A 42,388-nucleotide genomic window follows, 5' to 3' on the forward strand; every position below is an offset into this window, starting at 1 on the left:
CGCCGGGTGGCCGCGCCGGGTGGCCGCGCCGGGTGGCCGCGCCGGGTGGCCGCGCCGGGTGGCCTGGGGAAGCGTCGTCCACGCCGCCGTGCACGACGCAAAGCGTCGTGCGCCTGCGAATTGCCATGAATTCCCGTCGTGAATTCGCGAGAATTCCAGCAATTCCAAGTCCGAATTCACGTCGAAGTGACCCGCGACTCGAGCTATATTGGTCGTGTTCCCGGGAATTCCGGGAAAGAAATCCAGGCCAACAGGGTCCGCCTGAATACGGGTTACAGGTGGAGTATGCCCGAAAGGCTCCGGGGCTGCGAAAAGGAAAGACTGCGATGACCAGTGCCGCTCAGTTGTCTCCGACGCCCAACTCGGCCACGCCGAACCCTCCGACAGGCCCGTCGACCTCCACAACCCCCGTGAACGGGAAGACCCGACCGGGCGAGTTGCGGGCCCGTATCGCGAAGGCCCTGGTAGGAGGCCCGCCGGGGGCGCAGTTCAGTGTCACGGAGCTGGTCAACATGCTGGGGCATTCCGGCGGTGCGATCGGTAACGCGTGTGAAACCCTCGTGCGCCGGGGTGAAGCGGTACGAGTCGGTTTCAACCCCCGTATGTACCGGGCGACAGCGACCACCGCCGCAGCCGCCGCACAGGCCACGGCACCCGGGCCATCCGCCCCGGCCTCTACGCCCTCGGCCCCGCCGTCCATCGCTCAGCGGACGCCTGCCGTTGGCCCGCCGGGTGGGCGGCCCGGGCCGGTGACCCGCCCGAACGGGCAGCAGTATCACCCCCGGGCGCTGGCCAACCTCCCCGATGTCGAGGCGTTGCGGCGGCTGCGCGAGGCGGGTGTGCCGGTGTTGCTCTACGGACCGCCGGGGACGGGCAAAACTTCGCTGATCGAGGCCGCCTTTCCGGACCTGATCACGGTTGCCGGGGACGGTGACACAACGGTCGGTGACCTGATCGGGGAGTACACCCAGGATCAGCACGGTGGTTATGAGTTCATCTACGGCCCGTTGGTGACGGCCATGCAGGAGGGACGGGCCCTGCTGCTGGACGATGCGACCCTGATCTCCCCGAAGGTACTGGCAGCGCTGTATCCGGCGATGGACGGGCGGCGCCAGATCCAGGTCAAGGCGCACAAGGGCGAGACGATCACCGCCGCCGAGGGCTTCTACGTCATCGCGGGCCACAACCCCGGGGTTCACGGAGCCGTGCTCACCGAGGCCCTCGCCAGCCGGTTCTCAGTACAGATCCAGGTGGGGTCGGACTACGACCTGGCAACCGCCTTGAAGATCAACAGGACAGCGGTACGGATCGCGAGGAACCTCGCCACCTGCCAGCAGGCCGGTGAGGTCGGCTGGGCGCCACAACTACGCGAGTTGATCGCGTTTCAGAAGATCGCCGATGTCCTGGGCACCGAGGCGGCCTTCGCCAACCTGGTCGGCATCGCCCCGCTCGAAGACCGCGACACCGTCGCCGAAATCGTCACCAAAGCCCTGGGGAAGCCGGTGACCGCCCTGTCCCTGGGCCGCCAACTCTGACCCGCACCTCCGGCCCACAGGCCACCACCCTACCCGCCCCCGACGCCCGCAGAAAGGCACCGATCCGCCATGCCCGCGCACACCACAGCCCACGTACAGCACCAGCCGCCCGCACTATCTGAGGCCGAATGGGCCCAGGCGAGGTGGGAGGACGACGGCGGCCCGCCCTTCGAACCCAGTCCGGCCGCGCAGGCCGGGCAATGGCTCCGGATCGCCGCAGCCCTGACCGAACGGCTCCCCGAACTCGCGGACCGCAAGGACGTGATCGTCACCTGCCAGCACGGCACCCGCTCCGGGGCCCCGGGCGCCTTCTACCCCGCCACGGCCGAGCTGGAGATCGATGCCGTCCTCTTCGCCCCGCTGCCACCGGCCACCATCAACCCCGAACGACGCGGTGATGAGGAACGCTACCCGGCCGCCTGGGGAGTCCTGGTCCACGAGGCCGCGCACGCCGCGCACAGCATCTGGACCACCCCACCCAACCTGCGCGGGACCGCGCTGGACAGGGCGGCACAGCTGTTGGAGGAGTCCCGCGCCGAACACGCTCATCTCACCCGCCGCCCCGCCGACCGCCCGTTCCTGCGGTCCGCCGCCCACACCCTCATCCTCGCCGACATCACCGCGCAGACCCCCAGCAACCGCTGGCAGGCCGCCCGGGCCGCCGGTCTGATCCTCGCCCGCAGGGATGCCGGAATCCTCGACCCGGACGAAACCGAACCCCTCGAACAGGCCGTCACCAGCATCCTCGGCCCCGACCTGCTGGAGGCCCTCACCCAGATCTGGACGGCGGCCCACACCACCGCCGACGACGACGCGCCCAGCATGCTGGATCACGCGCATGCCTGGTGCCAAGCCCTCGGCACACCAGCCACCGAACCCGAACCCACCGGCGGCGGACCTATGGGCGAACTCGCCGAAGCTATCGGGAAGGTGACGGTACGGGTGCAGGCGAACGAAGCCGCGCAGGCCGCCGCACAGGCACGGGTCACCGCCGCCCGAACTGCCCGGGCCAAGGCGAAAGCCGCCCAGGCCGCCCACGAACGGCAAGCGGCCAAAACGGCGGAACGGGTCTTCGCGCCCGGAGCGCGACCGTTCACACCCGGCAAACCCCGCAAGGGCAACACCCCGTCCCCCGTGACCGGCACCCGGCTGCCGACCGCAGGTGAGAAGGCCGCCGCCGGACAGCTCGCCAGGGCCCTGCGCGCCGCCGCCTACCGCGAACGCACCACCACCCACACCGCCTCAGCCGCCCCGCCCGGTCGCCTCAACATGCGCCAAGCACTCGCCCGGGAAGCGCAAAAGGCGGCCGGAGCCACCCCCACGGCCACACCCTGGACCCGGACCCTGCGCCGCCCCAACCCCACACCGCCACTGCGCGTGGGGATCGCGGTCGACGTGTCCGGATCCATGAACAGCGCAGCAGACCCGATCGCCTCGGCCGCCTGGATCCTGACCAAAGCCACCGCACTGACCGACCCCGACTCACGCACCGCCACCGTGGCCTACGACCGGGCCCTGACCGCCATCACCGCACCCGGCCACGCCCCCACCAGGGTCACCCGCTTCGAGGCCAGAGGGCTGGGACACAGCCTCGCCGAGGCCATCGATGCCCTGTGCGCCGGGCTCGCCCTCACCCAGCCCGGAACGGGCCGCCTGCTGGTCATCGCCTCCGACGGCTACTACCACCCCGACGAAGCCACCCGCGCAGCCCAACGCATCACCACCCTGAAGAACGCCGGGTGCGCGGTGCTATGGCTCGCCTTCGCCCCCGACCCGTGCCCGCTGCCGGGCGCCACGCCGCTGGAACTGACCGACCCGGCCCAGGCCATCACCGCGATCGCCAAAGCCGCGACCACCGCCCTCACCACCACCCGATAGCCGCCCCACCGCACTGCCCGCGCACCCGAGCCCCACACGCCCCCGGCCCAACCGGGCCGGGGAGCCGACCCTACCCAGGCCCCGGGCCCGTTGCCTGACCGGTCGAACCCGGCACCCGCCGGACACCGCGCACCCGACGACACGATGCGTCACCCAGCCATGGAATACCCCTCCGATACGGTCGCGAATTCGCGATAATTCCAGCAATTCGCAGCCGCCACCAATGTCGACCGATCCCCAATATCGAGCTACATTGGTCGCATTCCCAGCAATGCCCGAAATCGGAAATCTGCAGAGAATTAACTCGAAGAAGCCGCTGCGGGAGACGTGTGCCCATGAGGCTGGGTGGTGGGAGGGGCGGCCGAATGCGGATTCAGAGGCCGCATCAGAGGAAGCCGCAAGCCAAGTGCCACCTGACGTGCCCAGCAGCCCTGGCAGAGGTCCCAGCCGAAGGCATGCTGCTCCGCCCCGACGACCGGATGACAACACGCCGCCCCCGATTCCCCTATTCCATTCCACAAGGAGCGACAGCTCATGTCACATCACCAGCACGCCACATGCCGCGACGCATTCACAAGTCGACACCACCTGCGATCGGCACAGAACCGTGCCATTCCGGTGGCTGGAGCGGCGGGACCCCGAATACCTCACAGCCCGAAACGACGCCGACAGCACGGATCCCCCACCCGATACCCCGGCAGGAGTTCATGATGCAGGACCGGAATCGCCCCAGCGCACCGCGCTATCTGATCTCGCCCCGTTACCTCGCAGGGCCTGACCCCGCCGCTGTGACCACAGCTGACGACGTGCTCCTGGCAGCCGGATGGAAGGCCACCCGAGAGCCGTGCCACACCGATTACCGCGACCCCAGCGGCCAGCGCCACGCGTGCCATCTCCACAGCCGGGCCGTGCACCCCGGAAGGCCTTTGATGGCCTGGGAGTTCACGGCCAGTGCCTACTCCGCAACACGTGTGACCTGGACTGCGTGGTTCTCCCACGACACCCCACCCGAAATCACCGCCGCATTCGCCGCCGCCCTGGCCGACGACACCCCCGGGCTCGTCCCCGAAGACGGTCCGCGCTACCTCCTGCCGCCCCAATCCCCCCACAAGGCCACCGAGGCACTCGCCACAGCTGGATGGATCCGCGACATCGGCCACCAAGACGACTCCTGGTACGCCCCCAACGAGCAGGCCGTCGTCGTCACCACCACCGTCCCCGGCACCACCGGGAAGTGCGGAGCGAACTGGCTGTGCGCCGCCCGCCGCGCCGCCGACGAAATGGTGCTGTGGGTCGTCCTAGCCTCCCCGGCCACCCCAACCCACCTGATGGCCGCCCTATGCCGCGCCCTCACCGACCCCGCCCCGGTCCCGCGCCACACCCTCCCCGATCCCGAGATCGGCGCACTGACCATCACCCGGTACCCCTGAACACCACCCTGCTCAAGCCCTGTTCCCCATACGCACGAGGAGCGATCGGTGCCCAGGCCACCACCAAAAGGCCTGCGCCAGGGAACGCACCCGCATCCGCCCAGCCTGACCGCCATCCACCTGAGCCGCCTTCCGGCAACTCACCAAGCCGCCACCGACAGCACCGGCCACAAGGAGAACACCGCCCATGACCTCCATCGCCGAACAAGCCCATGCAGCCTCCACCTTCATCCAGCAGACCGCCGCCGCCAGCGAATACGGACCCCACCGCGGCCTCGACCACGCCCGCACCGCCGTACGCCTCGCCAGCACCCTCGGCCTCAGCCTCCAGCACATCACCATCACCCCGGACAGCAAGCGCCGCACCACACCCGGCGAACCCCTCCTGGCCATCGCCACCTGCTCGACCACCCGTACCCAATACACCTTCCTCGCCCGCTACCCCCTCTACGAGGACGAGCCCTTCGAACTCCTCGGCCCCTGTCCCGTGTGCGCCGCACCCGTACCGCTGGCCGCCGTCCGCCACCTCGCCGACCTCGGCACCCACCTGGCCACCGGACCAGCCCCACTCAGCAACGGCCCAACCCCCGCCACCTACCCCGACACCTTCGACACCGACGAAGGACACGCCCCGACCTGCCGCTACGGCGCGGCATAAGCCCCCAAGCGAAAGGGCGTCCCCATGGACAGTCCCCTCAGCAACCCACGGTCCCACACCAGCCCATCCACCTGCACCGGTCCTGGCGAGACCGCCCTGCGCACCGCCCTGGGCAACGACGGCTACGCAACGCTGCGCCGCCACTGCCGCCTCACCGACACCGCGCTGGGGCCCCTGGCCGAACTGCTTTGGACCACCGCACAAGAAGCCGACCGCCTCCACGCCGAACTGCGCTACTACGCCAGGAACACCTGCGACCACCTACGCCACGTCCCAGCCCACGCGAACCAGACCGAGGCCGTCCCGCTCGGCTTCCTGCAACACACCAGTCGCGCCATCGACGTGAACGCCACCCGCTACGTACAACAGATGAACCAGCTCAACCTGGCCATCGAGGCCTACAAACTCGCCCTCCTCGCTGCATAACCGGCAGCTGCCCAGCACTCGCCGCCTCCGGCAGGGCACTGCTGTATTCCGAGCCCCCACGGCCTATGAGCAGTCCGCCGAGCGCCCGCGGCCCGAACTGACTGCCGGGGCCGCAGCGCCAACCCGTCGCGCGCATTCCCCGCACCACCGCCATGCGCTACTGCGCGCGTGCTGGACGGAACCGGACACCAGATGAAAGGAACCGCCCCCATGACGACGCCTGACCTCCACCACCACCGCGCCCTGGTCCACAAGATCCTCACCCAAAGCCAACGCCTCCTCATGCGCGACGCCGTCAGCGCACGATCCGCACTCGCGAGCGTGCTGAACACCGCGACCGAACACGTCTGCAACAAGCACGCCACCCGCGTCTCACCCCACCACGCCGCATGGCTCGAAGCAGAAGCCGCATCCCACCTGATCAACGCCGCCGGATGGCAGCTCACCGGACTGACCGACCCCACCCTCCCGCACTACCTGACTCGCCTCGACCAACGCCCCTACCCGGCACGGCTGCGCCTGCTGGACACCGCAGCCCACCGCGCCAACCCTGACCGCCCCACCACACCGCCCGCCGTCTCCCTGCCCCAGCAGCGCACCGGCGCCCCCACGGCAAGCCGTAGACGGGTGAGCCCCTGCCCGTGCGTGTGCAACAGCGGCGGCTCCTGCGGCGGCTGCGGACACGCAGGATGCGGCAGGAGCCGGTAAGTCAGGTGGAATGAGCCCCTGCGCAGCGGCCACCGCAGTGGGACGCTGCGCAGGGGCTCGTCTCCGAGGAAACCGCGTCCTCCATGCGGATGTCGTCCGCCTTCGATTCCGGGCGGTTTCACGACCGATGCGCCGGAACTCTCCAACTCTCAGCCGGGTTCAAGCGGTCACCGGGCGCTCGCCCCGTCAGCGGGGCGACGCCGCCCGGCGTCAGCTGCGCCGGGGGTAGCGGTAGCAGCCGTTCACTCTTGTTTGGGGCCGATGAGGAAGAGAGCTCGGTCGTCGTGGACGTCCTCTGCTGCGGCCTCGATGAGGTGCCAGGCTGCGCCGTGAAATCCGTCGGTCATGTAGTGGTCTGCCTCACCGACGAGACGGTCGATGCCCTCGGTGATGTCGCGCCCTGAGGTCTCGACCAGGCCGTCTGTATAGAGCATCAGGACATCACCGGGGCGGAGGGAGCCCTGAATCGGGTGGTACTGGGCTCCGTCGTACAGCCCGAGGAGCGGGCCGTCGGGGAACTTCTCTTCCCAGCGGTTACGCGACATGCTGAGTTGGAGGCCCGGCAGATGGCCGGCTGAGAACAGTTCGTAGTCACCCGAGTCCAAGTCCAGGGCGAGGTAGATCGAAGTGGCAAAGCCCTCGTCCCAGTCCTGCCTCAGGAGGTAACTGTTCGCTGCGGGAAGGAACGCGCGAGGTGGGAGCGAGCCCAGCAGCCCGCTGAAGGCGCCGGACAGGAGAACAGCGCGAGAGACCGCGTCCACGCCCTTGCCGGAAACGTCGGTTAGGGCTACCTCCAGTCTACGGCCGCTGTTCGTGCGGGCCGCGACGACGAAGTCGCCGGAGAAAGACTTGCCGCGCGCCGGGCGGAGCGCCATCTCGCGGTGCCAGCCATGCGGAAGGAGGGGCAACTTGCTCTGCACCCGGAGGCGTTCACGCAGGTCGACCTGCATCATGCCCCCACGTCGGCGCCAGGGTCGGCTGATGCGGTGACGCAACTGCCGCCAGTTGTCCGGAGTTGTCCGGGACAACCACGTGCGGCTCTGGGACTGCTTCGCTTGGGAGGAAGCGCGTACCACGGGCGAGCGCTGCATGCGTCCAGGAATGGTCGTTGTCCTGGCACTACTAACGGTTGGCAGATGATGGCCTGAAGCGGTGTGGAAGCCGACATCGTCGGCCGCTTGCTGAACGGCGGCGTGCTCCTCATCGAGGACAGCCCGCACCTTTTCCAGCGCACGGTCCACATCATCGAGGGCCGCCTCGTCATGGCTGGTGGCACTTAGATCGGGCTGGAGCACCGGTGAGGTCGAGTTTCCTGGCAGCAGAGCCGGGTCGTCATGTCCTGTCCGGAAGCGCAGCTCGGCAAGCTCGCATTCCAGTACATCGATGCGGCGGGCCGCATGGTCGGCAACCTGCTGGGCGATGTCGCGTTCCCGTTCGGCGCGGGACAGCTGTTCGCTCAGCTCCGCCTGCTGCCGTTCTGCCCGGGAAAGTTGTCGTTCCAGCCCCGTGTGCTCGTCCGGATGCCGGGCCGACAGCGGCTGCAGGTCATCGGCCCGGCGCATCAGTTCTGTGACCTTCGCCTGGGCCTGCCCCTGCATGGCAAACAGCAGTGTGGCGATTTGCAATGCCTGGTACCGGCCGCGTTCGCTCGCTTCGTAGGCCGTCTGGAGCCGCTGCATCTCCTGGTAGATCTCGATCGTGCGGTCCTTGGCCGCCAGCAGCTCCTTGGCGAGCGCAAGTTCCTGTGCCCCCGCGAGCGGTGTGGGGCTGGTCTGTGCCTGGTCCCATAACGCTCTTGCTGTCTCAAGACGTGGCCCGCATCGGTCGCTCGGTTCGTTCGGAAAGCACACGTCGGCCATGGCCTCGACCACGTCCCATTCCAGCCCGTCACCGGCCAGCAGGTCACGCAGTCGGCGCAGCTCGGGCACGGCCCGGGTCACGAAATGGTCCGGTGTGAGCCGCTGGTGTAGTCGGCTCACCGGAACCGCTGACTCGTCGATCCAGGATCGCACCAGTTCGACAAGCTGATTGATCTCGGTGCACGCCCCCCGGGGTGGTGCCCACGGTCGACCTGGTCGATTCCTCGCGCCTCCCACTTGCCTTCCCCCTCAGTTGTTCGACGGACAACCCCCTGTTGTCCCTGGAGATATATCCAACCGGTCCGCCAGCCCTGTCTGCCCAGGGATCGTTGTTTTCCTCCACCGGTACAACACGATTCAGGCGGTGCCTTCATGGACCACACATCTGCGGCCTTCTTATTCCTCGCCCTGGCCATGGCCATCTTGTTCTCCATCGTTGCCGCGGCGATCTCCTTCGCTCTGGCGTGCTGGGACGGTGCCACCATTCCAGCGGCTTTCGCTCGCAGCGGCGTTACGTTCGCCGCAAGCCTCACCCTGTGCCTTGCTGCTCTCTCTTCAATCGGCCGGTGAGCCTTCGGCCCCGGCAGGACTCACGACTGCGCCGAGCGCCGGGCCACCGCCAAGGGTGGCTATTCGTCCGGGGCAGCTCGGAACCGAGGAACGAGTGGAGCGACAGCATGGCCGGGTGCCACCCAGCTTGCTGGGTGGCACCCGGCCATGTGGCTGATCTGTGCCGGTCTACTTGCGGTCGCTGCTGGGGGCGGTGGTGAGCCGGTAGGTGCGTGGGCGTTCGGTGACCTGTTCGGCGATGCCCTGCTGGGTCAGGGTGACCAGGGCGTTGGCGATGGCGCCGGAACTTTTCTCAATGATCCGGCTGATGCGTGTGGCGGTGAACGCTTCGTCGGGGTGAGCGGTGAGGTGGCCGATGACCATCTGGCGCAGGGCGCCAGGGGCGAGGCGGCTCCGGTGGCCGCTCTGGCTGGCGGTCGGCTGGGGCTGTTCCGTTTTTGTGTCCTCCGAGGCTGCCTCGCTTGTCGGAGGTTCGGACGCGGGCGTCGGCGTCGGCGCATCGTCGTTTTCTACTTCCTGCGAGGGTTCGCTCGCAGAATCCTGCTCTCCGTCTTCATCAGCGTCGCCGTGTTCTGATGCGTCGTCCTCGGATGCGGGCGCCTCTGCAGTGGGCGCGGGGTGGGCGTGGTGCTCGGTGGGTTGCTCGTGGCTGTCGTTGTCAGGGGTCGGTGGCTCGTCCGTCGGATCCGGTGAGGTGCTGGTGTCAGGGTCGGGTGTGGGCGTGGGTGTGGGTGTGGGGTACCAGTAGTTGGCGGGGCGGCCGCTGCCGTCGGGAGCGGCGCTCTCTCGGTGGGCGAGGCCGGTCTGTTCGAAGTGGCGGAGGGCCTTGGTCGTGGTGGAGCGGCCGGTGCCGGCGGCTTGGGCGAGGGTGGTGCTGGTGGTGCCGGGCTGGTTGTTCAGTGCGGCCCATACGGCGGCGGTGGTGCCGGTTAGCTGAGGGGGGTCGGGTTGGTTGGGGGTGGTTGTGGTGTTGTCGGTGTTGGTGGTGGTTGGCATGGTGGGGTCTCCCGCGTGGGGTGGTGGGTGGTTGTGGAGAGAGCCCCGGCCGGGGTGCTCGCGGCGCGTGGCCTACGCGGTGGTCCGCGGCGACGACTATGAACGCTCTGTGGCGGCCGACTAGTCAAGCCGCTCCCGTCCCCCGGGCGGGTGCTTCTTGGGGTGGCCCGCCGGGTGCGGGGTGAGGTGCGGGTGCTCCCGGGGTGCGCTCGGTGTCGAGGCGGGTGCGGAGCTCTCGGGCGCGGCGTTGGCCCAGGTGCAGGTGGCGGCGGAGTTGGCGGATGCTGATCGGCTGACCGGTGCGCTGGCGGGTCGCCAGATCCAGTGCGAGAGCCCGTGCGTACACATCGGCGTCTGCGCGGCTGTGTCCATCGGGCTGGTCCACGGGCCCATCGGGGGTGGCTTCGTGGCTGTCGTGGCGTGTGGTGGCCGCTGTCGGGCGCCCGTCTTCCACGTGGGTGCGCTCGGACGGTGGTGGAGCGGGGGGTGCGGGTGCTCCCGGCGTGTTCCTGGGGTGCTCCTCAGGGTGGTCGTCGTGGGGTGCGGTGGTGGGGTGCGGGTGTGTCTGGGAGGTGCACCGGCGGTAGGCGGCGACGGTTTCGGTCAGGCCGATGAGGAGCAGGGGTGGCACTGCGTGGAGGAGCACTCCGGCGGGGTCGGCGTGGCGGGGCCAGTCGATGTGGTCGTCGGGCCAGAGGGAGGTCCAGGTGTTCATGATGGTGGCGGCCAGGCCGGCGGACCAGCGCAGGGCGGTGGACCAGCGTGGTGGGGGGATGTTCCAGGCGGCGAGTCGTGCGTCGGCGTAGAGGACGCTGGTGAGGGTGAGGGCGACCATCGGGTCGAGGAGGACGGCGATCGGCCAGGGGATGTGGTGGTCGACGGCGAAGAGGGTGACGTTGACGGCGGTGAAGATGAGGGCGAGGGCGGCGACTCCGGCCAGGATGCGGACGAGCGTGCGCATCAAGGTGTCGATCTCGGCGGGGGTGGGGTGCGTGCTCACCGCGTACCGCGCGGGCTCGGGCGGGTCGCGCCTTGGTAGGTGGGGCCGGTCAGCTGGATGCGGGTTTCTCTGACCACGGCGCCGGGGTGGGGTGCGTCGATCATGTGGTGGTGGCCGCTGTAGATGCCGACGTGCGTGACGGCCCGCGGACTGGTGCCGAAGAACAGCAGGTCGCCTGGTAGGAGGGGTGTTCCGGCGGGGAGGTGCGGGCCGGTGTCGTACTGGGCCTGTGCCACGCGGGGGAGGTTGATGTTGATGGTGGCGTAGGCGGCTTTGGTGAGGCCGGAGCAGTCGAAGCCGCCTTCGGCGGGGCCGTCGCCGCCCCAGACGTAGGGGGTGCCGAGCTGACGGCGGGCGAAGGCCACCACCTCCCGGCCGGCAGTGGAGGTTGTGGGGAGGGCGGCGTAGCGTCGTGCGATCCGTAGGACGTCTGCGACGTAGGTGTGGGAGGGGTTGTAGGCGTAGATCGCCCGCTCGATGTTCTTGTTGTGTCGGGCGCCGTGTGTGCATAGCAGGCGGGCTGCGGCGAACACCGCGTCGACCGGGTCCCACGGCGTCGGGGGTCTGCGTCCATCTGCCGGTACGGGATGTGCGTAGAGCTTGAAGGTGGACGGCAGGAATTGCATGGGGCCCACGGCTCCTGCGGAGGATCGCATGGTGGGGTGGCGTCCGTGGTTGGTCTCGGCCTTGCCGATCGCGGCGAGGATTGTCCAGGACAGTCCCGGGCACTCGGGGGCGGCCCGCTGATACAGCGCCAGCATGCTCGGAGGGATGTCCCGCAGCGCGTTCCTGCCCGGGGCGGCGGTGGTGCCGCTGGAGCCGGGGATGAGGGAGCTGAGGAGTGCGGCGATCGCGAGGGCGGCGAGCAGGGGAAGGGCGATGAGCGCGCAGCCGATCCCGGTGGTGGTCTTGGCGAGCAGGCTCATCGGCCGTCCGGCGTCGTGGGTGGCCGGGGTGGGATGGGGAGGGTGAGGGCGGTGTCGGCGTCGGTGGGGTCGATGGTGGCCGGGGTGAGGTGGGGCCAGTGGGTGGTGAGGCCGGTGAGGGTGGTGCGTGGGGCTGGGGGGTGGAGGGGTGCCCACCAGGGGCCCCAGGGGGTGTGGGTGGTGAAGTCGGCGGAGGAGGTCGCGACGTACAGGCCGAGGTCGCGGGCGGGTTGGGTGAGGCGGTGGCGGAGGGCGCGGTCGCGGGAAGCGGTGTGGGTGTGGATGAGGAGGGCGGGGCGGGTGTTGGTGGAGGTGGTGAAGGCGGCGTAGCCGACGAGTTTGGCTTCGACGCGGGGCAGGGACTGGGAGCCGGTGTCGTATTCGAGGAAGAACGACAACAGGACCGGGCTATTCGCGTCGGTCGTGCTGAGGGTGTGCCAGTGGGCGTAGGCGTCGGGGCGGATCATGTCGTCCCAGCGCCGTGCGCAGGACCGTTCGGACAGCCACAGTGTGAGGCGGCCGTGGGTGGCGTTTGGGGTGGGGGCGGCGAGGTGGGTGAGGAGTTCGTTGACGCCGATGTCGTGGCCGAGGGATGGGGAGTAGGCGATGCGGCCGGTGGTGGTGGGGCGCCAGCCGAGGGCGGCTGGTTCGCATCCTGCGTGGGCGGCGATGACGCTGACGCCGGTGGGGCCGAGGGTGTAGTGCTCGGGTGCGGAGCCGTGCTGAGTCAGGGGGCGGAAGGAGTCCAGGACGGCGTGGTGGTGGAGGACGCGCAGGCGCCGTTGGGCGGAGCGTTGGCTGGTGAAGGCGATGCGGGCGATCTGTGGGGTGGTCAGGACGCGGTGTTCGTGGACCATGGCGGTGATCCACAGGTCGCGGGCGGTGAGGCTGCGGGCGAGGGCAGCGGGGTCCGTGCGGTGCCGTGGGGGTGTGGGCCTGGGCCGGGTGAGTGCGGCGCGCGCGGTGTAACGCGAGCCGGGGCCGGAGGCTGGGCGGGGCAGAGCGGGCATGGCGGTTCACCACCAGGGCATCGGTCGGAAAGGCCGGGTGAGCGGAGGAGCGGGCGCGTGGCGGATTGGGTGGTCAGGGGCGGGTGGTCCGGGTGTGGGTGCGGGCCGCTGCGGCGGTGCGGAGATCGGCTGCGCGGCCGGGGACGGGGGGTGGGAGGGGCCGGGTGGTGAGGGTGAAGGCCGGGGATTCGGCGCCGGCGGTGAGCAGGTGGGCTGCGGCTTGGTAGGGGCCGAGGTGGGCGAGGTCGTGGGCGGTGAGGGTGGGGAGGGTGTGGCGTTCCAGGGCGGTGGCGTCTTCGGGGGAGGTGTTGAAGAAGATTTTGTTGCGGGCGTTGGCGGAGATGCCTTCGCGCAGGTCGCGGGGGAGCTGGGCGAGGTGCTGGTGGGCCAGTGCCATGGACAGCCGGTAGCCGCGGGCTTCGGCGAGCATGTCCTCCAGGGGGTAGGGCAGGGTGAGGAAGTTGTGCGCCTCGTCCACGTACAGGGATGCGTCGATGCGTTGGTGTTCGGGGGTGCGGGCGCGGGCTGAGGCTGCTTGCCAGGTTCCGGCGACGATGAAGGAGCCCAGCAGCCGTGCGGTCTCCTCACCGAGAGCGCCTTTGGGGAGGCGTGCGAGGAGGATGCCGCCGTCGAGGACGCGGGTGAGGTCGAAGGTGGAGGGGCCGGCGGAGATGGCGCGGCGGGCGAAGTCGCGCAGCAGGAAGGCGCGCAGCTTGTTCATCACCGGGCCGACCACGGCGGCGCGGGAGGGTTCGGACATGGACTCGTACCAGGCCCAGAAGCCGCGGAGTACGGGGTCTTTGATGGTGGGGATCAGGCGCAGGCGGTAGGCGGGTTCGCCCAGGAGCCGGGGGACGTCGGCGAGGGTGACGAGCTGACCTGTGTGGGCGCGGTGTTTGAGCAGGGTGAGGCAGGCCGCTCGCATGACGTCGTCGGTCCTGGGGCCCCAGAAGGCGGTGAAGATGCGGCGGAAGATGCCGGTGAGGTTGTCGACGACCACGTCGATGTCGGCCCCGTCCAGGACGTTCAGGCACGGCGGGGCGTGGGAGTCATCCGGGTCGATAAGGACCAGGCGGTCGGCGCAGGTGTCGGGCAGGCGGTGCAGGAGGCCGGTGACGAGGTCGCCCTTGGGATCGATGACGATCGCGCCCCGGTGATGTCGGACATCGTCGAGGACGAGGTTTGCGACCAGGGTGGATTTGCCGGAGCCGGTGGCGCCCATCAGATGGATGTGATGTCGGGCGTCGGCGACCGCGAGACCGACCGGGCGGCGGGCGCCGGTGTCGGAGTGACCCAGCGGCTTGACCCCGGCGCCGGGGGTTGGTTCGGGGATTGTGGGTGGTGGGAGGACTGAGCGGGCTCCCGCGCGCCGCAGGCCGGGGGCGTCTGCGTCGAGGGGCAGATGGGCCAGGGCCGCCAGTTCCGGGACCGACAGCAGCGCCGCACGCTGCGGGAAGACGCGTCCTTCCAGCCATCGTTCGGGGTGGGCGAGTCGGGTGCGGGCGAGCCAGTTGAGTTCCGCGTACAGGCCGAACGCGGAGGCCAGCGCGTGCGCACGCCCCCGCACCACATCCCGCGCACGCTCCTCCTCAGGTGTGCAGGTGGCGGCGTAGGTGATGGTCGTGTGCCATTGGGGGCCGGTGAGTTTGGCGGCGGACTGGCGGACCGCGGCACCGTGCTCGACATCCTGCCGCCGGGCCAGTGCTGGCTGTGGCCGGTGCAGCAGGAGCGCGCCGAGCGCGGGCAGTCGCGGGGCCGGGCCTCCGGCCTTCAACCGCCGCGCTGTGCGGCGGGCCCGCCGCACAGCGGCGCCGGTTGCCGGGCGGACGAGGATCTGTACGAGCGCGGTCTCGCCCTCGCTCATGCCGGTGGCTGCCTGCAGCAGCGCTCGGAGTGGGTCGGCCGCGTGCTCGGTGCGCAGCGGCAGCACCTGTGGCCGGGCCGGGCGCAGCCGCCCCGCCGTCACCACATGGCCGGGCGGGATGAGTTCCGGTGGTTGTTGGACGCGGGTGTGGGCGCCGGGCCAGGCCGCCTCCACCGCCCGCCGCACCAGCCCCAGCGGCACGGTCCCTGGCACCCACAGCCGGATCCCCAGCCCGGTCGGCGACCACGCGTACTCGAACCCCAGATGCGGCTGGCCATCGGTAAGGCGTCGCCACCACGGCCGCAGCAGACCCGCCAGCTGCGCCCACAACACGTCACCCCCCTTGGCGGGGATCTGGGGCGGAGCGAGGATCTCGACGCAGTGTGCGTCGTCGGCGAAGCGCTGCTGGCGACTGCGCCGCATCCGGCCGCAGCCGGTGGTGACGCACACGGCTGCCGCCGTCGCAACCGGCACGAGCACAGGCATGTGCGGGACGGCCCAGCCGAGAACTGTTCGGGTGGTGGAGGCCCAGAAGGCAGCGGGGTCGGTGAGGAAGTCCACCACCGGACCACGGGGTACCGGGCCGGTGACGAGCGCGGCGACGGTCACTGGTTCCACGTCTCTTCGCCGAGAACGTGGCCGAAGCAGGAGTCGTCGGGGGCGGTGTCCTCGGCCCACTGCTGGGCGGCGAGTTCTCCGGGGTCGGTGGTGATGATCTCGTGCTCCCCCGGGGCGGCCACGGAGATCAGCGCGACCTTGCGGCGTTCCCCGGCCAGCAGCAACGCCTCGCCCCTCCCGGCGGACAGCAGGAACTCCCGCTCACCGTGGGAGAGCCGGAACGAGGCGCTGATGGTGTCGATCGCTTGTGGGGCCTGCCGGAGCAGAATCTGGGTCGCCGCGTTCGCGACCACCGCTCTCCCCAGCGGCGAAGCGAGGACGTCATCTGCGTCCTGGGTGATGACGGCCAGCCCGGTCCAGTTTTTACGGGCGGCCTTGGCCATCCGGAACAGAAAGCGTGCCCCGGCCTCGTCACGCATCAGCAGCCACGCCTCGTCCACGATCACCAGATGCTTGCCGCCCCTGCCCGCATCGGTGACCTGGCGCCAGATCGCTTCCAGCGCCAGCAGCATCGCCGGAGCCTTCACCTCCTCCGGCAACTCCCGCAGCGCGAAGACCACCAAATGGCCAGCGGTACTCGCCGTGCTGTGGCCGTTGAAGACGCCAGCATGCGAACCGGTGACATACGGCGCCAGCCGCTCCACCAGCCCCGCAGCCACCTCACTCCCGTCCTCGCCAAGAACCTCCGCGAGGTCCGCAAGGACTGGCGGGGTCCGCGTCCAGGTCCGGGCATCCGCCGTGATCCCCGCCCGGGCATAGGTGGCCAGGAGCGCCCGGTCGAGCACGGCTTCCTCCGCGCCCTTCACCTCGGCGCCGAAGAGCACAGCCAGGAAGCGGTGCAGGAACAGCACCCGTCGCGTCAGGACATCCTCACCGCCGGCCTCGCCATGACAGGGGAGGTCGAAGGGGTTGAGGCGCACGCCGTCGGCACCGAGCGCCACGACGGTGCCGCCGACACTCTCGGCCAGGCGTACGTACTCGTTTTCCGGGTCGACCACGGAGGCGGTGACCCCGGTGAACAGCAGCCGCAACAGCTCCAGCTTGGCCAGGTAGGACTTGCCGGCCCCGGAACGGGCGAGGGTGACCGAGTTGTAGTTGTCGCATCCGAAGCGGTCCCACAACACCGGCGCGCCAGAGACGGCGTTCAGCCCGTACAGCACCTGCGACCCCGCTCCGGCCCCGGCTCCAGCAGCATCGGCGGGAGCGGGTAGCTCGGGGCTGGCGAAGGGGTAGCAGGCGGCGAGCGCCGCGGTGTCGAAGGTGCGGCGGATCTTCAGCGTATCGATGCCCAAGGGCAGGGTGGTCAGCCAGCCGGGCAACGCCCGGTAGGTCGTTGGTGCGACCGTCATCAGCAGTGACTCCGCGACCGCTTTGACGGCGGCGACCTGCTCGGCCAAGGTCTCCTCGTCCGCGGCGTGGACGGTCATGTACAGGCCGACGTGGAAGAGCTTTCCCTCGCCGCGGGCGATCTGGTAGGCGAGATCGGCCGCGTCCGCGGCGGCGGCCTCGACCTCCGGATTGTCCAAGTGCCCCTTGTCGAATGCGCCCCGGCGTCCGGATTCCAGCCGGGCACGCTGCTTCTTCAGACCGGCCGCCGCCACGAGGTTGGGGACCGGTTCGATGTGGAGAGCGATGTCCAGGTGCCCGGGGAAGGCGAGGAGGGGCGCCAGCCAGCCGGGGCTGACCTCGGCCGGGTAGCCGGTCACGACCATGGTGGAGGCCAGGTGGCCCCCGATCGCGAGGGTGCGGGCATGCACCTCAAGCGCCTCCGGGCCCGCGGGCTGCAGCAGCTCTCCGGCCCGGACGGCCTCATGGTCCGCGCGGTGCCGGTTTCGGGGACGTCGGATCATGCCTCGACTCCTTGCGCTTCCGTATCGAGCGGCGTTGTGGGGGGATCGGGGTTGCAGGCGGTGGTGATCAGCGCGGTGCTCTGCTCTTGGTCGAGTGGGGTGACGCTGATGCCGGCGGGAGCGAGCCCGCGAGTCGCTTCCTGGATGCGCTGGATGGCCCGTGCGCTGCAGGCAGAAGGCCGGGCTCGGCGCGGCGGTGTCTCTTCCCGTGCGACAAGGACGATCTGGCGGGTCAGCAGGTCCCCGGTCCCGGCGAGATGGGCAAGGTAATCGGCGTGCGCGCGGGCCGCCCGCTCCAGCGCCGGGTGCGGCAGGGCCGGGGCACGGTGGTGGAGCTGGTCCACCAGAGGCGCGAGATCGGTACGGTGACAGCGGAGCAGGAGCTGGGTAGGACCGGTTAGCGAGTTGAGCCAGCGTCCGTACGCTGCGACCAGGCCCTGCTGCTCGGCACCGCTGTGCAGGTCGAAGTTGACCGGCGAGCAGATCCCCAGCGCCGCCTGTCCCTGCTCGGCCAGATCCACCGTGCCCACCGGGCCGACACCGCGATGCGGCATCCGCACCGGCACCGGCATCGGTCCGGTTGCCTTGCCCATTTCCTTGTTCACGATCTCAGGCAGTGCGGGCACGCCTTCCGGAGCATGCACTCGCCGTTTGGGGGCGCGGGCGTGAGCGAGGGCGGCGAGGAGAAACCGGTCCAGGCCGATGCCCTCCCGGGCGCCCACCGCGACCGCGGTGACAGCTCCGGCCACGGGCACCACCATGACCAGATACGTCAGCGGCGGCATGAACGGCTGCGCGAGCCAGTACCCGCCGTACAGCACCAGTACGCACCCGGCCAGGATGGCGGTCTGCCGCGCGGTGAGCGGGCCCAGCACGCGGTCCGGGCGCGTGATATCCGCGGGAATCCGGGTCGTAGCGACACCGTCGTCGTATCCATCTGTCATGAACACTCACCTCCGGGGCGGTTCAAGAGGAAGGCGCAACTGCGCCGGGCGTACGGGCCGGACACGCACCCGCTCGGCCGGAATCCGCAGCACTATCTGCCGCGAGGCCACCCGCGGAACGGACCGGTCGACGGGAGGCCGCGGGGACGAGGGGGAGGCCGAGCTGCTGGTGGTGGGGTGCGGTCGCGGGACGCGCTCGGCCCGGATCGGCAACCAGGTCTGGACCGGCCGCGGCGTACGGGAGGAGACGCGCTGCGCGGCCACGGGCAACGTCAGCTGCCGCTTGCGGCGTGCCTGTGCGGGATGGACCACGCTGTGGGGACCCTTCTGCTGAGAAGTACCAGGTGAGGCCACTCGCGAGCCAGTGCTCAGGCGGCCCGCCGGCCCCCTTGGGAGCGTCGGCGCCGTTGTCAAGCCGGCCGCCGGGGCTCCGGCTCGGGGCGTCCCCGTGCCCACCGGGCCCGAAGGGCTACCGGGCGCAGGAGAGCCAGTGGCTGTTCCGGGCCCCGAACCGGGCACTCTGCTCGCCGTTTCAGCCGAGCCAGTGCCGAGCCACCTGCGGCCCAGTGGTGAGCCTGGCTGTGGTCCCGGCCGTGGTGGACCTCCGCCGCCACGGCCGGGACGTCCACCCCCGCCACCGGGCCGGCCACCTCCGCCAGGGCCGCGGCGCAGCAGGGACGTGCCGGGGAGGTAACGGTCCATGAGCCGGTACAGGGCCAGGGTCCGCAGGATCCTCACCGCGGTGGGCGCATGCGGGTTGTGGATTGGAGTGGCCCGGAAGACGACCTGCATCGTCCAGCCGGGGATCTTGAACAGCACCCAGAACAGGGCGAGCCCGGCCAGCATCGTGCCCAGCTGATCCGAGTAGGGAATCCCCAGCGCGGTGGCGCCGGGAGCGAAGAATAGCTTGAGCGCGACGATGAACGTCATCGACTGCGCGACCTGAATGACCAGGCACCCGGCAAGGCCGCGCCACCACAGCCGCGCCATCGGGTCGGTGAGCGGGTGGGCATGGCAGGCCAGCGCCAACGGACCGGAGACGGCGAGCAGGGCCATGACGGCGACCCGTACGACGAAGCCGATCAGCACAGCCAGGATCAGCACGATCATGACGATCGACGCGATCAGCAGGTAGATCTTGAGCCCGGGAGCGCCGAACAGGGAGAAGGGAAGGGCTCGCTCGACCAGGCCCTGCCCGGCGTCGGCCATGTCGATGCCCAGGATCGCGTGGGAGAGCGCGTTGCCCAGGTCGATGGCCTTGCCCATCACGGTCAGCGAGGTCGCCGAGGCGATCATCCCGATCAGCAGGCGCGGGGCGATCTGTTTGAGCGCATACCGGGTCTGGACGGTCTCGTATCCCATCACCGTGATCCCGCCCGCGGTCACGAACAGCGCGTAGATCCCGGCTGTGATGCCCATCGACCCGGCCCACAGCCGTTTCAGGTCCGCGTGCCGGGTGACGTCGGGCGTGGCGAGGAGGGTGTCGGCGAGCAGTTCCCGCAGTGGCTTCATGATCTGCTCGACGATCATCCCCAGGAACGAGGTGATCGCGTTCACGATCATGCCTGGGATGTCGAGGAAACCGTCCAGGCCCCAGCCCGCCGGGGAGCAGTCACCGCTGGTGACCTTGCAGGCAGGAGGTGTCAGCCCGGGAGCCGGCTCCAGCCTCGGCCGCTGTGAGGGCTCATGAGACGGACGGCCAGGAGCCGGACTCGGCCCGGGCGTGGCCTTGGGCCGAGTGGGACCCGCTCGGGGTTCGGGAGCGCTTGTCGCGGGCCCGGGCTGGGGACGCGGTTCTGGATCGTCCGGTACGGCGAGTGCCGGGAGGGCTGCTGCGGGGAGGGCGACAGCCTGCGCGGGCGGCCCGGCGCCGACGAGGAGGGCAGCGGGTGCCAGGAGCAGGACAGAGAGAAGACGGCGGCGGCTGGTCATTGCCCGCCGCCGTCGTCCACGCCCACGATCTGCTTCAACAAGGCCACCAGTACCGGGGCGAGGATCGCCAGCCCGTAGCCGATCGCCGCGGCCTTCAGCGCTCGCTTGGAAGCTTCGACCTCTCCCGGGTCGCCCCCGGCCATGAGGTAGCGCAGGCCGCCGAAGGTGAGGAAGAGCGTGGCAAGTCCGGCGAGCAGGCCGACAACCTGATCCCGCAGATTGGAGATGACCTCCGGGATCGTGGCTACTGCCCAGGCCGCGGGTGGATCCGCCAACAGCAGAACGGCGGTGACAGGGGTGGTGAACACCAGCCGGATCCCGCAGCGCATCAACTGACGTGCGGTGGCCGGTCGCGGACGGAAGCGGCTGAGCATGGCAGGGCACCTCCATCAGGCACGAGAACAGGCAGACAGAAAACGCACGGACGACAGGGAGCGGGTGGGGTGAGCCGGATCCTTCGCCCGGGGCCGGCCTCCTTCGGCGGCTACCGGATGGCTCTCGGGGTGTCAGCACGAGACGGAGCGCACACCCCACCCAGCACACGGCCCGACAGCACGGGAGCGATACACAAAGAGCTCCTGCCAGGCCCGGGGGCTCCTGCCGATCCAGGAGAATCAGAAGAAGCCCTCGTCTGCCCATCGATAGAGAATCCGGGGCCGGAGCGTTGACGCCCCGGCCCCGGACGTCCCCCGCATGGCTCCCTACCGGGCCCGATGACGCAGGTGAGAAGCCAGGCGCTGTTCGGCGGCGGTGCGATGCCGGTACAGCTGACGCATGCTCACCCCACGCTCACCGGCAAGCGCTCCCATCGGCTCGCCCTGCAGTCTGGTGCGGGCGATCAGCTGCGCCTCGGCCACGTCCACCACCCGGGCCCGCACCGCACGGGCCAGCACCTGGTACTCATCCGACACCGTCAAGCCCTCCAGGTCCTCGACGGTTGCGCGGGCACGCAGGCGCCCCAGATGGACCATCGGCTCACCCGCCTCCCGCTCCCCGCGGCGACGAGCCGCGTAGACCAGGCGGTGAACCGCACGGTCCGCAGCCGCGAACAGTTCCCGGTCCACCCCCGGATCACCCGCCCCCACCCCCGCAAGGGCGACAGCTACCGCGGCGAGAGCTTCCTGCTCGACTTCCTGACGCTCCAGATGAGCTGGGCGGGCCAGGCGGGACAGCATCCGGCGCAACACCGGAACCGTCATCGCCACGGCCACCACCGGCCACGGCTCACCGAGGTCGTGCGCACGGCGCACGACCTCGCTCCATGTGCGTGCCCGCAGCTCGGGCCGAGTGCTGGGGTGAGCCAGCCGGACACGGATCTGATCGACCGGCCACGCCTCCTCCGACGGGTCGTCACAGACCAGGTGCGCGGGCATGGTCAGTGGCGTGGCGGTACGGGCGAGCGCGAGGAAGGACTGCTCCAGCTCCTCCAGCGGCGAGAGCCGGGCAGTGTGCGGACGGCGAGGTACGGGGCGGTGATGCATGGCGCGACTCCTGCGAGAAGGGGTTCGGACAACTTCCGCCGCCAGCCCTTTCACCCCACCGCGCCACCACTGACCCACCCGCCCACCACCACCGGACAACACACCGCCCCATGGACCGCCATGTGCGATGGCCCACCTCCGGCTCGGCAGCAGTGAGCAGGACCAAGGCCCGTACAGAGCGAGCAGGAATCGAACATGAAGAAACTTGAATTGGCGTCCGTGCTCGGGATCTGCAGGCACATGACCGCTTGCGTGGATCAGCGATCTTTGAGGAGAAGGTGCAGCAGCGTCACCACGCCCACTCCGACCAAGAGGGCCGTACCGAACGAAGGATGCTCAAAGGCGACGTACACAGTGACGCTGCCCGTCAGCAGCAACAGCGCCATGCGCTGATCCATCTGACCGTGCATGAGTAGAGGGCCCCTCCCGAGGTGACGGCACGCCTGCGCTTCCGACGGCGCTTGGTGATGAGAGAGAGGCCGCGGGATCGGAGCCATTACGCGGGTTCACCACAGGATCGCTGTGTTGTGCGTCACACCTCATGCGCGGGAGTGGCGCGAGTCCTGGCCACAGAGGTGCACGACGGGTGGTTGGCCGTCGCCGGCATGCGCTCGAACTTCAGCAGCGACCCTCCATACACAGGGCCGCCCATGGTGGCTAGCTCATGGCTCGCGACCGGCTCGCACCCGCGTTCACCTGCGGATTCAGACGGACCATTCGGCCATGTCGCGTTCGATCCGTTCGGAACGACTGGCAAGGACGGCAGAAGTTGAACGCGTAGGCGGTGGCAAAGGCCAGCAGCCTGAATCTCTATTGATCACGTCAGCACCAGACGGCCGGATCCCCGTTCCCGGGCGCCACCAGCCGATGACGAAGTCCGACCAGCACCGCAGCACCGCCAGCCGCCCCGGCTCATCCCGCCCTCTGCCGACCACCGTGTGGGCCCCCGCCTTGAATGAACCGAGCGAGGACGCCGCCCCCGGCGGGGTGCTGCCCGGCTGGGCGTTGGACAAGATCCGCGCCGAGTTCACGCACCGACCCGGCCACCCGCCCGCGCGCCTGATCAAGATCCACATTCGCGACACCGAACCCGGCATGGACACCCGGACCCGCGTCACCTACCTCGCCGCCCACGAGGACAGCAGAAGCACCCGCACGGCCCCGGTACTGCTCGCGGAACTGCACCCCGACACCCTCCCCGCCCCCGACGACGAACCGGCACCCGCCTGTGACCAGATGCCGGGCGCAATGGAGAACGGCTGGTCCGGATTCTTCCACCGAACTCATCGCCTTCTGCCCCATGACGGCGTCTTGCTGCTCGCCACCAGACAGCGCCGCGACGCCGGACGCCTGACCGACCCGCTCGGATCCCTCATCGCCTCCGCCCGCACCGCCGGCTTCCGCTACCTCCAGCACATCGTCATCATCCACGGACACCCCGACGGCGACCACATCACGCCCACCCCGCCCGAGAGCGCGCCGCCCGGACTCATCCACTCCGACCTGCTCGTGCTGTCCGCGATCAACAGCGCCTGACCGAAGGAGCACGACACCATGTCCGACCGCGAATCGGTGTGGAACACCGCACCCACATCCGCCCCCGCCCAGCGCGCCAACCGCTACGTATCCGGCTCGAACGCGCACCCCGCCAAGATGCTGCCCGCGATCGCCGCCCACGCCATCCGCACCTACACCAAACCGGGTGAGCTGGTCCTGGACCCGATGTGCGGCATCGGCACCACCCTGGTCGAGGCCATCCGCCACCACCGCCAGGCCCTCGGGGTCGAGTACGAAACCCGCTGGGCCCGGATCGCCCGGGCCAACATCGCCCACAGCATCCGGCACGTTGAGCAAGGCAGCGGCCGGGTGGTGTGCGGCGACGCCCGACAACTCACCCAGCTCATCAATGCCGACCTTCACGGAAAGGTCGCGCTGGTGGTCACCTCACCGCCATACGGACGATCGGCCCATGGCCGGGTCCACTGCACGAGCGAAACGGGCGAGCGCGGCGTGGTCAAAACGGACTACCGATACGGGCGCGACCCGCACAACCTCGCCCACGTCTCCACTGACCAGCTCCTGGACGGCTTCTCCAAAATCCTCACCCAGTGCCGGGCGGTGCTGCGCCCGGGCGGCACCGTCGTCGTCACTACCCGGCCCTGGCGTACGCACGGCGAACTCATTGATCTACCCTCCGCCGTCCTGGCCACAGGCCAAGCCGCCGGTCTCGTCCCGGCGGAGCGCTGTGTCGCTCTCCTCGCCGGCATCCGCGACGGCCGACTGATTGCCCGTCCCTCGTTCTTCCAGCTGAAGAACGTCCGCGACGCCCGCCGCCAAGGAATCCCCCTCCACCTCGTACAGCACGAGGACGTCCTCATCTTCACCCGCCCCGAGAAGCCCTCAGCCGCCTCCTGGCCGCTGTGCGCCCGCCGCGAGCGGCAAGCCGGGACCGAACGCTGCCGCTACCCCCGATCCCATCGGAAGACAAGGCTGTGAACGCGCACACACGAAGCGGGGAAGCCATGACACCAGCCGCTACCACCCCAAGCTCCCCAGCAGCAATGCGCCAGGCCCAGGAAGCGGATGAGCCACCCGAGGTGACCGTGATCCTCCCGGACGGTCCTGTGCCGCTCACCCCGCATGCCGCCAAAGCGCTACTGGCCTTCATCCAGGACGAGTACCAACACCGCCGCACCGTTCATCACAGCGGCTGACCACCCACGACCGGGCGGAAACACGGTGGACGGCTGGCCCTCCGGGCCGAGCCAGAGGTACGACGGACGACCACCGTCCACCGTGCACACCAAGCGATCCCAAGGAAGACGGCCCATGCCCCGTTTCGCCTTCGCCGGACGCTGCTCCACCGAGGACCTCCAGGACCCGGAGACCTCCCGCAACTGGCAGCTCACCCGCGCCCGCGCTCTCATCGAACCCGCCGGAGGCGAAATCGTCGCCGAATACTTCGACGCCGGACACTCCCGCGCACTGCCGTGGAAACGCCGCCCCCAGGCCGCCGCCCTCCTCACAGCCCTGCGTGACCCCCACCGCGGCTTCGACGCGGTCGTGATCGGCGAACCCCAGCGCACCTTCTACGGCAACCAGTTCGGCAACACCTTCCCCCTGTTCACCCACTTCAACGTCCCCCTTTGGGTTCCGGAAATCGGCGGGCCGATCGATCCCGACAACGAGGCCCACGATCTCGTCATGTCCGTCTTCGGCGGCATGAGCAAAGGCGAACGCAATCGCGTCAAGATCCGCGTACGCACCGCCATGGGCTCTCAAGCCAAGATCGAAGGCCGCTTCCTCGGCGGCAGACCCCCATACGGCTACCGGCTCGCCGACGCCGGCCCACACCCCAACCCGGCCAAGGCCGCCGACGGCAAACGCCTCCACCGTCTCGAACCCGACCCCCAAGCCGCGCCCATCGTGGTCCGCATCTTCACCGAGTACCTTCGCGGAACCGGCCTATACGCCATCGCCGAAGGCCTGACCCGCGACAACATCCCCTGCCCCTCAGCCCACGACCGTGCCCGCAATCCGCACCGCGACGGCCGCGCCTGGTCCAAGAACACCGTCCGCGCCATCCTCACCAACCCCCGCTACACCGGCCACGAAGTATGGAACAAACAACGCAAGCAGGAAATCCTCCTCGACATCGACGATGTCACCCTGGGCCACCGCACCCAACAGACCTGGAACACCCCCGAACAGTGGATCTGGTCCGCCAAGCCCGTCCACGAACCCCTGATCAGCAAGACCACCTTCACCCACGCCCAAGCCAGGAGACACGACCGCCGCCAGCACCACCCCGCAGAACGCAGCCCCCGCACCACACCACGCACCTACGCCCTACGCGGACTCATCCGCTGCTCCCTGTGCGACCGCAAGATGCAGGGCACCTTCAACCACGGCCACCCCCACTACCGCTGCCGCTACCCCTACGAATACGCCAAGAGCAGCCCCCTCGACCACCCGCTCACCGTCTACATCCGGGAAGCGGTCATCCTCCCGGAACTCGACCGGTGGATCGCACAGGCCTTCGCCCCCGGACAGCTCAAGACCACGCTACAGACCATGCAGCGATCCCAACGGGCAACAACCACCGCCTTGCCCGGCCTCGAGGCCGCCCGCCGCACCATTGCCGACTGCGACCGGTGACTGAGCCAATACCGCGCAGCACTCGACGCCGGAGCCAGCCCCGCAACCGTCGCCGCATGGATCAGCAAAGCCGAGGCCGACAAAACCGCCGCACAGCAACAACTCATCACCGCCAGCGCAGCCCGGCGCACCGTCCTCACCGACGAACAGATCCACGGCATGATCAAAGACCTCGGTGATCTCACCGACCGGCTCCTCGCCGCCCCCGCCGACCGCAAAGCCCCTCTCTACCAGGCTTTCGGCCTCGCGCTCACCTACGACATGAAGAAGCGGGTTGTGACCGTTAAGTCACAACCCGCTTCATCCGTGTACGTAAGAACGTGTCCGAGGGGGGACTTGAACCCCCACGCCCGATAAAGGGCACTAGCACCTCAAGCTAGCGCGTCTGCCATTCCGCCACCCGGACCAGGTGTGTCCCGCGGCTGGCCGCGGCGACATCGACCACGATACCAAGGTTTCGGAGTGCGTTTCACCCGCGTATGCCGGGCGCCCGCCCCCGCGCCGACCTGGGGGGACGCGGGGGTGGGCACGCTGGGTGATCAGGTGGGCATCAGGTGGTAGTCGGGGAAGTTGCCGGGGAGGCGTTCGGGGGCGGGGCCCTCGGTGACGGCTCGGATCAGCAGGTCGCCGCCGACGAAGGCTCCGCGCCAGGAGGCGCCGAAGCCGCCAAAGAGCTCATCGCGGTCGCCGCGGGAGCGGGGCTTGCCGTGGCCGGTCTTGAAGGCGCGGATCTGGGGGGCCAGACGGTCGTAGGTGGCGGGGTCGTCGCAGGAGAGGGTGGCGACGAGGGCGCCGTTGCTGGCGTTCATGGCGGCGAGCAGTTCGGCCTCGGTGTCGACCAGTACGAGGGTGTCGACCGGGCCGAAGGGCTCGGCGTGGTGCAGCGGGGAGGTCGAGGACGGATTGAGGAGGGTGACGGGGGCGGTGTAGGCGGAGAGGTCCTGGCCGGGGAGGAAGTGGCCGTCGGCGAGGTCGCCGCGGTGGAGGGGGACGGCGCCGCGGTCGATGGCCTCGCTCACCTGGTCGGTGAGCTCCTTGGCCTTGGCCGCGTTGATCAGGGGGCCGAAGTCCAGGTCGGGGAGGTCGTCGGAGGGGTGCTCCACCGCGAGGGGGTGGCCCACGCGGATGGAGCGGACCGCCGGGAGGTAGACGGAGAGGAAGGCGTCGAAGGACGAGCGCTGGACGACGAAGCGCGGATAGGCGGTGCAGCGCTGCTTGCCGTAGTCGAAGGTCTTGCGGATCAGTGGGGCGAGGGCGTCCCAGTCGGTGAAGTTCCAGATGCCCCAGGCGTTGAGCCCCTCCTGCTCGAGGATGTGGCGTTTCCCGAGGTCGGCGACGGCGGTGGCGACCCGGGCGCCGGTGTCGCGGCCGCCGACGAAGGAGACGCAGCCGATCTCGGGCGAGCGGACCAGGGCCTCGGAGAGCTCACCGCCGCTGCCGCTGAGGAGGGTGACCGGGATGCCCTCGCGGGCGGCGAGCGCGCAGGCGAGGGTGAGGCAGGCCAGCCCGCCGTCGGTGGGGGTCTTGGCGATGACGGCGTTGCCGGCCAGCGCCTGGACGAGCATGGCGTGGGCGAGGACGCTCATCGGGTAGTTCCAGCTGGCGATGTTCGAGACCGGGCCGGGCAGCGGGGTGCGGCCCTCGGCCATGCGGTCGATCTCGTCGACGTACCAGCGGACGCCGTCGGTGGCCCGGTCCACATCGGCCTGGGCCAGCCGCCAGGGCTTGCCGATCTCCCAGACCAGCAGGAGGGCGAGCAGCTGCCGGTGCTCGCAGAGCGCGTCGAGGGTGGCGGACACCCGCGCCCGGCGCTCGGCGAGTGCGATGTGGCGCCAGCGGCGGTGCTGGTCGAGGGATGCGCGTACGGCCTGGTGGGCGGTGGTGGCGTCGAGCCGCGGCGGACCCGCGATCGGGGTGCCGTCCACGGGGGTGGTGGCGGGGAGGGCCCGGCCGTCGCGGTGCCAGGTGCCGTCCCAGAGATTGAGGACTCGGTCGTCCTGGAACGCCTCCGGGGCGACGGCGAGGCAGCGCTGCCAGGCGTCGCCCCAGGCGGTTCCGGGCTTGAGGGTGAGGGTGGGTGCCATCGGTGATCTCCGCTCTCGTTGCACAGGCGGGGCGGGATGTGGCGGTCCGTACGGCGGGGACGCCCGCACGGCGGGGACGCCCGCACGGCGGGGACGCCCGCACGGCGGGGACGCCCGCACGGCGGGGACGCCCGCACGGCGGGAGCGCCCGTACGGCGGGAGCGCCCGTACGGCATGCGTCCGCGCACGGCATGCGTCCCCGTACGGGGAGGAACGTAGTGGCACCGGGCGTGACGGTGAGCCGATCGCGGATCGGGTATGGCTCACATCACGCGCGGTTGCCGGTTGTTTCGGCCAGAAGGGCCAATACCAGCCCGGCGGTCTCCGTGGGGGTCGCTCCCACTCTCACTCCGGCCGCCTCCAGCGCCGCCTTCTTGGCCGCGGCGGTGCCCGAGGAGCCGGAGACGATGGCGCCCGCGTGGCCCATCGTCTTGCCCTCGGGGGCGGTGAAGCCCGCGATGTAGCCGACGACCGGCTTGGTGACGTGGTCGGCGAGGTACCGCGCGGCGCGCTCCTCGGCGTCGCCGCCGATCTCGCCGATCATCACGATCAGGTCGGTTTCGGGGTCGGCCTCGAAGGCGGCCAGCGCGTCGATGTGGGTGGTGCCGATGACGGGGTCGCCGCCGATGCCCACGCAGGTGGAGAAGCCGATGTCGCGCAGTTCGTACATCAGCTGGTAGGTGAGGGTGCCGGACTTGGAGACCAGCCCGATCCGGCCGGGTTTGGTGATGTCGGCGGGGATGATGCCCGCGTTGGACCGGCCCGGGGAGATCAGACCGGGGCAGTTCGGGCCGATGACCCTGGTGGCGCGGGCCCGCGCATACGCCTGGAAGGCGACCGCGTCATGGACCGGGATGCCCTCGGTGATGACGACGGCGAGCGGGATCCGCGCGTCGGCGGCCTCGATGACGGCGGCCTTGGCGTGCGGCGGCGGGACGAAGAGCACGCTCACATCGGCGCCGGTGGTGTCCATGGCCTCGGATACGGAGCCGAAGACGGGCACCGTACGGCCGTCGAAGTCGACCCGGGCCCCGGCCTTGCGCGGATTGACACCGCCGACGACATCGGTGCCGGCGGCGAGCATGCGCCGGGTGTGCTTCATGCCTTCGGCGCCGGTCATGCCCTGGACGATGACCTTGCTGCCCTTGGTGAGGAAGATGGCCATGCGAGGAGCCCCCTTATGCGGCGGTCGCGGCGAGTTCGGCGGCGCGCGCGGCGGCGCCGTCCATGGTGTCGGCCTGGTGGACGAGTGGATGAGCCAATTGGCCAAGAATGGCTCGGCCACGTGCGGCGTTGTTGCCGTCGAGCCGGACGACGAGCGGTTTGGTGAGGGGGACGGTGTCCAGGGCGCGCACGATGCCGTCGGCCACCGCGTCGCAGGCGGTGATGCCACCGAAGACATTGACCAGGACGGAGCGCACATCGGGGTCGTCGAGGACGAGGGAGAGCCCGTCGGCCATCACCTGGGCCGAGGCGCCGCCGCCGATGTCGAGGAAGTCGGCCGGGCGGGCGCCGCAGCCCGCGACGACGTCCAGGGTGGACATCACCAGGCCCGCGCCGTTGCCGATGACGCCCACCTGGCCGTCGAGTTTGACGTAGCCGAGCCCCACGGCCGCGGCCCTCGCCTCCAGCGGGTCCCGGGCTCGGTCGTCGGCGTCGTCCCATGACGGCTGCCGGTAGCTCGCGTTGTCGTCCAGGGTGACCTTGCCGTCCAGGGCCACGATCGCGCCGTCGCGGGTCACCACCAGTGGGTTGACCTCGACCAGAAGGGCGTCCTGGGCGGTCAGGACGGTCCACAGCCGGCGGATGGTCCCGGCCGCCTCCCGCGGCAGTCCCCCGGCGATGGCGATCTCGGCGGCCTTCGCCTCGGTCACCCCCTCGGCCGGGTCGACGGGGATCCGGGCCACCGCCTCGGGACGGCGCGCGGCGACCTCCTCGATCTCCATGCCGCCCTCGGCGGAGGCGATGGCCAGGAAGCGGCCCGCGGCCCGGTCCAGGGCGAAGCCGAGGTACAGCTCCCGTTCCACCTCGACCGGTTCGGCGACCATCACCCGGTGCACGGTGTGGCCCTTGATGTCCATGCCGAGGATCCGCCGTGCGGTCTCCTCGGCGGCCACCGGGTCGTCGGCGAGCCTCACCCCGCCCGCCTTGCCCCGGCCGCCGGTTTTCACCTGGGCCTTGATGACGACGCGTCCGCCCAGCCGTTCGGCGGCCGCGCGGGCGGCCTCGGCCGAGTCCACGACTTCGGCTCTCGGCACCCGCACGCCGTTGTGGTGAAGGAGTTCCCGTGCCTGATGTTCGTACAGGTCCATGTGTCAGCTCCCTGATGGCCCGTCAACAGCGCTTGGTCCGGCGCTGGTTCGAACGAGTGGCGCACGCCCCCTGGACATCGCTCGACCGATGGTGGGATAACAAAGTTCATACAGGATAACGTCGACTGTATGCAATCCACTTGCGAGGCCGTACCGACCCCTACGAAGGGACGCGATTCGCCATGCCCGACGACAGCCAGGACCTCATTTCCGGCGGGCACTTGGTCGCCAAAGCACTCAAAGCAGAAGGCGTCGAGGTCATCTACACCCTCTGCGGCGGCCACATCATCGATATCTACGACGGCTGTGTCGACGAGGGCATCGACGTCATCGATGTACGCCACGAACAGGTCGCCGCCCACGCCGCCGACGGCTACGCCCGGATCACCGGCAAGCCCGGCTGCGCGGTCGTCACCGCCGGCCCCGGTACCACCGACGCGGTCACCGGCGTCGCCAACGCCTTCCGCGCCGAGTCACCCATGCTGCTCATCGGCGGCCAGGGAGCCCACACCCAGCACAAGATGGGGTCCCTCCAGGACCTCCCCCATGTGGACATGATGGCGCCGATCACCAAGTTCGCCGCCACCGTCCCGGACACCGCCCGCGCCGCCGACATGGTCTCCATGGCCTTCCGCGAGTGCTTCCACGGCGCCCCCGGCCCCTCCTTCCTGGAGATCCCGCGCGATGTGCTGGACGCCAAGGTGCCGGTGGACAAGGCGCGCGTCCCCCTGGCGGGGCACTACCGCGCCTCCACCCGCGCCGCCGGCGACCCCGAGTCCGTCCAGAAGCTGGCCGATCTGCTGGTCCAGGCCGAGAAGCCGGCGATCCTGCTGGGCAGCCAGGTGTGGACCACCCGCGCCACCGGCTCGGCCATCGAGCTGGTGCGCACCCTCAATGTGCCCGCGTACATGAACGGCGCGGGGCGCGGCACACTGCCGCCCGGCGATCCGCACCACTTCCAGCTCTCCCGCCGCTACGCCTTCTCCAACGCCGACCTCATCATCATCGTCGGCACGCCCTTCGACTTCCGGATGGGCTACGGCAAGCGGCTCTCCCCCGACGCCACCGTGGTCCAGATCGACCTCGACTACCGCACGGTCGGCAAGAACCGGGACATCGACCTGGGCATCGTGGGCGACGCGGGGCTGATCCTCTCCGCCGTCACCCAGGCCGCCTCCGGCCGCATCAACGGCGGCGCGGGCAAGCGCAAGGAGTGGCTGGACGAGCTGCGGGCCGCCGAGCAGAAGGCGATCGAGAAGCGGCTGCCCAGCCTCCGCTCCGACGCCTCCCCCATCCATCCGTACCGCCTGGTCAGCGAGATCAACGACTTCCTCACCGAGGACTCGATCTACATCGGCGACGGCGGCGACATCGTCACCTTCTCCGGCCAGGTGATCCAGCCCAAGTCGCCCGGCCACTGGATGGACCCGGGCCCGCTGGGGACGCTCGGCGTCGGGGTGCCGTTCGTGATGGCCGCCAAGAAGGCCCGCCCCGACAAGGAGGTGGTGGCGCTCTTCGGCGACGGCGCCTTCTCCCTGACCGGCTGGGACTTCGAGACACTGGTCCGCTTCGACCTGCCGTTCGTCGGCATCGTCGGCAACAACTCCTCGATGAACCAGATCCGTTACGGCCAGAAGGCCAAGTACGGCGAGCAGCGCGAGCGGGTCGGCAACACCCTGGGCGATGTGCCCTACGACCAGTTCGCCCGGATGCTCGGCGGCCACGGCGAGGAGGTCCGCGACCCGGCGGATATCGGCCCGGCGCTGCGCCGCGCCCGCGAGTCCGGCAAGCCGTCGCTGATCAACGTCTGGGTGGACCCGGACGCGTACGCCCCCGGAACCATGAACCAGACCATGTACAAGTAGGGAGGCGCCACCATGTCCCAGGCTGCCCAGGCCAATCAAGCTCTGACGGGCATCCGCGTCCTCGATATGACGCATGTGCAGTCCGGTCCCTCCGCCACCCAGCTGCTCGCCTGGCTCGGCGCCGATGTGATCAAGCTGGAGAACATCACCGGCGACATCACCCGCAAACAGCTGCGCGATCTCCCGGATGTGGACTCGCTCTACTTCACGATGCTCAACTGCAACAAGCGGAGCATCACCCTCAACACCAAGAGCGAACGCGGCAAGGAGATCCTGACCGAGCTCATCCGCCGCAGCGACGTCCTGGTGGAGAACTTCGGTCCGGGCGCCGTGGACCGCATGGGATTCACCTGGGAGCGCATCCAGGAGATCAACCCGCGGCTGGTCTACGCCTCGATCAAGGGGTTCGGCGACGGCCCGTACACCAAGTTCAAGGCGTACGAGGTGGTCGCGCAGGCCATGGGCGGGTCGATGTCCACGACCGGTTTCGAGGACGGACCGCCGCTGGCCACCGGCGCCCAGATCGGCGACTCCGGCACCGGGGTGCACTGCGTGGCGGGCATCCTCGCCGCGCTCTACCAGCGCACCCACACCGGCCGCGGCCAGCGGGTGAATGTGGCGATGCAGCACGCGGTGCTCAATCTGTGCCGGGTCAAGCTGCGCGACCAGCAGCGGCTGGCGCATGGACCGCTCGCCGAGTATCCGAATGAGGACTTCGGCGACGAGGTGCCGCGCAGCGGCAACGCCAGCGGTGGCGGCCAGCCCGGCTGGGCGGTCAAATGCGCGCCCGGCGGGCCCAACGACTACGTCTACGTCATTGTGCAGCCGGTCGGCTGGGAGCCCATCACCCGGCTCATCGGCCGCCCCGAACTGGCCGAGGACCCGGAGTGGGCCGCGCCCGAGGCACGGCTGCCGAAGCTGGCCAAGATGTTCCAGCTGATCGAGGAGTGGAGCAGCACGCTGCCGAAGTGGCAGGTGCTGGAGCAGCTCACGGCCGAGAACATCCCGTGCGGGCCGATCCTGTCCACCAAGGAGATCGTCGAGGACGCGTCGCTCGCGGCCAACGAGATGATCGTCGAGGTCGACCACCCCGAGCGCGGCTCCTTCACCACGGTCGGCTCCCCGCTGAAGCTCTCCGACTCCCCGGTTCAGGTCGAGCGCTCCCCGCTGCTGGGTGAGCACAACGAAGAGGTGTACGTCGGAGAGCTGGGGCTCGGCGACGAGGAAGTGCGGCTGCTCAAGACGAACGGAGTGATCTGACGGTGACGTATGACAACGATGCCGTGCGGGCGGTGCTGGACGCCGCCCGTGCCGAGGGGCGCACGGCACTGACCGCTCCCGAGGGGAAGCGGATCACCGACGCGTACTCCATCCCGACCCCGGCCGAGGGGCTGGCGGAGACCGCCGACGAGGCGGTGGCGCTCGCCGACCGGATCGGCTTCCCCGTCGTCCTCAAGATCGTGTCCCCGGACATCCTGCACAAGACCGACGCGGGCGGGGTCCGGGTGGGGCTGACGTCCTGCGCCGAGGTGCGGAGCGCGTTCACCTCGATCGTCGACAACGCCCGTGCGTACGACGCCGAGGCCCGGATCCAGGGCGTCCAGGTGCAGCAGATGGTCCCGGACGGCGGCCAGGAGGTCATCGTCGGCGCGGTCACCGATCCCACCTTCGGCAAGGTGGTGGCGTTCGGGCTCGGCGGGGTGCTGGTGGAGGTGCTGAAGGACATCACCTTCCGGCTGGCCCCGGCCAGCGAGGACGAGGCGCTGTCGATGCTGGACGGGATCCGCGCCGCCGAGGTGCTGCGCGGGGTGCGCGGCGGGGAGGCGGTGGACCGGGCGGCGCTCGCCGATCTGATCGTGCGGGTCTCCCGGCTGGTGGCGGACTTCCCCGAGATCACGGAGGTCGATCTCAACCCGGTGTTCGCCACCGCGAGCGGGGTGCTGGCCGCCGATGTGCGGCTGCTGATCGGGGACCCCGCCCCGCAGGAGCGCCGCCGCTATACGCGCGAGGAGATCCTGGGCGCGATGCGCCGGCTGATGCAGCCGCGTTCGGTGGCGGTGGTCGGCGCCTCCAACGAGCACGGCAAGATCGGCAATTCGGTGATGCGCAACCTCATCGACGGCGGCTTCCCCGGGGAGATCCACCCGGTGAACCCCAAGGCCGACGACATCCTGGGCCGCAAGGCGTACAAGAGCGTCACGGACGTCCCCGGCGAGGTGGATGTGGCGGTCTTCGCGATCCCCGCGAAGTTCGTGCCCGCCGCGCTGGAGGAGGTCGGCCGCAAGGGCATCCCGAACGCCGTGCTGATCCCGTCCGGCTTCGCCGAGACCGGTGAACACGAGCTCCAGCGGCGGATCGTGGAGATCGGCGAGGAGCACGGGGTGCGGCTGCTGGGGCCGAACATCTACGGCTACTACTCCACCTGGCAGGATCTGTGCGCCACCTTCTGCACCCCGTACGACGTCAAGGGGCCGGTGGCGCTCACCTCGCAGTCCGGTGGCATCGGGATGGCCATCCTGGGCTTCGCCCGGACGACCAAGACCGGTGTCTCGGCCATCGTCGGACTGGGCAACAAGTCGGATGTGGACGAGGACGATCTGCTGACCTGGTTCGGCGAGGACGACCACACCCAGTGCATCGCGATGCACCTGGAGGACCTCAAGGACGGCCGGGCCTTCGTGGAGGCGGCGCGGGCCACGGTGCCCAGGAAGCCGGTGGTGGTCCTCAAGGCGGGCCGTACGGCGGCGGGCGCCAAGGCGGCCGGCTCCCACACCGGCGCGCTGGCCGGGGATGACGCGGTCTACGACGACATCCTGCGGCAGGCCGGGGTGATCCGGGCGCCGGGTCTGGGCGAGATGCTGGAGTACGCGCGGGCGCTGCCGGTGCTGCCCACACCACAGGGTGACAACGTCGTCATCATCACCGGCGCCGGGGGTTCGGGGGTGCTGTTGTCGGACGCGATCGTCGACAACGGGCTGTCCCTGATGGAGATCCCCGAGGACCTGGACGCCGCCTTCCGCCGCTTCATCCCGCCGTTCGGCGCGGCCGGGAACCCGGTGGACATCACCGGCGGCGAACCGCCGTCCACCTACGAGGCGACCATCCGGCTGGGGCTGGAGGATCCGCGGATCCACTCCCTGGTGCTGGGCTACTGGCACACCATCGTCACCCCGCCGATGGTGTTCGCCGAGCTGACCGCGCGGGTCGTCGAGGAGTTCCGCGCGCAGGGCATCGCCAAACCGGTGGTGGCCTCGCTCGCGGGCGACACCGAGGTCGAGGAGGCGTGCGCATACCTCTTCGAGCACGGGGTCGTGGCGTATCCGTACACCACCGAGAAGCCGGTGGCCGTCCTGGGGGCCAAGTACCGCTGGGCCCGGTCCGCGGGGCTGCTGACCTGAGCGTTTCACCGGAAGTGCCCCGACCTGCCGTCGATCGTCTGCGGCACCGTCGTGGCTGGTCGCGCCCGCGTGGCGGAGCCACACAACGGCACAGCACCGCGCCCCTTCGGGGCGCCGCCGAACCGCGGCCGACTTCCGCCGATCCGCTCAGCCACCCACGTTTCCCGGAGCACGAAGAGTTTGGACAGGGGGCGCTGGCCGGGTTCCTTCGAAGCCAAGGGGACGACATGAGCACAGGAGAACAACCGGAAGGGGTACTCCCCTTCCGTGAAGTGCAGGACAGCAAGGGACGCACGTACCGCATCGGCGAGACCGACCGCGACATCCTGGGCCACAGCCGGAAGCTGATGGTCTATCTGCCGTGGGTCGCGATGATGGCCATCAGCGTGTCCGAGTACGCGTACGGCTCGGCCGAGGACACGCTCTCGGAAGCGCACGGCTGGACCCAGAGCAACACCTTCTGGATCCTGAGCGTCTGGGTGTTCTTCCAGGCGGGCATCGCCTTCCCGGCCGGATGGCTGCGGGAGAAGGGCATCCTGACCGCCCGTAAGGCGATGTTCCTGGGAGCCGGGCTGTGTCTGATCGGCTTCCTGGCCCTCTCCCACGTCGACAACGTCTTCATGGCGATCGTCGGCTTCGGCGTCATCGGCGGGCTCGGCTCCGGGTTCGTCTACGCCACCTGCATCAATATGGTGGGCAAATGGTTCCCGGAGCGGCGCGGGGCGAAGACGGGGTTTGTCAACGGAGGGTTCGCCTACGGCGCGCTGCCGTTCATCTTCATCTTCAACTACTGGTTCGACACCGGCAACTTCGACGAGATCCTCGACCTCATCGGTGTCTATGTGCTGATCATCGTGGCGATCTGCGCCTGGTTCTTCAAGGACCCGCCGAAGAACTGGTGGCCCGCCGATATCGACCCGCTGAGCTACTCAGGTAACGCCAAGAGCGCCACGAGCCTGACCAAGAACCCGCCGGCGGTGCGGCAGTACACCCCCAAGGAGGCCATCAGGACCGGCATGCTGCCACTGATGTGGTTCTCCCTGGTGCTCACCGCCGGGGTGTCGATCTTCGGGATCTCCTTCCAGGTCGACTACGCCAAGGAGGTGGGCTTCGGCCCGCTGGTCGCGGCCTCGTCCATGGGCATCATGTCCGTCATCAACGGTGTCGGACGCGGTGTGGTGGGCTGGCTCTCGGACCTGTGGGGCCGGAAGTCGACCCTGGTGTTCGTCATCGTGGTGCTGGGCCTCGCCCAGTTCGGGGTGATCTGGGCCGGCAACATCCACAACGAGGTGCTGTTCCTCTTCTTCGCCTTCCTCTCCGGATTCGGCGGCGGAGCCTTCTACCCGATGTTCGCGGCGCTGACCCCGGACTACTTCGGTGAGAACTACAACGCCACCAACTACGGCCTGGTGTACAGCGGAAAGCTGATCAGCGGGCTGTTCGGCGGCGGCCTCGGCTCGATGGTGGTCGACTCCTGGGGCTACGACGGCGCGTACGCGCTCGCCGGAGGCATCTCCATGGTGGCGGCCGCGGTGGCCCTGCTGCTGCGGCAGCCCGGCCGGCCGCGGGTCCGGGGGATCGCCCCGAACCCGCAGCCGATCAGCCGCGAGGTCGTCTAAGCGGGTCGGGCGAAGTCCGCTACGGTTCGGCAGCGCCCCGAAGGGGCGCGGTGCTGTGCCGATGTGTGGCTCCGCCACGTGGGCGCGACCAGCCACGACGGCGCCGCGGACGGCCAACGACACATCGCGGCCCTTCCAGCGGAGCGCTTAGCCCCGCCGCGCGGGGCCCTCGCTCAGCCCCGTCCGCCGCACCGCAGGGACCGCAGATAGCGGGCGGAGCGGCGGGCGGTGGTGAGCGAATCGGCCGGCTGGTCGTGCTCCACCAGCCATTGGTGGTCACGGCGGCCGCCATGGGTCCTGCCGACCTCGGTCAGGAAGCGGCGGTAGTCGATGTCACCGTCCCCGACGTCCACCATCCGGTAGCCGTCGGGGGCGGTTTCGTCGTGCTCGCCGTCCTTGACGTGGAAGAGCGGGTAGCGGTGCGGGGCCCGCAGTACGTAGTCCAGCGGCTCGAAGGGCGCCGGGGAGCCGTCGGCCTTCTTGCCGAAGCGGAACTGGCCCGCATACGCCCAGTAGATGTCCATCTCCAGATGGACCAGGTCGGGGTCGGTCTCGGCGAGCAGTACGTCGTAGAGGCGGACGTCCGGCCGGTCGGTGGCGAAGGAGAACTCCTCGGCGTGGTTGTGCTGGTAGAACTTCATCCCGCGCGCCTTGGCCGCCGCACCATAGGTGTTGAACTCCTCTGCACAGCGCTTCCAGCCCTCCACCGTGGAGCCGTAGCGCCAGGGCCCGGAGGCGGTGCCCACATGCGGCAGGCCGAGCGCCTCGGCGTCGTCGAGCACCTGGGTGAGGTTGGTGGCGAAGGTGTACGCCTTGGGGTCGTCGGAGTAGTAGCCGACGTGGCTGCCGATGCCGCGCAGCCCGTTGTCCCGCATCAGCCGCCCCAGCTGCTTGAGGGTGATGTCGCCGGTGCCCTGGGTGTATCCGGCGAACTCCACCTGGTCGTAGCCGTATCGGGCCAGTTCCTCGAAGACACGGGCGAAGCCGATGGACTGCACCTGGTCGCGGAGGGTGTAGAGCTGGATGCCGAGGTGGCCGCGGGGCACCAGCGGGCCGCCCCGGCCGTGCTGGGCCGCGGTGCCGGTCCGGGCGGCCGTGCCGGTCTCGGCCGCCGTGGCGGTGGCCGTGCCGAGCAGACCGGCGGCGGTGGCGCCCGCGGCGACGCCGAGGAATCTGCGGCGGCGGAGGGTATCGGCGAGTTCGGGGTTGTCCTGGGCCCTCTTCACGGGGTGTCTCCTTCTGATGCGTTCGTCAAGCCGGCGAGGTGGAGGAGCAGGGTCTTGACGTCGGTGGCGGCCACCCGGCCGCGCACCGCGCCGGGCTGGGAGCAGAGGAGGACGGGGCCGTCCTCCTCGCGGTCCGGCAGACGGCCGTGGCTGCCGCGCACCGGGGCCGGATCGAGCGGGACGACGGCCATGCGGTAGCGCATCCCGGTCTTCTTGCGGGCCAGCGCGGTGGCGGCCCGCAGTCGCACATAGGGGTCCTTGGGGTCCATGAACAGCTCGGCCGGGTCATAGCCGGGCTTGCGGTGGATCTCCACCAGCTGGGCGAAGTCGGGGGCGCGGGCGTCGTCGAGCCAGTAGTAGTACGTGAACCAGGCGTCCGGCTCGGCGACCGCCACCAGCTCCCCGGAGCGGGGGTGGTCCAGGCCGTGCGCCTTCTTGCCCTCGTCGTCGAGGAGTTCGGCGATCCCGGTCAGACCGGCCAGGGCGGTGCGGGTGGCCTCCAGGTCCTCCTCGCGGCGCACATAGACATGGGCGAGCTGGTGGTCGGCGACCGCGAAGGCCCGGGAGGCGCCGGGGTCCAGGTATTCCATGCCGTCCTGGGTGTGCACCTCCAGCAGTCCGGCGCGGCGCAGCGCCCGGTTGATGTCCACCGGCCGGGAGACCGGGGTGATGCCGTACTCGGACAGCGCCACCACGGTGCGGCCGCGGGCGGTGGCGTCGTCCAGCAGCGGGCCGAGGGCGGTGTCGAGCTCGGCGGCGGCCGCGTGGGCGCGGGGGTCGTCGGGGCCGTAGCGCTGGAGGTCGTAGTCCAGATGCGGAATGTAGGTCAGCACCAGATCGGTGGGGCGGGTGCGCAGCAGGTGGCGGGTGGCGTCGATGATCCACTGCGAGGAGACCAGATCGGCGCCCGGCCCCCAGAAGTGGAAGAGCGGGAAGGTGCCGAGTTTCGCGGTGAGTTCGTCGTGCAGCGCGGGGGGCCGGGTGTAGCAGTCCGGCTCCTTGCGGCCGTCGGCGTAGTAGACGGGGCGCGGGGTGACGGTGATGTCGGTGTCCGAGCCCATCGCGTACCACCAGCAGACATTGGCCACGGTGTAGCCCGGGTGGACCCGGCGGGCGGCGTCCCACAGCTTGTCGCCGCCTACCAGGCCGTTGTGCTGCCGCCACAGCAGCACCTCGCCCATCTCGCGGAAGTACCAGCCGTTGCCCACGATGCCGTGTTCGGCGGGGGTGGTGCCAGTGAGGAACGTCGACTGGGCGGCGCAGGTGACGGCGGGCAGCACGGTGCCCAGCGAGGCGCGGGAGCCGGAGCTGCCGAGCGCCTTGAGGCGCGGCATATGGTCCAGCAGCCGTGGGGTGAGCCCGACGACGTCGAGGACGAGGAGCGGGGTCGGGCCGGTCCCGGCGCTCGTATCGCTCCGGTGGCTCGGGTCGCTCATGGCAGCTCCTTGAGGCCGAGGTCGGTCAACAGGTCGCGGGCGAGGGCGAGTTCGGCGGCGATGCCATCGGCGAGCCGGTCGCGGGTACGGGGGCGCAGCTCGGCCGGGAGCGCCTGCCAGGTGTAGGTCTCCACCTCGAGATGGCGGGTCAGCGGGGCGGGCCCGCCGACGAGCCGGGCGAGGGCGTCGGCCAGCACCGGGAGGGTGGAGGTGAGCGGGGGCTCGGGCGGGGCGTGCAGCGGCACATGGAAGTGGGACCGCCAGGGCGCGGTGTCGCCGAGCCCGCCGGCGAGCGCCTGGTCGAGGTCGTCGGTGCCGTGGACGCCGCCCTCGGGGTCCCGGGTGCGGGTCTGGTGGAGGAAGCGGGGCTCGGCGAAGGCCGCGAGGGCCTCCCGCACCGCCGGCCGCCCCGGGTCCTCGGCGTGCAGCGCGGCGGACAGCTGTGCCTTGACGACCGGGACCCCGGCGGCGGTGAGCGCGTCGACAGCCGTGTGCGGATCCTCGAACTGTGTCGCCAGATGGCAGGTGTCCAGACAGACGCCGATGCGGTCCAGCGGCGGGCCGCCGGGGGCGGTGAGCGCCTCGATGGCCTGTGCGGTGGTCTCGACGGTGCAGCCGGGCTCGGGCTCCAGGCCGATGCGGATCGAACGGCCGGTGAGCTCCTGGATGGCGTCGAGCCGCTGGGCGAGGGTGGTGAGGTGGCGGCGGGCGGCGCGGGCCCGGTCGTCGTCGAAGGGGGTGCGCCAGGCCAGCGGCAGGGTGGAGACGGTGCCGTCGGTGATGTCGTCGGGGAGCAGCGCGGCCAGCAGCCGGGCCAGATGGGTGGTGTGCTCCAGCCGCTCCGGATCGGTCCAGTCGGGCTTGTAGACGCGGTACTTGACCTCCTGGGCGCCGAACCCCTCGTACGGGAAGCCGTTGAGGGTCACCACCTCCAGGCCGCGGGTGTCCAGCGCGGTGCGCAGCCTGCGCAGTTCGGCGGGGTCGGCGCTCAGGGTGCGGGCGGCGTCACGGGCCAGCCACAGGCCGATGCCGAGCCGGTCGCGGCCCAGGCGGCGGCGGACCGGTTCACAGTGCAGCCGGAGCTGGTCCACGACGCCGTCGAGGTTCTCGGCGGGGTGGACGTTGGTGCAGTAGGCGAGGTGGACGGTGGAGCCGTCGGGGTGGCGGAAGCGCATGGGGTCTCCTCACCGTCCGGTCGGCGCGGCGGGGGCGCCGCGCAGGATGGAGTTGCCCTCGTGGGTGGCGGTGGTGGCGGTGTCCTCGACGTCGAGGTCCAGTTCGAGGCGGCCGCTGAGCCCGTAGAACGCGACCGGGTTGCGCCACAGCACCTGGTCGACGTCGTCCTCGGTGAAGCCCTCGGCGCGCATCAGGTCGCCGACCTTGCGGGTCTTGAGCGGATCGCTCCTGCCCCAGTCGGCGGCCGAGTTGACCAGGACCCGCTCGGTCCCGTACGCGCGGAGGATCGCGACCATCCGCCGCTCGTCCATCTTGGTGTCCGGGTAGACCGAGAAGCCCAGCCAGCAGCCGCTGTCCCTGGCCTCCTCGACGGTGGTCTCGTTGAGGTGGTCCACCAGGACGCGGTCCAGGGGCAGCGCGGACTCCTTCACCACGTCGAGGGTGCGGCGCAGCCCGGCCAGCTTGTCCCGGTGCGGGGTGTGGACGAGCGCGGGCAGACCGTGGTCGGCGGCCAGTTGGAGCTGGGTGGCCAGGGCGGTGTCCTCGGCCGGGGTCATCGAGTCGTAGCCGATCTCGCCCACGGCCACGACGCCGTCCTTGACGAGATAGCGCTCCAGCTCCTCCAGGACGGGGACGCAGCGCGGGTCGTTGGCCTCCTTGGGGTTGAGCGCGAGGGTGCAGTGGTGGGCGATGCCGTGCTGGGCGGCCCGGAAGGGCTCCCAGCCGAGGAGGGCGTCGAAGTAGTCGTAGAAGCTGGCGGGCGAGGTGCGGGGCTGCCCGAGCCAGAAGGACGGCTCGACCACGGCGCGCACCCCCGCCGCGTACATGGCCTCGTAGTCGTCGGTGGTGCGGGAGGTCATATGGATGTGGGGGTCGAAGATGCGCATCAGGACTCCTCACGGGTCAGGTCGCGGGCCAGGGCCAGTACGCGGTCCAGATCGCCGGGGACGGGGCGGCCGGCGGCGGTGCGCTCGCGGGCGTAGTCGGTGAGCATGCGGGCCAGCTCGCCGTCCCCGCGCGCCCTGCGCTCCCACTGCGCGACGGCGCTGAGGGGCACCCCGGTGAACAGGCACTTGAGCACGGCCTGCCGCCAGCTGTGCGGCGGGAGGTGGCGGGCGGCGTACGGGCCGACGGCGGCGGCCACCAGCCGGGTGTCATTGGTCCGCAGGGCGTCCTCGACGAGCGGGACGGCGTCGGGGCCGGTGAAGAGGGCGAGGTGCGGGAGCGCGCGCAGCACGGCCCGGCGCTCGGCGCCGGTGCCGTGCGCGTACAGCCTCGCGGCCGTCCGCGCGTCCGCGTCGGCGGCATGGAGGATGAGGATGCGGGCGGCGTCGGGGAGGTCGTGGGGGTCGAGGTCTTCGGCGGGGGTGGCCGTCTCGGCGGGGGGGGGCGGTCCGGCGGGGGGGGGGGGGGAGGAGGCCCCCCCCCC

At 70.2% G+C, this 42,388-nt stretch carries 33 protein-coding genes, 1 tRNA gene and 1 pseudogene; 14 read left to right on the forward strand and 21 right to left on the reverse strand.

What is annotated here, in order from left to right; genetic code table 11:
- Positions 1-326 precede the first annotated feature (326 nt).
- From NQU54_RS41300 to NQU54_RS41325, 6 genes are all read left to right on the forward strand, one after another.
- The gene (locus tag NQU54_RS41300; protein ID WP_372506335.1) at positions 327-1,535 is read left to right on the forward strand and encodes an AAA family ATPase; all 1,209 of its coding nucleotides are present in this window, start codon (positions 327-329) and stop codon (positions 1,533-1,535) included.
- A 69-nt stretch (positions 1,536-1,604) separates the two neighbouring features.
- Positions 1,605-3,413, forward strand: coding sequence for a VWA domain-containing protein (locus NQU54_RS41305; protein ID WP_257635479.1), 1,809 nt, complete (start codon positions 1,605-1,607; stop codon positions 3,411-3,413).
- Between the two features lie 710 nt (positions 3,414-4,123).
- On the forward strand, positions 4,124-4,843 hold the full coding sequence (locus NQU54_RS41310) for a DUF317 domain-containing protein (RefSeq protein WP_257635480.1): 720 nt from the start codon (positions 4,124-4,126) through the stop codon (positions 4,841-4,843).
- A gap of 187 nt (positions 4,844-5,030) precedes the next feature.
- Complete coding sequence (locus NQU54_RS41315; protein ID WP_257635481.1) at positions 5,031-5,501, forward strand: hypothetical protein; 471 nt, start codon at positions 5,031-5,033, stop codon at positions 5,499-5,501.
- A 24-nt stretch (positions 5,502-5,525) separates the two neighbouring features.
- Positions 5,526-5,927, forward strand: coding sequence for a hypothetical protein (locus NQU54_RS41320; RefSeq protein ID WP_257635482.1), 402 nt, complete (start codon positions 5,526-5,528; stop codon positions 5,925-5,927).
- Positions 5,928-6,137: 210 nt separating this feature from the next.
- On the forward strand, positions 6,138-6,635 hold the full coding sequence (locus NQU54_RS41325; RefSeq protein ID WP_257635483.1) for a hypothetical protein: 498 nt from the start codon (positions 6,138-6,140) through the stop codon (positions 6,633-6,635).
- A 242-nt stretch (positions 6,636-6,877) separates the two neighbouring features.
- Here NQU54_RS41325 and NQU54_RS41330 read toward each other — a convergent pair.
- Positions 6,878-7,621, reverse strand: a pseudogene (locus NQU54_RS41330) (PP2C family protein-serine/threonine phosphatase); the annotation flags it as partial.
- A gap of 1,245 nt (positions 7,622-8,866) precedes the next feature.
- Between NQU54_RS41330 and NQU54_RS41335 the strand changes: the two are divergent.
- Positions 8,867-9,064: a hypothetical protein gene (locus NQU54_RS41335; RefSeq protein ID WP_257635484.1), complete on the forward strand. Its 198-nt coding sequence runs from the start codon at positions 8,867-8,869 to the stop codon at positions 9,062-9,064.
- 168 nt (positions 9,065-9,232) lie between these two features.
- Here the strand turns inward: NQU54_RS41335 and NQU54_RS41340 are convergent, their stop codons facing one another.
- From NQU54_RS41340 to NQU54_RS41390, 11 genes are all read right to left on the reverse strand, one after another.
- Positions 9,233-10,060, reverse strand: coding sequence for a hypothetical protein (locus NQU54_RS41340; protein WP_257635485.1), 828 nt, complete (start codon positions 10,058-10,060; stop codon positions 9,233-9,235).
- Positions 10,061-10,184: 124 nt separating this feature from the next.
- Positions 10,185-11,060 (reverse strand): hypothetical protein, encoded by an 876-nt coding sequence (locus NQU54_RS41345; protein ID WP_257635486.1) that lies wholly within the window; start codon positions 11,058-11,060, stop codon positions 10,185-10,187.
- Positions 11,057-11,986, reverse strand: a complete 930-nt coding sequence (locus tag NQU54_RS41350; protein ID WP_257635487.1) for a C40 family peptidase — start codon at positions 11,984-11,986, stop codon at positions 11,057-11,059. The genes NQU54_RS41345 and NQU54_RS41350 overlap by 4 nt, the downstream gene beginning before the upstream one ends.
- A complete protein-coding gene (locus NQU54_RS41355) occupies positions 11,983-12,996 on the reverse strand; it encodes a replication-relaxation family protein (RefSeq protein WP_257635488.1) in 1,014 nt (337 codons plus the stop codon). Before NQU54_RS41355 ends, NQU54_RS41350 begins: the two co-directional genes overlap by 4 nt.
- Before the next feature lie 73 nt (positions 12,997-13,069).
- Positions 13,070-15,478 (reverse strand): DUF8128 domain-containing protein, encoded by a 2,409-nt coding sequence (locus NQU54_RS41360; RefSeq protein ID WP_257635489.1) that lies wholly within the window; start codon positions 15,476-15,478, stop codon positions 13,070-13,072.
- Positions 15,466-17,328 carry a VirB4 family type IV secretion system protein gene (locus tag NQU54_RS41365; RefSeq protein ID WP_257635490.1) on the reverse strand — a complete coding sequence of 621 codons (1,863 nt, stop codon included), beginning with the start codon at positions 17,326-17,328 and terminating at the stop codon, positions 15,466-15,468. Before NQU54_RS41365 ends, NQU54_RS41360 begins: the two co-directional genes overlap by 13 nt.
- On the reverse strand, positions 17,325-18,272 hold the full coding sequence (locus NQU54_RS41370) for a PrgI family mobile element protein (RefSeq protein ID WP_257635491.1): 948 nt from the start codon (positions 18,270-18,272) through the stop codon (positions 17,325-17,327). Before NQU54_RS41370 ends, NQU54_RS41365 begins: the two co-directional genes overlap by 4 nt.
- 6 nt (positions 18,273-18,278) lie before the next feature.
- Positions 18,279-19,835, reverse strand: a complete 1,557-nt coding sequence (locus NQU54_RS41375; RefSeq protein ID WP_257635509.1) for a TrbL/VirB6 family protein — start codon at positions 19,833-19,835, stop codon at positions 18,279-18,281.
- A 365-nt stretch (positions 19,836-20,200) separates the two neighbouring features.
- Positions 20,201-20,578 (reverse strand): pilin, encoded by a 378-nt coding sequence (locus NQU54_RS41380; protein WP_372506338.1) that lies wholly within the window; start codon positions 20,576-20,578, stop codon positions 20,201-20,203.
- 327 nt (positions 20,579-20,905) lie between these two features.
- Complete coding sequence (locus tag NQU54_RS41385; protein ID WP_257635492.1) at positions 20,906-21,685, reverse strand: hypothetical protein; 780 nt, start codon at positions 21,683-21,685, stop codon at positions 20,906-20,908.
- 257 nt (positions 21,686-21,942) lie between these two features.
- On the reverse strand, positions 21,943-22,083 hold the full coding sequence (locus NQU54_RS41390; RefSeq protein ID WP_162502100.1) for a hypothetical protein: 141 nt from the start codon (positions 22,081-22,083) through the stop codon (positions 21,943-21,945).
- Positions 22,084-22,552: 469 nt separating this feature from the next.
- Here NQU54_RS41390 and NQU54_RS41395 point away from each other — a divergent pair, with 469 nt between their 5' ends.
- From NQU54_RS41395 to NQU54_RS41405, 3 genes are all read left to right on the forward strand, one after another.
- Entirely contained in the window at positions 22,553-23,221 is a 669-nt protein-coding gene (locus NQU54_RS41395) for a hypothetical protein (RefSeq protein ID WP_257635493.1), read from the forward strand.
- Positions 23,222-23,239: 18 nt separating this feature from the next.
- Positions 23,240-24,181 carry a TRM11 family SAM-dependent methyltransferase gene (locus NQU54_RS41400; protein ID WP_257635494.1) on the forward strand — a complete coding sequence of 314 codons (942 nt, stop codon included), beginning with the start codon at positions 23,240-23,242 and terminating at the stop codon, positions 24,179-24,181.
- Positions 24,182-24,514: 333 nt separating this feature from the next.
- Positions 24,515-25,843 carry a recombinase family protein gene (locus tag NQU54_RS41405; RefSeq protein ID WP_257635495.1) on the forward strand — a complete coding sequence of 443 codons (1,329 nt, stop codon included), beginning with the start codon at positions 24,515-24,517 and terminating at the stop codon, positions 25,841-25,843.
- Positions 25,844-26,164: 321 nt separating this feature from the next.
- Here the strand turns inward: NQU54_RS41405 and NQU54_RS41410 are convergent.
- From NQU54_RS41410 to sucC, 4 genes are all read right to left on the reverse strand, one after another.
- Positions 26,165-26,249, reverse strand: a tRNA-Leu gene (locus NQU54_RS41410).
- Between the two features lie 133 nt (positions 26,250-26,382).
- A complete protein-coding gene (locus tag NQU54_RS41415) occupies positions 26,383-27,927 on the reverse strand; it encodes an aldehyde dehydrogenase family protein (protein WP_257635496.1) in 1,545 nt (514 codons plus the stop codon).
- Between the two features lie 268 nt (positions 27,928-28,195).
- Positions 28,196-29,092, reverse strand: a complete 897-nt coding sequence (gene sucD, locus NQU54_RS41420) for a succinate--CoA ligase subunit alpha (RefSeq protein WP_257635497.1) — start codon at positions 29,090-29,092, stop codon at positions 28,196-28,198.
- 13 nt (positions 29,093-29,105) lie between these two features.
- Positions 29,106-30,239 (reverse strand): ADP-forming succinate--CoA ligase subunit beta, encoded by a 1,134-nt coding sequence (gene sucC, locus NQU54_RS41425; RefSeq protein WP_257635498.1) that lies wholly within the window; start codon positions 30,237-30,239, stop codon positions 29,106-29,108.
- A 182-nt stretch (positions 30,240-30,421) separates the two neighbouring features.
- Here sucC and NQU54_RS41430 point away from each other — a divergent pair, with 182 nt between their 5' ends.
- The 4 genes from NQU54_RS41430 (at position 30,422) to NQU54_RS41445 (ending at position 37,121) form a co-directional block, all read left to right on the forward strand.
- Positions 30,422-32,104: a thiamine pyrophosphate-binding protein gene (locus NQU54_RS41430; RefSeq protein ID WP_257635499.1), complete on the forward strand. Its 1,683-nt coding sequence runs from the start codon at positions 30,422-30,424 to the stop codon at positions 32,102-32,104.
- A gap of 12 nt (positions 32,105-32,116) precedes the next feature.
- On the forward strand, positions 32,117-33,364 hold the full coding sequence (gene frc / locus NQU54_RS41435; RefSeq protein ID WP_257635500.1) for a formyl-CoA transferase: 1,248 nt from the start codon (positions 32,117-32,119) through the stop codon (positions 33,362-33,364).
- A 2-nt stretch (positions 33,365-33,366) separates the two neighbouring features.
- On the forward strand, positions 33,367-35,502 hold the full coding sequence (locus tag NQU54_RS41440) for an acetate--CoA ligase family protein (RefSeq protein WP_257635501.1): 2,136 nt from the start codon (positions 33,367-33,369) through the stop codon (positions 35,500-35,502).
- Positions 35,503-35,729: 227 nt separating this feature from the next.
- Positions 35,730-37,121 carry an OFA family MFS transporter gene (locus NQU54_RS41445; RefSeq protein ID WP_257635502.1) on the forward strand — a complete coding sequence of 464 codons (1,392 nt, stop codon included), beginning with the start codon at positions 35,730-35,732 and terminating at the stop codon, positions 37,119-37,121.
- A gap of 173 nt (positions 37,122-37,294) precedes the next feature.
- On the opposite strand, the gene NQU54_RS41450 is transcribed toward NQU54_RS41445, so the two are convergent.
- From NQU54_RS41450 to NQU54_RS41470, 5 genes are all read right to left on the reverse strand, one after another.
- Positions 37,295-38,347 (reverse strand): sugar phosphate isomerase/epimerase family protein, encoded by a 1,053-nt coding sequence (locus NQU54_RS41450; protein WP_257635503.1) that lies wholly within the window; start codon positions 38,345-38,347, stop codon positions 37,295-37,297.
- Complete coding sequence (locus NQU54_RS41455) at positions 38,344-39,783, reverse strand: alkaline phosphatase family protein (protein ID WP_257635504.1); 1,440 nt, start codon at positions 39,781-39,783, stop codon at positions 38,344-38,346. The genes NQU54_RS41450 and NQU54_RS41455 overlap by 4 nt, the downstream gene beginning before the upstream one ends.
- The gene (gene eboE / locus NQU54_RS41460; protein WP_257635505.1) at positions 39,780-40,958 is read right to left on the reverse strand and encodes a metabolite traffic protein EboE; all 1,179 of its coding nucleotides are present in this window, start codon (positions 40,956-40,958) and stop codon (positions 39,780-39,782) included. Before eboE ends, NQU54_RS41455 begins: the two co-directional genes overlap by 4 nt.
- Before the next feature lie 9 nt (positions 40,959-40,967).
- Positions 40,968-41,846 carry a TatD family hydrolase gene (locus NQU54_RS41465; protein ID WP_257635506.1) on the reverse strand — a complete coding sequence of 293 codons (879 nt, stop codon included), beginning with the start codon at positions 41,844-41,846 and terminating at the stop codon, positions 40,968-40,970.
- The coding region (locus NQU54_RS41470; protein WP_257635507.1) for an EboA domain-containing protein at positions 41,846-42,388 on the reverse strand (543 nt) is incomplete at its 5' end. The genes NQU54_RS41465 and NQU54_RS41470, both read right to left, overlap by 1 nt.

The sequence above is a fragment of the Streptomyces malaysiensis subsp. samsunensis genome (assembly GCF_024519315.1).
Taxonomy (GTDB): Bacteria; Actinomycetota; Actinomycetes; order Streptomycetales; family Streptomycetaceae; genus Streptomyces; species Streptomyces malaysiensis.

Coding starts and splice junctions, on each gene's coding strand:
- NQU54_RS41300 (WP_372506335.1), top strand. CDS start 327: ATGACCAGTGCCGCTCAGTTGTCTCCGACGCCCAACTCGGCCACGCCG.
- NQU54_RS41305 (WP_257635479.1), top strand. CDS start 1,605: ATGCCCGCGCACACCACAGCCCACGTACAGCACCAGCCGCCCGCACTA.
- NQU54_RS41310 (WP_257635480.1), top strand. CDS start 4,124: ATGCAGGACCGGAATCGCCCCAGCGCACCGCGCTATCTGATCTCGCCC.
- NQU54_RS41315 (WP_257635481.1), top strand. CDS start 5,031: ATGACCTCCATCGCCGAACAAGCCCATGCAGCCTCCACCTTCATCCAG.
- NQU54_RS41320 (WP_257635482.1), top strand. CDS start 5,526: ATGGACAGTCCCCTCAGCAACCCACGGTCCCACACCAGCCCATCCACC.
- NQU54_RS41325 (WP_257635483.1), top strand. CDS start 6,138: ATGACGACGCCTGACCTCCACCACCACCGCGCCCTGGTCCACAAGATC.
- NQU54_RS41335 (WP_257635484.1), top strand. CDS start 8,867: ATGGACCACACATCTGCGGCCTTCTTATTCCTCGCCCTGGCCATGGCC.
- NQU54_RS41340 (WP_257635485.1), bottom strand. CDS start 10,060: ATGCCAACCACCACCAACACCGACAACACCACAACCACCCCCAACCAA.
- NQU54_RS41350 (WP_257635487.1), bottom strand. CDS start 11,986: ATGAGCCTGCTCGCCAAGACCACCACCGGGATCGGCTGCGCGCTCATC.
- NQU54_RS41355 (WP_257635488.1), bottom strand. CDS start 12,996: ATGCCCGCTCTGCCCCGCCCAGCCTCCGGCCCCGGCTCGCGTTACACC.
- NQU54_RS41365 (WP_257635490.1), bottom strand. CDS start 17,328: ATGATCCGACGTCCCCGAAACCGGCACCGCGCGGACCATGAGGCCGTC.
- NQU54_RS41370 (WP_257635491.1), bottom strand. CDS start 18,272: ATGACAGATGGATACGACGACGGTGTCGCTACGACCCGGATTCCCGCG.
- NQU54_RS41375 (WP_257635509.1), bottom strand. CDS start 19,835: ATGATCGTGAACGCGATCACCTCGTTCCTGGGGATGATCGTCGAGCAG.
- NQU54_RS41380 (WP_372506338.1), bottom strand. CDS start 20,578: ATGCTCAGCCGCTTCCGTCCGCGACCGGCCACCGCACGTCAGTTGATG.
- NQU54_RS41385 (WP_257635492.1), bottom strand. CDS start 21,685: ATGCATCACCGCCCCGTACCTCGCCGTCCGCACACTGCCCGGCTCTCG.
- NQU54_RS41390 (WP_162502100.1), bottom strand. CDS start 22,083: ATGGATCAGCGCATGGCGCTGTTGCTGCTGACGGGCAGCGTCACTGTG.
- NQU54_RS41395 (WP_257635493.1), top strand. CDS start 22,553: ATGACGAAGTCCGACCAGCACCGCAGCACCGCCAGCCGCCCCGGCTCA.
- NQU54_RS41400 (WP_257635494.1), top strand. CDS start 23,240: ATGTCCGACCGCGAATCGGTGTGGAACACCGCACCCACATCCGCCCCC.
- NQU54_RS41405 (WP_257635495.1), top strand. CDS start 24,515: ATGCCCCGTTTCGCCTTCGCCGGACGCTGCTCCACCGAGGACCTCCAG.
- NQU54_RS41415 (WP_257635496.1), bottom strand. CDS start 27,927: ATGGCACCCACCCTCACCCTCAAGCCCGGAACCGCCTGGGGCGACGCC.
- sucD (WP_257635497.1), bottom strand. CDS start 29,092: ATGGCCATCTTCCTCACCAAGGGCAGCAAGGTCATCGTCCAGGGCATG.
- sucC (WP_257635498.1), bottom strand. CDS start 30,239: ATGGACCTGTACGAACATCAGGCACGGGAACTCCTTCACCACAACGGC.
- NQU54_RS41430 (WP_257635499.1), top strand. CDS start 30,422: ATGCCCGACGACAGCCAGGACCTCATTTCCGGCGGGCACTTGGTCGCC.
- frc (WP_257635500.1), top strand. CDS start 32,117: ATGTCCCAGGCTGCCCAGGCCAATCAAGCTCTGACGGGCATCCGCGTC.
- NQU54_RS41445 (WP_257635502.1), top strand. CDS start 35,730: ATGAGCACAGGAGAACAACCGGAAGGGGTACTCCCCTTCCGTGAAGTG.
- NQU54_RS41455 (WP_257635504.1), bottom strand. CDS start 39,783: ATGAGCGACCCGAGCCACCGGAGCGATACGAGCGCCGGGACCGGCCCG.
- eboE (WP_257635505.1), bottom strand. CDS start 40,958: ATGCGCTTCCGCCACCCCGACGGCTCCACCGTCCACCTCGCCTACTGC.
- NQU54_RS41465 (WP_257635506.1), bottom strand. CDS start 41,846: ATGCGCATCTTCGACCCCCACATCCATATGACCTCCCGCACCACCGAC.